Source organism: Ciceribacter ferrooxidans, assembly GCF_004137355.1.
Taxonomy (GTDB): domain Bacteria; phylum Pseudomonadota; class Alphaproteobacteria; order Rhizobiales; family Rhizobiaceae; genus Allorhizobium; species Allorhizobium ferrooxidans.
This window is the reverse complement of record NZ_SDVB01000022.1, coordinates 1-50,496: the sequence shown is the minus strand read 5'-3', so window position 1 is coordinate 50,496 and position 50,496 is coordinate 1. Positions and strand designations below refer to the sequence as shown.

The 50,496-nt window shown below is 59.3% G+C and carries 44 protein-coding genes and 2 pseudogenes; 19 read left to right on the top strand and 27 right to left on the bottom strand.

Going from position 1 to position 50,496, the window contains the following annotated elements; genetic code table 11:
- Positions 1-315 precede the first annotated feature (315 nt).
- The 15 genes from paaZ to EUU22_RS00200 all read right to left on the bottom strand — a co-directional run bounded on the left by paaZ (position 316) and on the right by EUU22_RS00200 (position 15,102).
- Entirely contained in the window at positions 316-2,379 is a 2,064-nt protein-coding gene (paaZ, locus tag EUU22_RS00270; RefSeq protein ID WP_129330140.1) for a phenylacetic acid degradation bifunctional protein PaaZ, read from the bottom strand.
- 71 nt (positions 2,380-2,450) lie between these two features.
- A complete protein-coding gene (gene paaE / locus EUU22_RS00265) occupies positions 2,451-3,527 on the bottom strand; it encodes a 1,2-phenylacetyl-CoA epoxidase subunit PaaE (RefSeq protein ID WP_129330139.1) in 1,077 nt (358 codons plus the stop codon).
- 20 nt (positions 3,528-3,547) lie between these two features.
- Positions 3,548-4,069, bottom strand: a complete 522-nt coding sequence (paaD, locus tag EUU22_RS00260; RefSeq protein ID WP_129330138.1) for a 1,2-phenylacetyl-CoA epoxidase subunit PaaD — start codon at positions 4,067-4,069, stop codon at positions 3,548-3,550.
- A gap of 10 nt (positions 4,070-4,079) precedes the next feature.
- Entirely contained in the window at positions 4,080-4,856 is a 777-nt protein-coding gene (gene paaC, locus EUU22_RS00255) for a 1,2-phenylacetyl-CoA epoxidase subunit PaaC (protein WP_129330137.1), read from the bottom strand.
- Positions 4,856-5,140, bottom strand: coding sequence for a 1,2-phenylacetyl-CoA epoxidase subunit PaaB (gene paaB / locus EUU22_RS00250; protein WP_028737551.1), 285 nt, complete (start codon positions 5,138-5,140; stop codon positions 4,856-4,858). Before paaB ends, paaC begins: the two co-directional genes overlap by 1 nt.
- A 63-nt stretch (positions 5,141-5,203) precedes the next feature.
- Positions 5,204-6,202, bottom strand: a complete 999-nt coding sequence (gene paaA, locus EUU22_RS00245) for a 1,2-phenylacetyl-CoA epoxidase subunit PaaA (protein WP_129330136.1) — start codon at positions 6,200-6,202, stop codon at positions 5,204-5,206.
- 17 nt (positions 6,203-6,219) lie between these two features.
- Positions 6,220-7,425 carry a 3-oxoadipyl-CoA thiolase gene (pcaF, locus tag EUU22_RS00240; RefSeq protein WP_129330135.1) on the bottom strand — a complete coding sequence of 402 codons (1,206 nt, stop codon included), beginning with the start codon at positions 7,423-7,425 and terminating at the stop codon, positions 6,220-6,222.
- A 457-nt stretch (positions 7,426-7,882) separates the two neighbouring features.
- Positions 7,883-8,611 carry an SDR family oxidoreductase gene (locus EUU22_RS00235; RefSeq protein ID WP_129330134.1) on the bottom strand — a complete coding sequence of 243 codons (729 nt, stop codon included), beginning with the start codon at positions 8,609-8,611 and terminating at the stop codon, positions 7,883-7,885.
- A gap of 21 nt (positions 8,612-8,632) precedes the next feature.
- A complete protein-coding gene (locus tag EUU22_RS00230; RefSeq protein WP_129330133.1) occupies positions 8,633-9,361 on the bottom strand; it encodes an SDR family oxidoreductase in 729 nt (242 codons plus the stop codon).
- A 25-nt stretch (positions 9,362-9,386) separates the two neighbouring features.
- Positions 9,387-10,457 (bottom strand): ABC transporter ATP-binding protein, encoded by a 1,071-nt coding sequence (locus EUU22_RS00225; RefSeq protein WP_129330132.1) that lies wholly within the window; start codon positions 10,455-10,457, stop codon positions 9,387-9,389.
- A 122-nt stretch (positions 10,458-10,579) separates the two neighbouring features.
- Complete coding sequence (locus tag EUU22_RS00220) at positions 10,580-11,620, bottom strand: NAD(P)-dependent alcohol dehydrogenase (RefSeq protein ID WP_129330131.1); 1,041 nt, start codon at positions 11,618-11,620, stop codon at positions 10,580-10,582.
- A gap of 4 nt (positions 11,621-11,624) precedes the next feature.
- Entirely contained in the window at positions 11,625-11,828 is a 204-nt protein-coding gene (locus EUU22_RS00215; protein ID WP_129330130.1) for a DUF2160 family membrane protein, read from the bottom strand.
- Positions 11,829-11,832: 4 nt separating this feature from the next.
- Positions 11,833-12,666 (bottom strand): carbohydrate ABC transporter permease, encoded by an 834-nt coding sequence (locus EUU22_RS00210; protein ID WP_129330129.1) that lies wholly within the window; start codon positions 12,664-12,666, stop codon positions 11,833-11,835.
- On the bottom strand, positions 12,663-13,541 hold the full coding sequence (locus EUU22_RS00205; RefSeq protein WP_129330128.1) for a carbohydrate ABC transporter permease: 879 nt from the start codon (positions 13,539-13,541) through the stop codon (positions 12,663-12,665). Before EUU22_RS00205 ends, EUU22_RS00210 begins: the two co-directional genes overlap by 4 nt.
- Positions 13,542-13,671: 130 nt before the next feature.
- The gene (locus tag EUU22_RS00200; protein WP_129330127.1) at positions 13,672-15,102 is read right to left on the bottom strand and encodes an extracellular solute-binding protein; all 1,431 of its coding nucleotides are present in this window, start codon (positions 15,100-15,102) and stop codon (positions 13,672-13,674) included.
- A 244-nt stretch (positions 15,103-15,346) separates the two neighbouring features.
- Between EUU22_RS00200 and EUU22_RS00195 the strand changes: the two genes are divergently transcribed.
- Positions 15,347-16,279 (top strand): AraC family transcriptional regulator, encoded by a 933-nt coding sequence (locus EUU22_RS00195; RefSeq protein WP_129330126.1) that lies wholly within the window; start codon positions 15,347-15,349, stop codon positions 16,277-16,279.
- Between the two features lie 397 nt (positions 16,280-16,676).
- Here the strand turns inward: EUU22_RS00195 and EUU22_RS00190 are convergent, their stop codons facing one another.
- From EUU22_RS00190 to EUU22_RS00170, 5 genes and pseudogenes are all read right to left on the bottom strand, one after another.
- Positions 16,677-17,216: a DUF4143 domain-containing protein gene (locus EUU22_RS00190; protein ID WP_439329103.1), complete on the bottom strand. Its 540-nt coding sequence runs from the start codon at positions 17,214-17,216 to the stop codon at positions 16,677-16,679.
- Positions 17,217-17,388: 172 nt separating this feature from the next.
- Positions 17,389-17,589 carry a helix-turn-helix domain-containing protein gene (locus EUU22_RS00185; RefSeq protein WP_129330125.1) on the bottom strand — a complete coding sequence of 67 codons (201 nt, stop codon included), beginning with the start codon at positions 17,587-17,589 and terminating at the stop codon, positions 17,389-17,391.
- Positions 17,590-17,600: 11 nt separating this feature from the next.
- Positions 17,601-17,726: pseudogene (locus EUU22_RS00180) on the bottom strand (type II toxin-antitoxin system RelE/ParE family toxin); the annotation flags it as partial.
- Positions 17,723-17,974 (bottom strand): type II TA system antitoxin, ParD family, encoded by a 252-nt coding sequence (locus EUU22_RS00175; RefSeq protein WP_129330124.1) that lies wholly within the window; start codon positions 17,972-17,974, stop codon positions 17,723-17,725. The pseudogene EUU22_RS00180 and the gene EUU22_RS00175, both read right to left, overlap by 4 nt.
- 323 nt (positions 17,975-18,297) lie before the next feature.
- Complete coding sequence (locus EUU22_RS00170; protein ID WP_129330123.1) at positions 18,298-18,975, bottom strand: class I SAM-dependent methyltransferase; 678 nt, start codon at positions 18,973-18,975, stop codon at positions 18,298-18,300.
- A gap of 111 nt (positions 18,976-19,086) precedes the next feature.
- Here EUU22_RS00170 and EUU22_RS00165 point away from each other — a divergent pair, with 111 nt between their 5' ends.
- The 3 genes from EUU22_RS00165 to EUU22_RS00155 all read left to right on the top strand — a co-directional run bounded on the left by EUU22_RS00165 (position 19,087) and on the right by EUU22_RS00155 (position 22,162).
- Positions 19,087-19,560 carry an Rrf2 family transcriptional regulator gene (locus EUU22_RS00165; protein ID WP_129330122.1) on the top strand — a complete coding sequence of 158 codons (474 nt, stop codon included), beginning with the start codon at positions 19,087-19,089 and terminating at the stop codon, positions 19,558-19,560.
- A 565-nt stretch (positions 19,561-20,125) separates the two neighbouring features.
- Positions 20,126-21,016, top strand: coding sequence for a LysR family transcriptional regulator (locus EUU22_RS00160; RefSeq protein WP_245484864.1), 891 nt, complete (start codon positions 20,126-20,128; stop codon positions 21,014-21,016).
- Between the two features lie 153 nt (positions 21,017-21,169).
- The gene (locus EUU22_RS00155) at positions 21,170-22,162 is read left to right on the top strand and encodes an MBL fold metallo-hydrolase (RefSeq protein ID WP_129330120.1); all 993 of its coding nucleotides are present in this window, start codon (positions 21,170-21,172) and stop codon (positions 22,160-22,162) included.
- Between the two features lie 391 nt (positions 22,163-22,553).
- On the opposite strand, the gene EUU22_RS00150 is transcribed toward EUU22_RS00155, so the two are convergent.
- On the bottom strand, positions 22,554-23,903 hold the full coding sequence (locus tag EUU22_RS00150) for an MmgE/PrpD family protein (protein WP_129330119.1): 1,350 nt from the start codon (positions 23,901-23,903) through the stop codon (positions 22,554-22,556).
- A gap of 112 nt (positions 23,904-24,015) precedes the next feature.
- Here EUU22_RS00150 and EUU22_RS00145 point away from each other — a divergent pair, with 112 nt between their 5' ends.
- The 8 genes from EUU22_RS00145 (at position 24,016) to EUU22_RS00110 (ending at position 33,461) form a co-directional block, all read left to right on the top strand.
- The gene (locus EUU22_RS00145) at positions 24,016-24,921 is read left to right on the top strand and encodes a LysR family transcriptional regulator (RefSeq protein WP_439329105.1); all 906 of its coding nucleotides are present in this window, start codon (positions 24,016-24,018) and stop codon (positions 24,919-24,921) included.
- A 46-nt stretch (positions 24,922-24,967) separates the two neighbouring features.
- Positions 24,968-25,888: a LysR family transcriptional regulator gene (locus EUU22_RS00140; protein ID WP_129330142.1), complete on the top strand. Its 921-nt coding sequence runs from the start codon at positions 24,968-24,970 to the stop codon at positions 25,886-25,888.
- 166 nt (positions 25,889-26,054) lie between these two features.
- Positions 26,055-26,999, top strand: coding sequence for an ABC transporter permease (locus tag EUU22_RS00135; RefSeq protein WP_129330118.1), 945 nt, complete (start codon positions 26,055-26,057; stop codon positions 26,997-26,999).
- The gene (locus tag EUU22_RS00130) at positions 26,996-27,814 is read left to right on the top strand and encodes an ABC transporter permease (RefSeq protein ID WP_129330117.1); all 819 of its coding nucleotides are present in this window, start codon (positions 26,996-26,998) and stop codon (positions 27,812-27,814) included. Before EUU22_RS00135 ends, EUU22_RS00130 begins: the two co-directional genes overlap by 4 nt.
- Positions 27,811-29,439, top strand: a complete 1,629-nt coding sequence (locus EUU22_RS00125; RefSeq protein ID WP_129330116.1) for an ABC transporter ATP-binding protein — start codon at positions 27,811-27,813, stop codon at positions 29,437-29,439. Before EUU22_RS00130 ends, EUU22_RS00125 begins: the two co-directional genes overlap by 4 nt.
- 2 nt (positions 29,440-29,441) lie before the next feature.
- Entirely contained in the window at positions 29,442-30,311 is an 870-nt protein-coding gene (locus tag EUU22_RS00120) for a serine hydrolase (RefSeq protein WP_165351008.1), read from the top strand.
- A gap of 42 nt (positions 30,312-30,353) precedes the next feature.
- Positions 30,354-31,898 (top strand): ABC transporter substrate-binding protein, encoded by a 1,545-nt coding sequence (locus EUU22_RS00115; RefSeq protein WP_129330115.1) that lies wholly within the window; start codon positions 30,354-30,356, stop codon positions 31,896-31,898.
- Positions 31,899-32,012: 114 nt separating this feature from the next.
- Positions 32,013-33,461, top strand: coding sequence for a M20 family metallopeptidase (locus EUU22_RS00110; RefSeq protein ID WP_129330114.1), 1,449 nt, complete (start codon positions 32,013-32,015; stop codon positions 33,459-33,461).
- 310 nt (positions 33,462-33,771) lie between these two features.
- Here the strand turns inward: EUU22_RS00110 and EUU22_RS00105 are convergent, their stop codons facing one another.
- Positions 33,772-34,389 (bottom strand): TetR/AcrR family transcriptional regulator, encoded by a 618-nt coding sequence (locus EUU22_RS00105; protein ID WP_129330113.1) that lies wholly within the window; start codon positions 34,387-34,389, stop codon positions 33,772-33,774.
- 101 nt (positions 34,390-34,490) lie between these two features.
- On the opposite strand from EUU22_RS00105, the gene EUU22_RS00100 reads away from it, so the two are divergent.
- On the top strand, positions 34,491-35,531 hold the full coding sequence (locus tag EUU22_RS00100; RefSeq protein ID WP_129330112.1) for a saccharopine dehydrogenase family protein: 1,041 nt from the start codon (positions 34,491-34,493) through the stop codon (positions 35,529-35,531).
- 340 nt (positions 35,532-35,871) lie between these two features.
- Here the strand turns inward: EUU22_RS00100 and EUU22_RS00095 are convergent, their stop codons facing one another.
- Positions 35,872-36,369 carry a GNAT family N-acetyltransferase gene (locus EUU22_RS00095; protein WP_129330111.1) on the bottom strand — a complete coding sequence of 166 codons (498 nt, stop codon included), beginning with the start codon at positions 36,367-36,369 and terminating at the stop codon, positions 35,872-35,874.
- Complete coding sequence (locus EUU22_RS00090) at positions 36,366-36,662, bottom strand: type II toxin-antitoxin system TacA family antitoxin (protein ID WP_112345467.1); 297 nt, start codon at positions 36,660-36,662, stop codon at positions 36,366-36,368. Before EUU22_RS00090 ends, EUU22_RS00095 begins: the two co-directional genes overlap by 4 nt.
- Positions 36,663-37,140: 478 nt before the next feature.
- Here EUU22_RS00090 and EUU22_RS00085 point away from each other — a divergent pair, with 478 nt between their 5' ends.
- Together EUU22_RS00085 and EUU22_RS00080 are read left to right on the top strand one after the other, a co-directional pair.
- Positions 37,141-37,602: a mobile mystery protein A gene (locus tag EUU22_RS00085; protein ID WP_112691399.1), complete on the top strand. Its 462-nt coding sequence runs from the start codon at positions 37,141-37,143 to the stop codon at positions 37,600-37,602.
- Entirely contained in the window at positions 37,599-38,195 is a 597-nt protein-coding gene (locus tag EUU22_RS00080; RefSeq protein WP_112691400.1) for a mobile mystery protein B, read from the top strand. The genes EUU22_RS00085 and EUU22_RS00080 overlap by 4 nt, the downstream gene beginning before the upstream one ends.
- A 167-nt stretch (positions 38,196-38,362) precedes the next feature.
- On the opposite strand, the gene EUU22_RS26060 is transcribed toward EUU22_RS00080, so the two are convergent.
- Positions 38,363-38,644: a helix-turn-helix transcriptional regulator gene (locus EUU22_RS26060; RefSeq protein ID WP_369333635.1), complete on the bottom strand. Its 282-nt coding sequence runs from the start codon at positions 38,642-38,644 to the stop codon at positions 38,363-38,365.
- A gap of 491 nt (positions 38,645-39,135) precedes the next feature.
- Here EUU22_RS26060 and EUU22_RS00070 point away from each other — a divergent pair, with 491 nt between their 5' ends.
- On the top strand, positions 39,136-42,597 hold the full coding sequence (locus EUU22_RS00070; RefSeq protein ID WP_129330109.1) for a class I SAM-dependent DNA methyltransferase: 3,462 nt from the start codon (positions 39,136-39,138) through the stop codon (positions 42,595-42,597).
- 590 nt (positions 42,598-43,187) lie between these two features.
- A complete protein-coding gene (locus tag EUU22_RS00060; protein WP_129330108.1) occupies positions 43,188-44,642 on the top strand; it encodes an ATP-binding protein in 1,455 nt (484 codons plus the stop codon).
- Positions 44,643-45,123: 481 nt separating this feature from the next.
- Here the strand turns inward: EUU22_RS00060 and EUU22_RS00055 are convergent, their stop codons facing one another.
- Positions 45,124-46,053 (bottom strand): DUF2971 domain-containing protein, encoded by a 930-nt coding sequence (locus EUU22_RS00055; RefSeq protein WP_129330107.1) that lies wholly within the window; start codon positions 46,051-46,053, stop codon positions 45,124-45,126.
- Between the two features lie 203 nt (positions 46,054-46,256).
- Between EUU22_RS00055 and EUU22_RS00050 the strand changes: the two genes are divergently transcribed.
- On the top strand, positions 46,257-48,845 hold the full coding sequence (locus EUU22_RS00050; protein WP_245484863.1) for a DEAD/DEAH box helicase: 2,589 nt from the start codon (positions 46,257-46,259) through the stop codon (positions 48,843-48,845).
- Positions 48,842-49,915, top strand: coding sequence for a hypothetical protein (locus EUU22_RS00045; protein WP_129330106.1), 1,074 nt, complete (start codon positions 48,842-48,844; stop codon positions 49,913-49,915). Before EUU22_RS00050 ends, EUU22_RS00045 begins: the two co-directional genes overlap by 4 nt.
- Before the next feature lie 48 nt (positions 49,916-49,963).
- Here EUU22_RS00045 and EUU22_RS00040 read toward each other — a convergent pair.
- A pseudogene (locus EUU22_RS00040) lies at positions 49,964-50,143 on the bottom strand (helix-turn-helix domain-containing protein); the annotation flags it as partial.
- Between the last annotated feature and the right edge of the window lie 353 nt (positions 50,144-50,496).

Below are 50,496 nucleotides of genomic sequence, written 5' to 3'. Positions count from 1 at the left end.
TCGCGCTGTTTGACGGGCGGCAGGTGGTCGATGCTCGTCTTCATCAGCGATCAACACCCTTTCCCTCTCTGATTCGAATGGCTTTTCCGGCATGCGCGGCAAGCCACAGTGCCAAAACCCTTCGCACCTTTCAACGAAGGGTTTGCAAAATCGCTTTCACATTAGCTTTGCGCTGCGGCGCTTCACGGCAACAATCAATCAGCTTTACCGGACCATCGACCATGCTCGCCACCTCATCACCGCTAGTCGTCCGGGTCGAAAATGCGGTTTTCGCGGCAATGCCAGACCCGAGCGCGGAAAGTCACTTCACAACACCTATGCCCTTCCCCATGTCTTGGCGACCATGGTCAGGACATCGTACTGCGCGACGACTGCGCCGTTCTGGTTCGTCACCTGGCAATCCCAGCGCACCTCGCCGTGGTCGGCATTGGCGCGCGGATTGATCTCCTTGCAGGTCAGCCGGACTTGCAGCGTATCGCCCGGATTGACGGGGGTGAGGAAGCGCAGGTTGTCGACGCCGTAATTGGCAAGGACCGGACCGGGATCCGGATCGACGAACAGGCCGGCCGCGAAGGAGACGATCAGATAGCCGTGCGCCACGCGCCCGTCGAAGAACGGATTGGCCTTGGCCGCCGCCTCGTCCATGTGGGCATAGAAGGTGTCGCCGGTGAAATGCGCGAAATGCTCGATGTCCTCGATCGTCACGGTGCGCTTGGCCGTGACGATCTGGTCGCCGATCTTCAGTTCGGCGAGCGACTTGCGGAACGGATGGACGCTCATGTCGCCGGCGCCGGCGCCCTCCATCCAGCGACCGGTGACGGCCGAAAGGAGCCGCGGCGTACCCTGCACGGCCGTGCGCTGCATGTAGTGCTTGACGCCCCGCATGCCGCCCAGTTCCTCGCCGCCGCCGGCCCGTCCCGGACCGCCGTGGACGAGGCCTGCAAGCGGCGAGCCATGACCGGTCGAGGACTTGGCCGAGGCGCGGTTCCCGATCAGGATACGGCCGTGATAGGGCGCCATGCCGATCACCATTTCCTCGGCGACCCGGGGATCATTGGTGAAGACGGAAGCGGCGAGCGATCCCTTGCCCTTGTGGGCAAGCGCAATCGCTTCCTCGATCCCCTCATAGGGCATCACGGTGGAGACCGGCCCGAAGGCCTCGACGTCATGGACGGCGGAGGCCGTAAACGGCTTGTCGCAATAGAGAAGCACGGGATTGAGGAAGGCGCCCTTCTCGGCATCGCCGGAGAAGACGCGGACATTGTCCGGATCGCCGGCGACGATCTCGGCGTCGGCGGAAAGGTCGCGGATGCGTTCGCGCACCTCGTCGCGCTGGGCAAGGCTTGCCAGCGGTCCCATGCGCACGCCCTCGTCGGCGGGGTTGCCGAGCGCGGTCTTCGACAGGCGATCACCGAGCGCTTCGACCAGCGCCTGGACATGGGCCCTGGGCGCAATCACACGACGGATCGCCGTGCACTTCTGGCCGGCCTTCGATGTCATCTCGCGGGCCACTTCCCTGACGAAGAGATCGAACTCCTCCGTTCCCGGGCCGGCATCGGGGCCGAGCACCGAGGCATTGAGGCTGTCGGCTTCCATCGTGAAACGTACGGAATTCGCCACCACGGCCGGGTGCGACTTCAGCTTGCGACCGGTCCAGGCCGAGCCGGTGAAGGTCACGGCATCCTGACCCTCGACATGGTCGAGCAGGTCGCCGACCGAGCCGGAAACGAGCTGCAGCGCGCCTTCCGGCAGGATGCCGGTCTCGATGATCCGGCGCACGACGAGCTCGGTGAGGTAGGCGGTCTGGCTGGCCGGCTTGACCAGCGAGGGGACGCCCGCGATCAGCGTCGGGGCGATCTTTTCCAGCATGCCCCAGACGGGGAAATTGAAGGCGTTGATGTGGACGGCGATGCCGTGCAGCGGCGTCAGGATGTGCTGGGCGGAGAAGCTGTTGTCCTTGGACAGCAGCTCCACGTCGCCGTCGAGCAGCACGCGGGTATTGGGCAGTTCGCGCCGGGCCTTGGACGAGTAGGAGAGCATTGTGCCGATGCCGCCCTCGATGTCGACCCAGCCGTCGGCACGGGTGGCGCCGGTCAGCGCGCTCTCGGTGTAGAACTCCTCCTTCATGTCCATCAGGACCTGACCGAGGGATTTCAGCATCTGCGCCCGTTCGTGGAAGGAGAGCGCCCGCAGGTTCGGTCCACCGACCTCGCGGCCATAGGCGAGTGCCGCGGCAAAATCGATGCCGGTCGAGTCGATGAATGCGATTGCGGCACCCGTCGAGGCATCGAGCAGCGGAACGCCCTGCTTGTCGCCGAAGGTCCAGCGACCACAGACATAGCTTTCGAGACGGCGCGGAACGCGAGCCGAAACATTCATGAAGTCATCCTTCCTGGATCGGTTTATTCAGTGCGGCCGGCGGGGCAGGATCGGCCCCGCCGGCTGGGAGGTTATTCGTCGTAGGAGAGCACGACCTTTTCGGTCAGCGGGTGACACTGGCAGGTCAGCACGTAGCCGGCCTCGACTTCGTAGTCCTCGAGCGCATGGTTGGTGTCGATCTCGACCTCGCCTTCGAGAACCTTCGCCCGGCAGGTGGAGCAGACGCCGGCCTTGCAGGAGAAGGGAGCGTCCATGCTCTGGGCGATCGCCGCTTCGAGAATGCTGACACCATGCTTGGGCATGTTGAAGGTTCGCGTCGTGCCGTCGAGGGTGATGGTCGTCTCCACTACGGCGGCGGCTTCCTCGGCACTCACCGATGCGACACGGTTCTTGGCGCGACCGGGCTGGCCCGAGGCAAAGAGCTCGAACTTGATCTGCTCGTCCTTCAGCCCGTGCGCATTGAGGCTCGCGACGATCGTCAGCATCATCGGCTCGGGACCGCAGATGAAGGCGGCGTCGATCGACTTCGGATCGATCCAGGTGCAGAAAAGCGCAGAAAGCTTGTTCTCGTCCAGGCGACCGGTGAAGAGGTCGATTTCCTGGGCTTCGCTTTCGAGGATGTGCAGCACCGAGAAACGGCCGAGATAGGTGTTCTTCAGATCCTCGAGCTCCTCGCGGAACATGATCGAATTGATCTGGCGGTTGGCGTAGACGAGGGTGAAGCGCGATCTCGGCTCGCGGGCGAGCACCGTCTTGATGATCGAGAGGACCGGCGTGATGCCGGAACCGCCGGCAAAGCCGAGATAGTGCTTCTTGGTCGTCGGATCGATGTCCATGTAGAAGCGGCCCATGGGCGGCATGGCCTCGATCACGTCGCCCGGTACCAGATTGGCGTTGGCCCAGTTGCTGAAGGCGCCGCCGTCGACGCGCTTGATGCCGACGCGCAGAACACCCTCGTCCTTGCCCGCACAGATCGAATAGGAGCGGCGCAATTCTTCACCGTCGAAATCGCGGCGGAAGGTCAGGTATTGGCCTTGGGTGAAATCGAAGGCCGCACGATCCTCCTCGCGCGGCTTGAGCGTAACGACGACCGCGTCGCGGGTCTCGTGGCGGATATCGGTCACGGTCAGGGGATGAAAGCGTGCCATGAGTTATGTCCTCCGCATCCTCAGATGCACTTGAAATAGTCAAAGGGTTCCAGACAGTCCGAGCATCGGTAGCTCGCCTTGCACGGCGTCGAGCCAAACTGGCTCACCTTCTCGGTCCTCGTCGAGCCGCAACGGGGGCAGGCGACCGCGAGGTTCGATCCGGCAAGCCGGCTGGCCCGGGCCATCAGCCGGCCATCGGCCGCGGTTCCGTCGATCGGCGGGGCGATGCCATAGGCGCGAAGCTTTTCGCGTCCGGCTTCGCTGATCCAGTCGGTCGTCCAGGGCGGCGACAGCCGCCGCTCGAGACGCAGCTTCTCGATCCCGTGGCTTCTCAGCGCCGTCTCGATGTCGAGATTGATCACCGTCGTCGCCGGACAGCCCGAATAGGTCGGGGTGACGGCGACGACGAGGGTATCGCCGTCCCAGGCGACGTCGCGGATGATGCCGAGATCGGTCAGGCTGATGACCGGGATTTCCGGATCTGGTACCTCGTCCAGCCAGCGCCAGACCTCTTTCGGTTCAGGCAATGTCCTGGCGTCCATGGCTCGAACCTCACCAGACCGAGTTGGGATAGGCCCGCTGCAGGAACTGCATGTCGGCGAGGATGTAGCCGAGATGCTCGGTGTGGACGCCACGCTTGCCGCCCTTGTGCTGATAGGTGCCTTCCGGACGAACCAGCGTCGCTTCGACCAGCACGTCCGCCACCGACTTGTCCCAGGCCGCCTTGAGAGCTGAGGGAAGCGGCGCAATGCCGGCTTCGGCGACAGCCTCATCGGCGGAGTCGTCGAGGAACATTTCCCCAGTATAGGGCCAGAGCTCGTCGAGCGCCTTCTGCATGCGACGGTGGCTCTCCTCGGTCCCGTCGCCGAGACGGATGACGAGGTCGGCCGAGCGCTCGAAGTGGTAGGAAACCTCCTTCAGCGCCTTGCCGGCGATCTCCGCCACGCGCGGATCGCTGGAAGAGACCAGCGCACGCAGCATTTCGAGGTGATAGGCATCGAACAGGAACTGGCGCATCAGCGTCTTGCCGAAGTCGCCGTTCGGGCGCTCGACGAGGAGCACGTTGCGGAAGGCCGCCGCGTCACGCAGATAGGCAAGATTGTCGGCCGTACGGCCCCTGCCCTCGATCTCGCCCGCAAGCCCCAGCCAGAACTGCGTCTGGCCGATCAGGTCGAGCGCGGTGTTGGCAAGCGCGATATCCTCCTCGAGCACGGGCGAATGGCCGCACCACTCGGACACGCGGTGCCCGAGGATCAGCGTGTTGTCGCCCATTCTGAGCAGCCATTCGAAATATGCGGCCGGATCGACCGCCGGGATCGCGGTCGCCATCACATATGCCCCACTTCAGCCGGGATGTCGAAGAAGGTCGGGTGACGATAGACCTTGGAGTTCGACGGTTCGAACAGCGGGCCCTTCTCGGACGGCGACGACGCGGTGATGTCGACCGATTTCACCACCCAGATCGACACGCCTTCGTTGCGACGCGTGTAGACGTCGCGCGCATTGCGGATCGCCATCTCGGCGTCCGGGGCATGCAGGCTGCCGACATGGCGATGGTTGAGGCCATGTTGACCGCGGATAAAGACTTCCCAAAGGGGCCATTCGCTGGACATTGCTATTCCTCCCAAGTTCAGGTGACGGACGGGAACGGGTGCGCCGCTCCCAATTTGGATCGATCAGGCAGCCTTGCGACCGGCGCGGCGCGCTTCCTGCTTTTCGGCATGGGCCATCAGGCCATCGCGGAACCACGCGCCCTCTTCCCAGGCGGTGACGCGGGCACCGAGGCGCTCGGCATTGCAGGGTCCGTTGCCGGCGATGACGTTGAAGAACTCTTCCCAGTCCGGCTCGGAGAAGTCGTGGCCGCCCTTCTCCTCGTTCCAGCGCAGGTTCTCGTCCGGAATGGTCAAGCCCAGATACTTGGCCTGCGGCACCGTCTGGTCGACGAATTTCTGACGCAGCTCGTCATTGGTGTTGATCTTGATCTTCCACTGCATCGACTGGGCCGAGTGGACCGAATCCTTGTCGGAGGGCCCGAACATCATCAGGGCCGGATACCAGAAGCGGTTGAGCGCATCCTGCGCCATTGCCTTCTGCTCTTCGGAGCCGAAGGCCATCTTCATCATGATGTCGTAGCCCTGGCGCTGGTGGAAGCTTTCCTCCTTGCAGATGCGGATCATGGCGCGACTGTAGGGACCATAGGAGGTCTTCTGCAGCTGGACCTGGTTCATGATCGCCGCACCATCGACCAGCCAGCCGACCGCGCCGATGTCGGCCCAGTTGAGCGTCGGATAGTTGAAGATCGACGAATACTTCATCTTGCCCGAATGCAGGAGCGCCAGAAGCTCGTCGCGGCTGACACCCAGCGTCTCGGCGGCGGAATAGAGGTAGAGACCGTGGCCGGCCTCGTCCTGCACCTTGGCGAGCAGGATCGCCTTGCGCTCGAGCGTCGGCGCACGGGTAATCCAGTTGCCTTCCGGCAGCTGGCCGACGATTTCGGAATGGGCATGCTGGCCGATCTGGCGGATCAGCGTCTTGCGGTAGCTTTCAGGCATCCACTCCTTGGGCTCGATCTTTTCGCCCCGGTCGATGCGGTCCTGAAAAGCCCGCTCTTCCGGCGACATCTCGTTCAGCGACTTCACCCGATCGCTGTCGGTCTTGACCATTTGCGCGTACATGGCGGGCTCCTCCCAACTCAGATCCGTTCAATGATGATGGCGATGCCTTGGCCGACCCCGATGCACATGGTGCAGAGCGCATAGCGCCCGCCAGTGCGGTGGAGCTGATACATGGCGGTGGTGACGAGGCGGGCGCCGGACATGCCGAGCGGATGGCCGAGCGCAATGGCGCCGCCATTCGGGTTCACATGGGCCGCGTCGTCAGGAAGCCCGAGCTCGCGCAGCACGGCGAGCGACTGGGCGGCGAAAGCCTCGTTGAGCTCGATGACATCCATCTGCGAAAGCGTGAGACCGGCGCGCTCCAGCACCTTGCGAACCGCCGGCACCGGGCCGACGCCCATGATGCGCGGCTCGACGCCGGCCGCGGCCATGGCGACGATCCGGGCGCGCGGCACGAGGCCCTGTTCCCTGGCCATCGCCTCGGAAGCGATCACAAGGGCGGCGGCGCCATCGTTGACGCCCGAAGCGTTGCCGGCGGTAACGGTGAGCTCTGGGCCGTTGACACCCTTCAGCTTGGCAAGCTGCTCCGCCGTGGTGCCGGGACGGGGATGCTCATCGACCGAGACGACCAGCGGCTCGCCCTTCTTCTGCGGGATCGTGACGGGGACGATCTCGTCGGCGAAGACGCCGGCAGCCTGCGCGGCCGCCCAGCGGGCCTGGCTGCGGGCCGCGAATGCGTCCTGGTCGGCGCGGCTGACATTGTACTGCTCGGCGACATTGTCGGCCGTCTCCGGCATGGAATGGGTGCCGAACTTCTTCTTCAGTTCCAGATTGGGAAAACGCCAGCCGATCGTCGTGTCGTAGACGGCATTGGAACGGGAAAAGGCCGTTTCCGCCTTCGGCATGACGAAGGGTGCACGCGTCATGCTCTCGACGCCACCCGCAATCACCAGATCGCAATCGCCGCCGCGGATCGCCCGCGCGGCCATCCCGACGGCGTCCATGCCAGAGCCACAGAGGCGGTTGACGGTGGTTGCGGGCACGTTGATCGGCATGCCGGACAAGAGAACGGCCATGCGGCCGACATTGCGATTGTCTTCGCCGGCCTGGTTCGCACAGCCGAAGATGAGGTCATCGACCCTAGACCAGTCGACGCCGGGATTGCGCTCCATCAGGGCCACGAGCGGCAATGCAGCGAGATCATCTGCCCGAACGGATGCGAGGGCCCCGCCATAGCGACCAATGGGCGTGCGCACCGCGTCGCAGATAAAGGCTTGCTGCATGATTTCACTCCTCCTCGAGCACGCTTATGGCCAAGGCCAACTCAAATTAACCAACCGACCGGTCAATATATAGTCTTAAAACATCACATTGAAAAGGCCTTTTGTGTCTTTCGTGTGATGTTTCGGCGCAAACCTGCACTCGCGCGCGAGAAATCATTCCATATCCCGCACTTAGCTCACCTCTGTGGAAAACCGCCTGCGATTTCCGGGGTTCGCCGACGTCAGCATCCGAGCAGCCCGGCGAAATCATCTTTGCCGGTGCAACCAGGGTCGCCTTCCACGCTCGCAGAAACGACTGCATGTCCCGAAGCGGACGTTGCGTGACCCGACAAGCTTCATGCGACGACAAGAATTCATCGTCGTCAAAATGCACCCCGGTGCGATCGGTTGTTTGTTATCCCGGCCGCATGGCTTGAAGCCCGGAATTAGCCTCCCGCGACGACCTGGTTTCCTTTGCCTACACGTCGAAATTTGTCGGCAAGACAATCATATCCCGGATCGTGACGTTTCGCGGTCGGGTCAGCATGAAGATGATGGCGTCGGAGACCACCGAGGGCTCGATCAGACTCCCGTTGGCTTTCGCTTTTTCAAGGTTCTCCGCAGGCCAATCGGCAAGCAGAGCGGAAACCACAGGGCCAGGCGACACCTGGCCCACCCTGATGCCGTGGTTCTTCAACTGCCGGCGCATGATCTGGACGAAACTGGTAATTGCCCATTTGGAGCTGGAATAGACCGGCTCCCACTGAATCGGCGCATGGCCGGCTACGGAGCAGGTGACCAAAATGTCCCCCGTTGCGCGCTCAATCATATGCGGAGCGATGTCGCGGACGTTCTTCATAACGGCATTCACGTTGAGATTGAGCATCCGATCCATTGTCGCGGTATCGGTATCGACGAGATCCCCGCCAATGTAGGACCCTGCATTGCAGTGGAGGATGTCGATGTGACCAACCTTTGCGAGAATGTCCGGCACCATGGCCGCACAACTTGCGGTGTCCAGAAGATCCGTCACCTGTGTGACGACGGCAGCGCCGAATTCGGCCGCATGGGTTTCCAGCGCCTGTCCGTTATGGTCCACCATCACGACCTTGGCGCCGGCCTCGACGAGGGCACGGGTCGTTGCCAGTCCGATACCGGACGCTGCACCGGTGACCGCAGCGATCTTTCCTTCGAGTGGTTTCGTCATCTCGTGTCTCACCTCTTGATTTCAGACAGAAAGGAAGCCGCCGTCGACTGGCAGGACCGCACCACTGATTATGGGCGCGTCCTCTGAAACGAGCATTGCGATCGATCGAGCGACATCGTCGACCTCGGCGAAGCGTTTCATCGGGTGGCGGATGAGCATGGGGTCGCGTTTCGACGGCTCGGACCATGCCTTCGCGGCAAGCTCTGTCATGGTTATCGTCGGCGCCACGGCATTGACCCGGATTCCATAGGCGCCGAGTTCCTTGGCCATGACGCGTGTCGCACCTTCCAGACCCGCCTTCGAAGCGGCGTAAGCCACGTGATCCACGAAACCACGATGTCCGGCGATCGAGGTCACATTCACGATCGTGCCGCCGCCGCCGTTTGCGATGCGGGCGCGCGCAAACTCCTGCGCACAAATCAGCGCGGCCCGCAGGTTGATGCCGAGGACCTTCTCATAGCCCGCCTCCGTCATATCGATGACGCTTTCAAGCACGTTTGTTCCCGCGCAATTGATCAGTGCATCTGCCAGACCCGCTTTCTTCATGGCAGCGCGTGCCGCTGCGGTGTCGGCGAGATCTACGGATATCGCGGTCGCCCCGAACTTGCCGGCCAGGTCGTCCAGATCGGCCTGCGAGCGCGAGATGGCGACGATCTGCGCGCCACGTTCGGTGAAAAGCTCGACGCAGGCGCGGCCGATACCTTTGCCGGCACCCGTGATGATGATCGTCTTCCCTGCAAAGTCCGACATGGCTGGTCCTTCCGATGTCTCTAGCTCAGAACGCGATTCTTTGGTCGGTTTGCTTGTCGAACACATGAGCCGCGGCAGGATCGACGGCGAGCCGTATCGTGTCACCCGGCTTCAGCGCGTGGCGTTCGCGAAAGGCGCACAAGATCCGCTGGCCCGCCAACTGCGCTGCCAGGAGTATTTCGGCTCCTGTCGGCTCGATCAACTCGACGGTCGCCAGTACGCCCGTATCGCCATTCGACAGTATCCACTGGTCAGGACGGACCCCGTATATCACCTCCTGGCCGTTACTTGCCCGCGTGCCTTGTGGGAGGGCAAGGGCCGACCCATCGGCGAGCCGCGCTGAGTTCACAGAGAGATCGATCGTGGCCGGTAGCATGTTCATCGCCGGCGATCCGATGAAGCCGGCGACGAAGGTATTTGCCGGCCTGTCGTAGAGCTCCAGTGGCGCACCGATCTGCTCCACCTTGCCGTCGCGCAGGACGACGATGCGGTCCGCCATCGTCATGGCTTCGATCTGGTCATGCGTGACATACACGGACGTAGCGCCGAGACGCTGGTGAAGAGCTTTGATCTCCGAACGCATATCTACGCGCAACGCAGCATCCAGGTTTGACAGCGGCTCGTCGAAAAAGAACGCCTTGGGGCTGCGAACCATCGCGCGCCCCATGGCAACACGCTGCCGCTGGCCTCCGGAGAGCGCCTTCGGATATCGGTCGAGATAGGGCGTAAGCCGCAGCATTTCGGCAGCCTCGTCGACCTTGGCGTTGCGATCCGCAAGATTTTCGCCGCGCAGCTTCAGTGCGAAGGCCATGTTCTCCCGAACGGTCATGTGCGGATAGAGTGCGTAGTTCTGGAACACCATCGCCACGTCACGGTCCTTGGCGGCGATGTTGTCGACACGCTGTCCTCCAAGCTTGATCGTGCCGCCGGTGATCTCCTCAAGGCCGGCAAGCGATCGCAGCAGCGTGGACTTGCCGCAACCGGAGGGACCGACCAGCACGACGAACTCGCCGTCGGCTATATCGAACGAGATCTTGCGCAGTGCGTGATAGGAGCCGTAATGCTTGTCGACCTGGTTCAGCTCGATCGTCGCCATCTTTCAATCCTCAGTCAGTTGCGGCGGCATGGCCGCCGATCATTCGGGATGGGTGAACGGGCAGCTTCAGCATGGCTCGTGTCCCGCCTCCGCTACGATGATCCAACGTCCGCTGATCCATCTCAGGTACCAAGCTCGATCTGGACCTTGACGGATGAGGGTTTCGGCCGCACCGCGTAGTCGAACGCTTCGATGGAATCCTCGAAGGCATAGGTATCGGTGATCAGCGCATCGACATTGATCTGGTTCGAACCCAGGAGCGCGACGATGCGCGGGTAGACATGGGCATATCGGAACACGTGCTCGACGCGCAGTTCCTTGGTCTGGGCGATGACGACATCGAACGGAACCGGCTTCAGCGGCATTCCCACAAAGACGACGGCGCCGCCTGGGCAAACATGTTGGACCGTATCCGCGATGACTTCGGCCGCGCCGGAACATTCGAAAACGACATCGACGCCCCAGCCCTCTGTCTCCCGGGCGATGACACTCTTCAGGTCTAGCGAGCGCACGTTGACGGTAACGATGGCAGGGCCGAGCTTGCGCGCCACGGCAAGCTTCTCGTCGACAACGTCGGTGACGATGACTCTGGCGCAGCCCGCCGACAGCGCCGCGATCGCAGTCACCATGCCGATGGGCCCGGCGCCCGTGACCAGTGCGATCGCCCCGGGCGTCAGCCTTGCCTTGGAGACAGCGTGGAAGCCCACGGCTAGCGGCTCGACCATGGCGCCAGCGGCGTAGGAAACATTGTCCGGAAGCTTGAAGGTGAAGGCCGCCGGGTGGACCACGCTTGGCCTCAGCACTCCATGCACCGGCGGCGTCGCCCAAAACCGCACTGCAGGATCGAGATTGTAGAGCCCAAGGCGCGACGCGCGACTGTGAGGGTCGGGAATCCCGGGCTCCATGCAAACGCGGTCGCCAACGTTCAGGTTCTGGACCGCGCTGCCAACCTCTTCGATGATGCCGGCGGCTTCATGGCCGAGAATCATCGGCTCGCGCACAACGAAGGGACCGATCGCGCCGTGGGTGTAATAGTGAACGTCCGACCCGCAGACGCCGACAGTTTTGATGGCGATGCGCACGTCGGTGGGCCCGAGCGACTCCTTCGGGTCCAGGTCGCGAATGCGCAGTTCATCTTTACGTTCGAGGACGAGCGATCTCATGTCTTCAGCCTTTGCGGATAATGAACCCGGCCAGCGCCAGGCAGAGCACCGTCGCCACCCACAGGGGCAACACGCTCTCTAGGAAGCGCATCCACAAAAGATGCACCAGGATCAGGATCACGACGGAGATGAAGCCCCGGTCGAAGCCGTTGGTTCGGATCGGAAGGAATCCGTCTCGTTCGGTTTTTTGGGATTGAATGCCAGCCATCGTCCTACCCTTTCAATGCGCCGAACGTGAGACCGGTCACGATGTGCTTCTGAACGAAGCCGAGCACGATCAGAGCCGGGAGCGTGGTCAGGAACGCCATCGCCGCCATCTCGCCCCAGTTCGTTCCGGTGACCGAGACATATTCAGCGAGCGCTGTTGTCACGGTTCTGGCGTCGGCCGACGACGTTAGGGTCGCTGCGAACAGGTACTCGTTCCAGGCGAAAATCCAGGTCAGGATGAAGGTGACGGCCAACCCCGGCCGCGCCAGCGGCAGGATAACGTTGGACAGCACTTGCCCGGTTGTCGCACCATCGACGCGCGCCGCTTCGTCAAGCTCCAGCGGGATGCCGTCGAGCATGCCCTTCAACAGCCAGATGGCGAAGGGCAGATTGAAGACGCAATAGAGCAGGATCAGGCCGGTCTTCGTGTCGAACAGCATGAAATCGCCCAACACGAACCACTTGGTGAACAGCAGGAAGAGCGGCAGCAGAAACACGGCAGGCGGTGCCATGCGGTTGGTGATCAGCCAGAAGAACACGTTGTCACCGCCGCGGACCTTGTAACGCGACAGGCCGAACGCCGCGAGCAGACCGAGCGCACAGACCAACGCTGCGTTCGAGGTTGCCACGATCATCGAATTCCAGAGATACTGCAGGAAGGTCGAGCTGTTCAGCACCGCCAGGAAATTGTCCCAGTAAAGGTCGTCGATGAGGAATGACTTGGAATAGAGCTTCACGCGCGGACGCATCGAAACAACGAGCATCCACCAGACCGGAAGCAATGTCAGAATGGTGAGGCATATCCAGAGGATGAAGGAGCCTAAGCCGGAGCGTCTCATTGCACACCTCCCTTACGGCCGGTCATCGCGACGAACAGAAGCCAGCTCAAAACGATCGTGACGTAGAGCGTCAGTAGCGACATGGCCGCGCCGTAGCCGTAGTCGGTTTTCGGAAAGACGTTGATCCAGATATGAAGGCCGATGAACCGGGTCGCCTCGGCCGGACCACCCTTGGTCAGCATCCAGATTTCATCGACGGAGCGCAGCGCGTCCATCAGCCGAATGAACACGGTTGTGAGGAGCACTGGCTTCAACATCGGAACGATCACGTACCAGAAAATCTGCAGCTTGTTGCCGCCGTCGATCTGCGCCTGTTCGAGCGGTTCCTTCGGCAAGGCCGTCAGCCCTGCCATCAGCGACAGCGTGACGAAGGGTGTCCAGTGCCACAAGTCCATGATGATCGCCGTGGCGAAGGCGTGGTAGGCATTGGTCGAGATGTTGTAATCGATCCCGAACCACAGTTTCAGATAATAGGGCACGATGCCGAAGCCGGGCACGCAAAGCAGCCGCCAGGTCGCGCCGACTGCAATCGGCGCAACAACGATGGGCAATGTGTGGATCGTGCGGAAGAACTGCCGGCCCCAGAGGCGGTCCGCCATCAACGCGCGGGCCAGCACATAGCCGAGCAACAGTTCGCTGACCACGACGACGAACGCAAAAACCAGGGTGCGCGCAAGCGAGTTGAGGAACGTCGCGTCAAAGACAAGGTTGCGATAATTCTGGAGGCCGGCCCAGCGCAGCGTCGGGTCGACCGCATTGGTGTTCCAGTCGAAGAAGCCGACATACAGTATGTAGATGAAGGGAATGAACCCGACAACGAACAGGATCAGTGTGGCTGGTGCTAGAAACAGCCATCCGATGTTGGATTGTCTCATCCTACGCTCCGTCAGATCGTGCTTGGAACTAATTCGACCGCCAGCTTTGCGAAAAGGCCCGCAACCGCAGTAAGGAAAGAGGCGGCCACCTTGCTGAAGGCGGCCGCCGACCGCTGGGAGGTGCGGTCTCTTACTTGCGGTAGCCGAGCTTCACGAGTTCAGCCTCGGCTGCGGCGGCAGCCTGATCCAGCGCATCGTCCGGCTTGATTTCACCAACGATCGCTTTGTAGATGAACGGCGCGACCACCTGCAGAACTTGCGCGTGGAACGGGAAGGGCGGAGCACCGGCAAACAGCTTTCCGTCATCACGCATCAGCGTGTAGTAGCCGTTCATCTTCTTGTCCTGCTCGACGATCTTTGGATCATCGTAGGTCGAGTTCATGACGATGCGGGAGCCGGCCAGCGCCCAGTCGGTTTGAACGGAAGCCTGCCCGATATACTGCAGGAACAGCAGCGACGCGTCCTTGTTTTTGGACGAATGCGGGATGCCGAAGGCGCCACCATCATAGTAGCCGATATACCCTTTGCCGGAGGCGGCGGCTTCCATGACGCCCGCCTCGACCGGCGGCAATGCCACTCCCACCTTGCCGACGACGGTCGATTTGCTTTCGTCGGTTGCGATCCATGCAGCGTTTTCACCATAGACGAGACCTTGGGCTGCGCGGCCGGCTGCAAATGTCCCGGCAACCTCGTCCCAGGTCGACGACGTCGATTCCGGCGGCGCGTATTTCAGCAGATCGACCCAGTAGTTCAGCGCCTTCTTCGCGGCGGCGGAGTTCATATGGCCGCCGTTGGCTTCCGTGGCCGCGAAGGTCGTGCCATCGATGCCCCAGTTGTAAACGCCGAAGGTCGGCGCAACCGATTCAAAGAACTCATAGAAGGCAGCGGGGTGGCTCGACGAGGCCTGTACCGTCGTTCCCCAGAGCTCCTTGTCTGCGCCGTAGTCGGTGAAGAACTTGGCGATCTGGGTGTATTCTTCATGTGTCGTCGCGGGCTTCAGATCCGCACCGGTTGCATCCTTGTACGCTTTTTGGATCCCCGGATCCTCGAAGAGATCCTTGCGGTAAAGGTAAGGCTTGATGAACGCTTCCATGGGCACGCCCATGACATCGCCCGACATCGGATCCTTGAAATAGTTCAGGAACGTGGTGAAGTTCTCCGGCTTGAAGTCCGGAGACGCGATCTTTGCATTATCGGCGAGCGACTTGGTGATATCCACCAGGAAGTTGCGGGCCAGATACGTATATACGATGTCCTGCTCGATGTAGACGAAGTCATAAATGCCGGTATTGGCCTCCATGTCCTTGATCGCCTTGTCGTACATCTGGTCCCAGGATGTCGCCTCGAATTCGACCTTGATGCCGGTCTCCTCGGTGAATCTGGGGCCGAGTATCTGCTCGACATATTTCGATGCTGGGGTCGATTCCGAGATGCCCCGGATGGTCACACCCTGAAAGGGTTGCGCGGCAGTCTTCCACCAGGAATCCTGAGCAAGAGCGGTCGAGCACCAAAGGCCAAGTGAAATGCAGCCGACGCCCGCGGCTTTGACGAAACTGTTCATTGTTCTCCTCCATTTGGGTCGCAAAATCGGTCCGGTTGGGCGCTCTTAACTCTCCTCCGACACGCTCAACGGACCTCAATATTTGTGGATCGAACAGGTGGACACAAGCGCGGCCGTTGCGCCATACTGATACTTTCATGCGCAAAATGCCGAACAAATTGATGGATTCTTGTGTGCATCGCACAATTCAATATTGGTCGCCGACACAAATGAGCATGTCGGATTGAACTGGAGGATGTTCGCAATGTCAGTTATGTCGCCCACGGTCGCGAGGTTCGAATATGTGTTGACCGGCGCGGACGAGACGTTCCTCTGGCGCCGTGATGATTATCCGTGGGAGCGCAATGTCTGGAATTTCCATCCAGAGGTAGAGATTCACTACATCTCCAACGCCAGCGGCGTTCTGCTTGCAGGTGATCATGTCGGTGCGTTCACGCCGGGCCATATCTCGTTGATCGGCAGCAACCTGCCGCACGACTGGGTGACGCCGCTCGGCCCCGATGAGCGTATTCCAGGACGCGATATCGTCATCCAGTTTCTGCCGTCCAAGCTGGAGCAGGCTTCTGCCTTTCTCCCGGAACTGGCGGGGCTGCGTGATTTTTTCATCCGTGCGCAGCGCGGGCTTTCTTTCAAGGGTCGGGCGAGGGAGAAGGCAGAGGCGTTGATACTCGACATGGAGTTCCAGACCGGCTCGGCGCGCCTTTCGACCTTCCTGTCATTGCTCTCGCTGCTGCGAGACACTGACGAGGTTGATACGCTGTCTTCGGAGGCCTATGTGCCGGACTTGAGTTATGGTTCACTCGAAGCCTTGCAACAGGTCTTCGCGGATATCTTTGCCAATCTTTCGGAGGACATCCGCTTGCCGGACATGGCTCGCATGGTCGGTATGAGTGATAGTTCATTCTCGCGGTTCTTCAAGAAAAACAGCGGCAACAGCTTCACTGACCACGTCAACAAGCTTCGGATCTGGAAGGCGGGTCAGCTATTGACCGACACCTCGCTGCCGGTGACGGACATCTGCTTCGAGGTGGGATATCGCAATCTGTCGAATTTCAACCGGATGTTTCTTCGCCACCACAACTTGACGCCGACAAGATATCGGAAACTTTCCACCAACCGCAGAATTGTTCCCTTACCTCAGACAGGGTCAGACCAGATGTCTACGCGGTCAGTCTAGCAACTGGTCGGTAAGGCGCGCGCGGCGGGAAGATGTATTCTCTCCTCGCGAGTTCACTGCGCCTGAATCAGGTCTACTCCTCCGACGCGACGGCGCCGCCAAGGCGGTGTCACACTGGTCCTGTCTGTTTCGTCTTGCTCCCATCAGGAGCATTGTCGACCCTGGAAGGCTGGCGGTGTTCGGTCGGCCGGAACAGAAATACGAGATGTGTGATAAGTTCGCCGACCTCTTCCGGCTGCACACCGTTTTCCAGAGCACGTTCGATATGGGTTAGGGGGACGGACAGAGCGGAGTTCCGTTTTTTTGCGGTTGAAAGGAGGCGAACCTGACGGCGATCTTTTCGCCGTTTAATTTCCAAGAATACTCGCGTCTGATGCCTACAGCGAGTTCCCATGCGCTAATGCCACAACGCCGAGATTGGCACGGCGGATAGGCGTTCCCCGAATGGGATCACCTTATGGTGGTCGTAAAGGACCATGCCTGACGCAAATCGCTCGCCGCATCCTTGGGCCAAAATTCGCAGTCCAGAAAAATCGGAGTTCGTGACGGATGCTGCCGCTTTTATCTCGATACCGACAATCCGTCCTTGCCTGTCTTCGATGACGATATCGACTTCATTCTGCTGCTTGTCACGAAAATGCGAAAACTCAAATCGGGTATGTGCGGCGCTGGCGAGTTTAAGGATCTCCCCAAAAACGAAAGTCTCCGGCAACGCCCCGAACTGCCCTCTGTCGTCTCGGAGCCTCTCGAGGGAGAGATCACGGAGAGATGCGAGAAGACCAGAATCGAGGAAATGTATTTTCGGGGTCTTGGTCAGGCGCTTCAGTTTGTTGGAAAACCAGGGCTGAACGGTTCGGGCGATGAATAGGCTCTCGAATATGCCGACGTATTTCTGGGTCGTGATGTGGTTCATCCCTATGGCTGCGCAAAGCGCCACAGCCCCACTCCTCTCGATGACCGTTTGAAACTACGATGATGACCAATTGAAAATCAAGGCGTAACCATTTGAAATCTTGATGGCGACCGATTGAGACTGGAGGTCAGAAATACGTGGCGTGATGGATGGCCGATATGAGGGGGCGAAACGCTACACAGGCCCTGCTGAACCTCTAGCTGATCAGTCTCAGGCGAAAAGCTTCGGCGACGGCATGCGCGCGGTTCACCGCACCGAGCCTCATACGGATATTGTACACGTGCTTGGCGACCGCCTTCTCCGAAACGCCGAAGATGACTCCTATTTCCCAGTCGGTCTTTCCGGCTCCGATCGAAGGCACAGTCGTGATCGGGCCATCGGGAGCGGTAAAGGTCATGGTCGCCACCCGGCGATACCTCGCTCCAAACCCGAGACGTAGCGGCGTACCTGGGCAGCACCCCATTGCGCACGTGTGTAGCGGATTACCGAACGTAGATCCGATTCCGCCTCCGCGGTAAGAATGTAGGCCGTCAAGCACGACCCTCGGCAATCTCCTCGTTGAGGATCTCACCTACGGTTTTGGTCGACAGTCTTCCGGCGAGTCCCTCATTGAGGCGCGTGTTCATCAACGTCTTCAACTCCTCCCAGGCTCGTTCTCCATCTGTGTCACCGGGAAAGAGGCGCTCAAGTGCATACTGCTTGATTGTCTTGCCCTGCAAAGCGGCCAGTGCCTTCAGGCTTTGATGTTGTTGGTCCGTTATGTCGATCGTCAATCGGCTCATCTAACGTGCTCCTGAACTGAGAAAACCCACATTAACACATATGTGGGTATATGGCCACCGCCGATACCTCTGATCCGATGTCGCTTGGAGGGATCTGCTATTTCGAAGACGACCGATCCGCCCTATCTACCTCTGCTCGAGCAGACCCCAGACCGGCCACTAGACGTGTTCCTTTGCAGTTGACAGGAATCGAACCAGCCTCCGGTCATCCCAAATGACCACCTGCAATGTGACTCAGCCACTTAAGCACATGGCAACAACGGGATGCACCTCAAAAGCAAACTCCCGTCTGCCCCATCAAACCGAATGCCTTGCGCGGAGCATCAGGCGGTCATGACCCAGCCGCGAAATGAAAGGGCGGCGTAGAACAGGCTCGGTTGCCGGAAGCCCGCTTTGCGAAAGGACGTTTCTTCCTGACCTGGCGAAAGCAGCGGCAGCCGCTCTGCCATGGCCCTGGCGGACGTTGCGGCATGGCGAGGCGCCGAAGTCGGGCCTGCGGCAAATGTCGCAGATCTCGCCAGCCAGAGATCCGCCTGTCCATCGATCTGGGTGTGATGGGCGGCAACAAAAACGCCGCCCGGTTTGAGACGCCTGCGGATCTCCCGGAGAGTCTCCAACCGCTCGTGCCATTCGAGGAAGTGCAGTGTCAGGAGGCACACCGTCCCATCGAAGGGACCATCAGGTGCATCCACCGCCGTTCCGTGAATAAGATGCGTGCGCTCGACGCAACGCGACGTGGTTTTGCGGGCGATGTCGAGCATGGCAGGCGAGGGATCGACACCGGTAAATCGCCAGTCCGGCCGCATCTCAGCCATGGCCTTGATCTCCAGGCCGCCGCCGGCACCCACGACCAGCACGTCCGCGGCGCCCGGCGCCCGTTCGGCAAGAAGCAGCGTCGTCATTTTGTGAAGGTCTGCGAGCCCTGGCACCTTGCGCGGCGTTTCGCGGACATAGTCGCTCACGGCAGCCGGATCTGAGAATGGACTGGGATTACCGCTCATGACGAACCTTCTTATGTATCAGTTGAAGATGCGTAACATGGTTTGGCTTCTTGTATCAAGTGATGCTACATGAAGAGCGGCAGGAAGAAGACCGAATGAACCGGGTAAGCAATGAACAAGGATACGAGACTGTCTGACGTGTTGCATGTGCTCTTGCACATGGCGCAGGTGAAGGAGCCGCTAACCTCGGAGGTTCTTGCCCGAAGCATGGGCACCAACCCGGCCGTGTTCCGCAGGACGATGGCGGGCTTGCGTCGCGCGGGCCACGTCATCTCGGGCAAGGGTCATGGCGGGGGCTGGCAACTCGCGCGACCCCTTGAGGAGATCACTCTACTAGCCATTTATGAAGCGCTGGAGCGGCCGACGCTCTTTGCCATCGGCTCGCGTGGGAGGCATCCCGAATGCAGGATCGAAGGGACCGTCAATGCCGCGCTGGCGGAGACGATGCGGCAAGCGGAAAGCCTGTTGATGGAGCGGTTTGAGCAGGTGACGCTGGATCAATTGATGCCGTCGCGGGCAAAGGCGTTACCGCAGACTTGCGGAAGTGCCTTGCTCGCTGAGCCGAGCCAGATGAGGGCTGAATAGCTTCGCAGGTGTTTCGGTCGGTACCAGTGTTTCCCGCACAAGCAGGCCTTCTTTACGCGCTCGACGAGCGTTGTCTCGAACGGCTGGCGGAACGGATGGAGCTTGCCTGTCTTGCGCAAAATGGGGCAATCCCCGAAAGCGATGATCGACGCGCTCGCCACGGCCTATGGGCGGGCCAAGACCGAACGCAGATGTGACTCGCGCCCTCTACTGCTCGGCGGTGGGACCGGAACGAGGCACTCAACGAGGCGCTTGTGCAGCGCATGGATGCAGCGACCACGGCCATGCTGCGAAGCGCACCGACGGCTGACTAAACAGACATCATCCTCGTCAATGTGACGCTTCTTTCCGTCATCTTCGGAATCGTGAGAAACGTCTTCGAACGAAATCTGCCATTGGCAGAGCAGGAGACCATCCGCGAGCAGCTCATTCGCATGTGCCTTTCCTACCTGGATATGTCGGGCGGCTAACCCCATCTGCCTCCCAAGTTGTCTTTCTGCCGCACACGGCGGCGGCTTCAAGAATCTGAGGAGGGTCTGCGATGCTTCGCGACATGAGTGACACAATGGCCTTCATCGAAGTGGTCAAGCGGGGCAGTTTCACCGCCGCGGCGGAGAGCCTGAGAACGTCGAAGGCGCGAGTCAGCAAGAAGGTGCAGGATCTCGAACACAGGCTCGGCGTGAAGCTGCTGCATCGAACCACGCGAAACATTCGGCTGACAGAAGCCGGGTCGATCTATTTCGAGCGATGCCGTGATCTCGCCCGTCTGATCGGCGATGCCGAAAGCGCCGTCGAACAGGTGCATGGCAAACCTTCCGGTTGGCTGAGGGTCACGGCACCGCACTGGCTCGTGACCAAAACCCTTGCGCCGCTTCTGGTTGGCTTCCGCAACGCCTATCCGGAGGTCAAGCTGCAGCTCCTACTCGATCACGATGTCAAGAACATCGTCCACGAAGACATCGACGTGGCCTGTCGCCTGTGGAACGGTGCGATGCCCGATTCCAATCTCGCCGCCCGCCGTCTGGCGTACGTTCCCACGGCCCTCTACGCGTCCCGGAGATATGTTCAGGAACATGGTATTCCGGAGCATCCTTCGCGCTTGAAGGATCATGCCTGCCTTGTGACGCAATTGTTCTACGGCCGGCAAGAGCATTCATGGCCGCTTACAAGAGAGGCCGAGGTCGTCGACTATCCGATCAATCCGGCGGTTGTCGCCACCGACCCGGAGGCACTGTTCGAGTTCCTGATCCGGGGACAAGGCATCCAGCTCACCAATCCCCATCTGGTGCATGCGGCTGTCGCCTCCGGCGATGTCTTGCGCATCCTCCCCGAATGGTCCGGCCCCAGCGCCGCTTTGTACGCCGTGAGAGCCGGCGGACGCGTCCAACCGCTTAAGGTGAGAGCATTCATCGACTACCTGACCGAGCACCTCGACGAGGTGTTGCAGCTCTCCTGAGAGGCTGGGCGAGGCTCACTGATTGTAGCCAGATCCTTGACAAAGAGGTCCAGGCTCGGGGTCTAATCGCCAAAGCTTCCCCCGCCTACCTTCCTCTCGCAAACGCCGCGCATCGCGTTATAGCCGCGTGGCGCAGATGGAAGAAGGATAGTCATGAACAACGTAACGAGACGAGACGTTCTCAAGGGAGCTTCGACGCTGGCGGCCGTCGCAGCTGTCACAAGCGCCCCCTCTATTGCCGCCGCGGCTGCTGCCAAGCAGCACTTTCAATCGCCTGGGTTTTACCGAATGGCGCTCGGAAATCTGGAAATCACGGCATTGCTGGACGGCACCTTGCCTCTGCCGCTTCCTCAAATGTATCGCGATGTTGCCGCCGAAGATGCCGCTCGGCTATTGCGCGGGGCCCACCGAGACATTCCGACAGACACGTCCGTGAACGCGTTCGTCGTCAATGATGGCAAAGGCCTGGTGCTCATCGATGCGGGAACCGGACACTACCTCGGCAACGAGGTAGGCCTTTTGGTCAGCAACCTGGGGGCTTCCGGTTACAAGCCATCCCAGATCGATCACATCATCCTGACGCATGTCCACACCGATCACTCCGGTGGCTTGGTTCAGGACGGGAAACGCGTCTTCGAAAACGCGATCCTTCATGTTCCTGAACGCGAAATGGAATTCTGGTTGAAGACTCCCAAAGATGCGCGACCGAAAGGCCTGAGCCAGCAGCTGTTTCAGGAGGCGGTGGAGTGCCTGCGGCCCTATCTTCAGCAGGGCAGGATTATCAGTTTTGGTGATAATGCTGAGGTTCTGCCGGGCTTTCGTTCGATCCTGCGCACCGGGCATACCCCGGGCCACAGCTCTATCGCGGTAGAGAGCGGCGGCAGGAAGCTGGTGTTCTGGGGCGATATTACACACGGCGACATCGTACAGTTCAAACAGCCCGATGTGACAATCGAGTTCGACGTCGATCGGCCGTCTGCGGTACGGTCTCGCCGCCAAGCCTTCGCAGAGGCCGTGGCAGAGGGCTACTTCGTGGCTGGCGCTCATATCGCTTTTCCAGGCATCGGCAACGTCCTGGCCCAGGACGACCAGTTCGACTGGATGCCGGTGAACTACTCCGATGGAGAAGGCGGAGTCGTCAAATGAGCTCCAGTGACTGCAGGCGCTTGCACCTTGCGAAAGCAACTAGGCGGTGAAGCGCTAGTGAGTTTTGGCGTCTGATGCTACATCCTTGGGAAGGCAGCGGTCTTGGTAGCCTCATTGCCTTCCCATTACCTTCCTTGATGCCGGGGTTATCGCGGAAAAGCAGGCCGAAGGTCTTGAAGGGACACTGACCGGCGATCCCGCACTACCTGATCTTTTTGCAGTTGAATGCATCTGAACCCCCAACCCGGTGATCTAGTACGCATCTGCGAGGCTTGCGAAGCTGGAGGCGGCTCAAGGCAACCCCTGCCCCTCCACTCATACTAGAAACTTGCCACCGATATAAGCTGAGCCGTTCTCCTGATCGCCATGGACCTCCCTCTCCGACCGACAGCTACCGCACCATACCCTCCAGCGCTTCTCTGACGGATGGAACATCACCGAGAGCAGCCAGGACGCTATGCGTTTCTTCGCCTTCGATCCCCGCCCAGCGCAGGCAATCGGTGAACTTAGAACGCTTTTCCTCTTCCGCCAGCGGGCAGGCGATCGATCCCCTCGCGTGAAGCCGCTCGGAGTGCAGCATACGGCCGTCCTGCAGGGTTACGGAAACCTGGTGTGGCAGTCGCTCGACGCCACGTTCTTCCTCGGCACTATAGGCATGCATGGTGATCTTCGCCATATACTGGCGCGCCGGGGATCCTGACACCGCATCCGGGGTGAAGTCGGAAGGCGATAGCCTGCCCTGCAGCAGGGCAACCGCGAGGCAGTACTGCATCGAAAAACGCGCCTGCATCTCGTCGACCGGGTCAGGATAGGCGAGATTATCATAGGCAGACCGGCCGACTTTCGTCTCGATGCGTACGACCTCGTCGAGCGAGAACCCATGCTCGTTCTGCAGGTCGAGGGCCGCATCCACAGCACGATGGGTGGAGGCGCAGCAGGGGTGCAGCTTTGTCACCAGTCCCCGGGTCTCGATGACATGCGCCCCGTCCGAGTACGACCCCGACCAGCCGACCGCATCATCGCCACCGAACAGGTCCAAAAAACCTTGAGGGCGCTCCAAAATATCCGGCCGCCCGGTCAGCCCGGCACGGCTGAGAAATGCCGCCTCGACGGCGTTGCGTGCCGCCATGCCCGCATGAAAGGGTTTTGCCGCCGTGCCGAACTGCCCCTTGGGACCGGCGGCCATGCTGGCAGCGAGAACCATCGCCTGTGCAACGCGATCCGCGGCAAGCCCAAGCAGGTGGGCAACCCCGGCCGCGGCCCCGATGCAACCCACTGTCGAGGTACCGTGCCATCCCCTGTTGTAGTGGGACGGATTGACGCCGAAGCCAATCAAAGCCTGTGCCTCAAGACCGGCAAGATAGGCGGCGACCAGCTGGGGACCGGAGATGGACGCGTCGGCCGTCGCCACTGCCAGGAGGGCCGGCACGAGCACAGCAGAGGCATGGGCGCGGGCCGGATGGAAGTTGTCGTCGAAATCGAGGCAGTGCGCTGCGGTCGCGTTGATCAGCGCGGCAAGCGGTGGCGATGCGCGGCCGCCGGTCACAAGCAGCGACGCCCCGTCCGTCCGGATATCGCCGACGAAAGCGCCCACCACCGCTTGGGGGGTTGCGTCCGCAGCGCCCGCGATCATGCAGCCCACGGTATCCGTAATCGCATCCCTCGCCCTGGCCACGGCTATTCCGGAGAATGTCTTGCGCGACATCACCTGCGCTGCGATCGACTGAAGAACCGTTGCCATTTTATCAACCCCCTGCAAGTCTTTGTACAAGGCCGTATTGATGGGCAGCGATGGCCGGCGGCGCAATCTTATGCAGATTGCGGATGGTGTTATTCATATCGAGGAAGCAGGCATGCGGCAGCACAACGACATCACGATCAGCGTTAAGCACATCCAGACTTACGATGCGATTGCCGCTACCGGCTCGACCATCGCGGCTGCGGCAGATCTCGGGATTTCACAGTCCAATGCCAGCCGTCTTCTGCACCAGTTGGAAGTTTACCTTGGCGTCCGGCTCTTCGAGCGCGACAAGAACCGGCTGTCGATGACCCGCGAGGGCCTGCAGCTGGGACCGGAAATCCGAGCAATCTCAGACCGGCTGACGGCGCTGAAGGTGACGGCCCAGGAACTGGAACAGGGGCGTTCTCTGGAAATTCCGCTCCGCCTTGCCTTTCCAGCCAGCCTCTCGGTGACGCTTGTGCCGCGCCTTATCAAGCGGTTTCTCAACGAGGACGGCCCGCTGCGAATCGAGATCGCCTCCGGCAATTATCTTGCTATCGAACGCATGGTTGCTGATGGCCAGGCGGATTTGGGCTTTACCCGCCTACCCTCTCCCACCGCCGGCCTGCGCGAAGAACAAGTCATGCCTTCGCGCAACATTTGCGTGATGCACCGGGACCATCCACTCGCCGGAGAACAAGCGCTGACCGTGCCGGAGCTGAAGTCGCATGATCTTATCCTGCTCAACCGCGAGCGGCCCGTGCGTCACGAACTCGAAGGCCTGTTCTATCGGCAGGGCCTGCGCAAGCGGCCGGCGATCGAAGCCCATTCGGTCGGCTGCGCCTGCGCGCTTGCGGCCGAAGGACTAGGCATTGCCATCGTCAGCGCGCTGCTCGCACGGGAGTATGCCGCGATGCCGCTAACCTTTGTGCCGCTGGAGCCGACGCTCACCATCGACTATGCGATCGTCAGCTCGGACCGCCAGCCGCTGCCAAAATCGGCGGCACCCCTGTTGCAATATCTGCGCGAATGGGCATGAGGGAACAGGCCGGTAATGACATGACGTGAAGGTCCGGACATCCATGATCAATTTCCGACAACTTCAAGTGCTGAGAACCCTGCTGGCCACCGGTTCTACGATTGCCACTGCGAAGAGCATGGCACTCAGCCAGTCCGGCGTCAGCCGCCTTCTACAGCAGTTGGAGACGGATCTGTCACTCAGGCTGTTTGAACGCGACAAAGGACGGCTCATCCCGACACCGGAAGCGCATATCCTGGCCCGTGATGCCGAAACCATTCTTCTCGGGCTCAACCGGTTCTCCGGACTGGCTGAGGATCTGCGCAGCGGCGCCAAAGGGCCGGAGGTGGTACGCCTTGGCCTACCAAGCAGCATGTGGGAAAATTTCGCGCCCGCCATGCTGGTGAACTATGCCCGCGATTATCCCACGGTTCGAATCGAAACTTTCTTCGAGACGACCTCAAACATTGCCCGGTTGGTGGAGCAGAAGGTCATCGATTTCGGGCTCCTCCGCCATGAGGACCAGGTTCCGCCGGGCATTGACATGGAGATCGTGGCAACGGGCACCGGCGTCTGCGTAATGCCGAAGGAGCATCCACTCGCCGCCCTTAGGGAAATCACGCCGAAGGATCTGCGCGGCGTCCCGCTGATCCTGATCGGGCGCCAGAGGCCGACGCGCATGCTGCTCGACCAGACTTTCCAGCGCGCCGGCGTCAAGCAGAACGTCAAGATCGAAACGCATACCAACAGTTCTGCCTGCGCCTATGTGGCGCATGGTTTGGGTGTCGCGATCCTCAGCAGTTTCTTCGCCAATCTCTATCGCCATCTGCCGATCGTCCAGCGCCCCTTCCTGCCGATCACGACACAGGATTTCGGTCTGGCAACCCCTTCCGGCACCTCCTCCTCGCTTGCCGCCAAGGCGCTGATGGAAACACTGAAACGCCAGATCGCCGTCTCGCAGCAGGACACTCCCGCCGGGCTGAAGTGACGAATAGTCGCTCACGTTTCGTGACGGCCACGCTGCCCGGAATCCGCATCAACATATGACGAAAACGCATAATATTGCGCCGTTTTTCGACAAGCGTCATAGTCCCCGCATAAACAGCCGGTGACTTTGTAAGACCCGGTCCCGCCAATCGCGTTCAGGGGAACCGATGATACGTTTCATATTTTACCGCCTGCTCATGGCGGTTCCTACCATTGTGATCGTTGCCGTCACCGTCTTTGCGCTGATCCGCTTCATCCCAGGCGATCCGGCCGCTCTGATGCTGGGCGACATGGCCACACCCGACCAAATCGCCGCCATGCGCCACGATCTCGGGCTCGACAAATCGATGCCGCAACAATTCCTCGTCTGGAGCGGCAATGTACTCAGCGGTGATTTTGGCCGTTCGATTGCCAACCAGGAAGCTGTCCTACCGCTCGTCCTCTCGCGTTTCATGGTATCAGCGGAGATCGTGGTGGTCGCAGTCATCCTGGCAAGCCTGATCGCGGTTCCCGCCGGCGTCATTGCCGCATGGAGGCAGAACAGCGTTACCGACCTCGCCCTGGTCGGCACGGCGACGGTGCTGCTGTCCATCCCCACGTTCTGGCTCGGCCTGCTCTTGCTGCTCTTCTTCGGCCTGAAACTTGGCTGGTTGCCAGTGCTCGGCTATGTCTCGATCGCCGACAACGTCGGTGGCGGAATGCTCTACCTGGTTCTGCCGATCATGACACTGGTCATCCACGAATCCGGCGTCCTGATCCGAATGGCGCGTGCCTCGACGCTGGAGGTGCTGCGCCTGGACTATATCACCCATGCCCGTGCCAAGGGCCTGTCGGAACAGGCGGTGCTGTGGAAGCATGCCTTCAAGAATGCCTTTGGCCCCACTTTAACGATGATCGGCCTGATCCTCGGCAATCTCCTGGGCGGCATTGCCGTCATCGAGACAGTGTTCACCATACCGGGCCTCGGCCGGCTGATGGTCGACAGCATATTCCAGCGCGACTACCCGGTGATCCAGGGCTGCCTGCTGCTCGTCGCCCTCTCCTATGTGGTCGTCAACCTGATCGTTGACCTGCTTTATCCCCTCTTCGATCCGCGTGTGGTGACCGAATGAAGTTCTTTTCCCTCAACGGCCTGATCGGCGGCATCCTGATTGCCGCCCTCCTGATCGTCGCTGCCACCAGCCTGTTCTGGACACCGTTCGATCCGATGAAGCTGAGCTTTACCGCACGCCTGGCAGCCCCTGACCTCCAGCATCTTCTCGGCACCGACGAGTTCGGACGCGACGTACTGAGCCGCCTGATGATCGGCGCCCAGGCCAGCGTATGGATCGGTGCATTGACGGTCGGCTTTGCAGTCATTGCTGGCACCCTGATCGGCCTGATCAGCGGCTATGCCCGTGGTTTCATCGATGGCTTCATCATGGCCATCAACAATGCGCTTCTCGCCTTTCCCGGCATCCTGTTGGCACTTGGTCTTCTCGCCGTCTTTGGCGCCAACCAGTTCGGCATCATCTTCGCGCTCGGCATCGCCTACACGCCGTCCATGGCGCGTGTGGTGCGCGGCGCAGTGCTGTCGCTGCGCGAACGGGAGTTCATCGAGGCCTCACGGGTGATGGGCAACGGCGAAATCTACACCATGCTGCGGCATATCCTGCCCAATTGCCTGGCGCCGATCACCGTTCTTGCCACATCGATGTTCGGCTGGGCCATTCTGTCGGAAAGCGCGCTGAGCTTCCTCGGCCTCGGCGTACCGCCTCCAGCGCCGACCTGGGGCAACATGCTGGCAGCCGGCCGGCCGTTCCTCGAACAGGCGGTCTGGCTCGGGCTGTTTCCCGGCCTCTGCATTGCCCTGACGCTGCTTGGCATCAATCTGCTCGGCGATGCGCTGCGTGACAAGCTCGATCCCCGCATGAGAGGTTTGAAATGACACAGGAAAAACTTCTCAGCGTCCGCAACCTTTCGCTCGAGATCGACCGCCGCAACTTAACCGTCGTCAACGATGTCAGCTTCGATGTCGCCCCTGGCGAGATCTTCGGTATCGTCGGCGAGAGCGGCTCAGGCAAATCGCTTGCGACGCGCGCGCTCGTCTCGCTGTTGCCGCCGGTGGTCCGCAGGATCGGGGGAGAGATTATCTTCAAGGGCCGTGATGTCACGGCCATGAGCGACAAGGACCTGCGCAGCATGCGCGGCGCCGAAGTCGGTCTCGTCTTCCAGGAACCGATGACCTCGCTCAATCCGTCCATGACCATCGGGCGGCAACTCGAGGAAGGTCTTGCCCTGCATACCCGGGCGACGCCAGAGGAGCGACGCGTCAAGATCCTTGCCATGCTGCAACGCGTCGGCATCCGTGATCCGGAAGGCGCTCTGGCCGCTTATCCGCACGAATTTTCAGGCGGCATGCGCCAGCGCATCATGCTCGCTTCCGTCATGCTCTTGAAGCCGGCCCTGCTGATCGCCGACGAACCGACTACGGCGCTCGACGCCGTCGTGCAACGCGACGTTATGGAACTAATGGTCGAACTGACCCAGGCGGAAGGAACCGCTGTCGTCCTGATCAGCCATGATCTGCCGATGGTGGCGCGCTACACCAGCCGCATCGCGGTCATGGAAAAGGGCCGGATCGTCGAAGCCGGCACCACCGAGGAAATCCTGGAACGGCCGCAGCATCCCTATACTCACAAGCTGCTCTCTTCGCTGCCGATCCGTGGGGCCGCGCGGACAATCGAGACCACCTCGGCGCCGATCGTGTCGGCCCGCAACATCGTGGTGGATTATCCTGGCCGTAAATCGCTTTTCAGGAGGGGAGCTCCCAAACGCGCCCTGGACGGTGTCTCCATCGACATTCATGCAGGCGAAGTGGTGGCGCTGGTCGGCGGCTCCGGCTCCGGCAAGACCACGCTCGGACGCACCATCGCCGGCCTCGTGCGGGAAAGCGGCGGCGAAATCCTGTTCGAAGGCCGGTGGCGGGATGCCGACTGGCAGGACTATCGCCTCAACTGCCAGATGGTGTTTCAGGATCCCTATTCGTCGCTCGACCCGCGCATGACGATCCTGGCGCTGGTGGAGGAGGCCCTGCGTCTGGTGCCCGGCATCGACAGGGCCGGCAAGATGACGCGGGCCTATGAGACGCTGGAGGAAGTTGGGCTCGGCGCGGACTATGCGCTGCGCTACCCGCACGAACTGTCTGGTGGCCAGAGGCAGCGCGTGGCGATTGCCCGCGCGATCGCCCGTCGGCCCCGCTTCCTCATTGCCGACGAACCGGTCTCGGCACTTGACGTCACGGTCCGCGCCCAAGTGCTGACGCTCTTTTCCGATCTGCAGAAGCGTTACGGCTTTTCCTGCCTGTTCATCAGTCATGACCTCGCCGTGGTCGAACAGGTGGCCGACCGGGTGGTGGTGATGCAGGACGGGCGCATCATCGAGGAAGGCGACCGCGACACGATCTTCGACACCCCGAAGCAGGCTTACACCCGCCGCCTGCTCTCGGCCATTCCCGCACTCGATCTCAACGAGACCGGCGGCGTCCGCCTGAAGTGGCGCCTGGAGACCTGACCATGACCGATACGACAACCATCGAGAACACTGCCGTGGCCGAACGGCTGAACGCCGTCTGCGACGCACAGCCCTTCGTCACGCGCTTTGCCATCCGCAATCTTATCACCGGGGAAACCTTCGAACGCGGCGCGGATGAGGAAACCCCGTCCGCCAGCACCCGCAAGACATCGATCATGATGGCGGCGCTGAAAGCCGTCCGCGATGGCAGGCTTGATCTCGATGAGCGCATTACCTACGAGGCGTGCTTCGCCGAAGAGGTGGCAAGCGGCATGTTCCGCTACCTGACGCCGGGCATCGTGATTTCGCTGCGCGATGCGATCACCGGCATGATGGTGCTCTCCGACAATGTCTGCACCAAGATGGTGTTCGAACGCCTGACGCTGGACGAGGTGAACGACTACTGCCAGACCATCGGAATGAGCGGCACGCATCACCGCTTTCTCATTCCGCCGCTCGCCCTGTCGCCCGATCACCCCCTGAAATCGGTGACCACCACCACCGCCCGCGAACAGATGCTGCTGCTGCAATGGATCCTCGATGCACAGACCTCGGCCACCGCTGCCGAACGGCTTGGCGTGACGGAGGACCTTGCGGCCTATGCCCTGCAGACGCTGAAGAACCAGATCCTGCGCTACGCCATTCCATCCCGCCTGCCCTTCGGCACCGTGGTCGCCCACAAGGGCGGCACCGGCAAGCGCGGACGGATGAATGCCGGCATCGTCTACCGCGACGGCCAGCCCTTCTACATCATTGCCGCCTTCACCGACGCGGTGCCCCAGGAAATGGCGGATGGAACGCCGGGTTATACGCTGTCGCTCGAAACCATCGGTCGCCTGTCCCGCGTCTGCTGGGACGGCTTTCACGCCTGACAACTCACACCGGAACAACGAACAACAGAGAGGGTAGAACACATGAAAAGCTTACTTCTGGCCGGCACGATTCTGATGGCGCTGACCTCGGCCTCCGTCGCCCGCGACATCGTCATTGCCCAGAGTTCAGATCTGCGCAGCAACAATCCCGGCGTCAACCGCGACGGCAACACCGACGGTGTGATCCTTCACATCGTCGAAGGGCTGGTGGGCTATGCCAACAATGGCGAAGTGAAACCGCTGCTGGCGGAAAGCGTTGCCATGTCCGCCGACGGCCTGACCTACACCTTCAAGCTGCGCCCGGACGTGAAGTTTCACAATGGCAAAGCCCTTACCGCCGACGAGGTCGTCTGGAACTGGAACCGCTACATGGATCCAGTCACCAAATGGACCTGCATCAAGGATTTCGATGGCAGCGGCACCGTGGAGGTGACCGGCATCCAGGCAACCGATGCCACAACAGTGGTGATGACGCTGGAAAAGCCCTCGGCCGTCTTCCTCGGCCTGATGTCCCGCCCGGAATGCGGCTATACCGGCATCATCGCACGGGAATCGCTGGCGGCTGACGGTTCGTTCGACAAGCCGATCGGCACCGGCCCCTTCCAGTGGGACGCATGGAAGAAGGGCGAATACATCCACCTCAGCAAGTTTGCCGGTTATGTCTCGCCGGCCAATGACGGCAAGCCGGATGGCATGGTCGGTTCCAAGCGGCCGCTGGTGGATGGCATCAAGTTCATGGTCATTCCGGATGCCTCCACGGTGAAGGCCGGCCTGCAATCGGGCGTGCTCGATACGGCGGAAATCTCCCCCGATCTCATCCCCGAATTCGAAAAGAGCGAAAAGACCAAGGTCATCATCTCCCAGAACAACGGCAAGAACCTGTTCTACATCCAGACCCGCGATCCGGTGCTCAGCAAGCCGGGCGTTCGTCGCGCCATGGCCATGGCGCTCGATCTCGACGAACTGGTGGCCGCCGCGTCGAACGGAACCGGCAAGCCGAACGGCTCGATGGTCTCGTCGGACTCGGTGTATTTCAGCGATATCCAGAAGAAGCGCCTGCCGCATGATCTGGCAGCGGCCAAGAAGGAACTGGCGGCCTCCGGCTACAAGGGCGAACCGATCAGCATCATCGCCAACAAGCGCGGCAATGTCCCGAGCTTCCCCGCTGCCGTCATCGCCCAGGCGATGCTGCAACAGATTGGCGTCAACGTGCAGATCGAGGTGTTGGACTATGCCACGCAGGTGGACCGCCGCCGCTCCGGCAACTACCAGATCATCTCGCAATCGGTGGCCCCGCGTCTCGATCCCGCGCTGATGTACAGCTTCTACACCGGCGACAAGGACAAGAACGCCTCCCTGATGTGGGACAATCCGAAGGCGATCGCGCTGATGAAGGCCGCCTACAACGAAATTGACGGTAAGAAGCGGCAGGCGATCTTCGACGAGTTTCATGAACTCATGCTGCAGGATATGCCGGGCATCTTCCTCTACGACATGATCGATGTCTGGGGTGCGGCCAAGGCGCTGAAGGGACAGCCCGTCTGGCAGTCCAATGCACGGCTCTGGGAAGTTTCGTTCGACAAGTAAGTCCCTCGAAAAACACGGGTGCCGCAATCGTCAGGCGACACCCATCCGCCTGTCCGGATGGTCGACAGTTTGTTTTCCCTGCCCTGCGCCGTCCCGTCTCCCCAAGGATGCATCATGCCCGATATGCCTGCCCTCCACGCGCTGACCCGATCCATTGACAGTCTGGCGCCCGACATCGTGACGCTCAGCGACCGGATCTGGGATTTTGCCGAACTGAAGTTCCAGGAGTTCCGATCCGCCGACCTGCTGATCGGGGCGTTGAGACGGAACGGCTTTACCGTGCGGCAGGATATTGCGGGCATGAAGACCGCCTTCATCGGCGAATTCGGCGAGGGCAAGCCGGTCATCGCCTTCCTCGGCGAATATGATGCGCTGGCGGGCATGAGCCAGGAACCGGATGTAGACTATCCGGCGGAGCAGACACCCGGCGCCAGCGGCCATGGCTGCGGCCATAATCTGCTCGGCTGCGGATCGCTTCTCGCCGCCATCGCGCTGGCACGGCATCTCGCCGAACACGAGTTGCCGGGAACCGTCCGCTACTACGGCTGCCCCGGCGAGGAAGGGGGGTCGGGCAAGACCTTCATGGTGCGCGCCGGCGCCTTTGCCGATGTCGATGCCGCGCTCACCTGGCATCCCGCGCCCTTCAACGGGGTGCGCTCGACCAACAATCTCGCCGTGCTCGAATATTACTACCGGTTCAAGGGCACGGCCGCCCATGCGGCCAATGCAGCCCATCTCGGCCGTTCGGCCCTCGACGCCGTCGAACTGATGAATGTCGGCGTCAACTTCCTGCGCGAGCACATGCCGCAGGATTGCCGGGTACACTATGCCATCACCGATGCTGGCGGACGGGCGGCCAATGTCGTCCAGGCCAGGGCCGAGGTTCTATATCTCGTGCGTGCTCCCGAAATGTCGCAGGCGCTGGCGCTTGCCGAGCGGGTCAACCAGGTGGCGCAGGGTGCCGCCATGATGACCGGAACGGAAGTCGAGATCGTGTTCGACACGGCCGCCACCAACCTGCTGCCGAACCTTGCGCTGGAAACGGCGATCCACGCCAATCTGGTATCACTTGGCCCCGTTCCCTTCGATGAGGCCGATCTCGATTTTGCCCGCAGGATCCAGGCGACCTTTACCCGTGAAGCCATCAGGAGCAGCCTCCGGCTCTACCAGATCGACGGGGACGTCTTCTCCAACGAGAAGATCGATGGCACAATCCCGCTCCATCTCGGCCTGCGCGACTTCGAGGGCCGATCGCATTTCCGCGCCGGCTCCACTGATGTCGGGGACGTCAGCCGCGTGACCCCGACCGCGCAATGCTGGGCCCCGACCTGGGCCATTGGCACTAATCCGCACACTTGGCAGGTCGTGGCACAGGGGCGCAGCCCCGGCGCCCACAAGGCCATGATCCACGCCGCAAAGGCATTGGCGACCACCGGCCTCGACCTCATCACCTCACCGGATCTGTTGTCAGAGGTCCGGGCGGAATGGTTCGAAAAGATCCGCCAGGAACCCTACGTCTGCCCGATCCCAGACCACATCCAACCGGATGTCGGATGGGGATAGCCGAGGTTGGCGCGGAACGTTTTCGAGATTTGCATGCTTGCGCCCGGCCCTTGAAAACCAGCCTCAGATGTTAAGAGCGGCAGCGATCTCCCCGCCGACAGAGTGCCTCGACCAGATACGTGGCTTTGCTCTTGATGGGAATAGAACCTGAGACACGCCCATTCGCTTGGCGCCGACCTGAGATCCTGCGTTGAAAGTAGCCGCGCGCGCAGACACCAGCCTGAAGGAAGGATGGCGATTGAGCAATCACGCGCGCAATCACAACGTTTCATTCCGATTGACTGCGGTCACTGTCCGCTGTCATCTGCGACTACTGGCGGCTCTGAGCTCTCTCAGCCCGGTTAGCGGCGACCATTGCGCGGCCGGCATGACGCAGCAAATCGGTCGCCTCACCGGGCTCGAAAAGCTGCATGCTCACGAAGGCTCCGTTGATCAGCACTGCGAGCTGACCGGCAAGCCGGTCGGCGTCAGCAACCGCCAATCCCTCCGCTATTGCCGTCAGCCGCCGCCGCAATTCGCGCATATGAGCCTCCGCCACTTTGCGCGCGGGATGATCCGCTTCCGCAAACTCGGCCGCGGTGTTGATCTGCGGACAACCCCGGTAATTATCCCGACCGACTCGCTCGCCGATCCAACCGAAAAGGGCATCGAGCTCGGCCTGCGGATCGCCTGAATGTTGCTCAGTCACCCGGTCCCAGGTGCTCCAGAAGTCGACGTCCTCACGCTTGAGGAAGGCTGCGATCAGGTCATCCTTGGTGCCGAAATGGCGGTAGAGGCTGGTTTTGGCGACACCGGACTTCTCAACCACCAGGTCGACCCCGACGGCGCGCACGCCGCGTCGGTAAAAGAGTTCAGATGCGGTTTCCAAAATTCTGTCCCGTACGTCATTGGTACCGGAGGCGAGCGAGTTTGTGGTGGTCTTTGCCATGTCGGGATCTCCAATATTGCCCTCCTAGCATAAAGTAGGTTGACACGCTACAGACCTGTATGTTGTATCGATACAGACAGGTCTGTAGCGAGGAGATGAAGATGACTGACCAGCAAGATGAAACCAGTGTTCAAACGGCGGTCGCCGTTGTGGGTGCGAACGGCCATACCGGTCGTTTTGTCGTCGCCGAACTGATGCGACGCGGCCTCAGGCCCATCGCGATCGGTCGGAGTGCTGCGCGGCTAGCTGAAGCGGTATTCCCCGCAACCAGCATCGAAATCCGCGAAGCGGCCGTGGAGGATGACGCCGCGCTGGACCGGGCGCTCGCCGGGGCCGCGGCAGTCATCAACTGCGCTGGACCGTTCATGGATACCGCCGATGCGGTAGTGCGCGCCGCCCTCAGAGCCGGAATTCACTATCTCGACGTGACCGCCGAGCAGCAAAGCGTACAGGCGACCTTCGAGCATCATGCAGCCGCAGCGCAGGCCGCGGGCGTCGTCATCATGCCTGCCGTGGGCTTTTATGGCGGCCTTGCCGATCTGCTCGTCGCGACCGTCCTGGATGAATGGGACCATACCGACACCATTGAAATCCGGGTGGCGCTCGACAGTTGGCTTCCAACCAAGGGAACACGGGTGACTGGCGAGAAGAACACGGCAAAACGCCTTGTGGTCATAGATGGGCAGTTGGAGCCGGTTCGTCAGCCTGCTCCCGAGATCGTATCCGTCCTGCCGGCCCCCTTCGGCCACCAGACCCTCTTGGAGATTCCCTTCTCGGAAGTGCCGTTGATCGCCCGCCGCGTTCAGACCAGGGAACTGCACAGCTTTCTCAGCACAACAGCCCTCAAGGACGTCCGAGACCCGTCGACGCCTCCCCCGCAAGCCGTCGATGAATCGGGACGCTCAGCGCAGCGCTTTGCCGTCGAGGTCCTGGTGACACAAGGAGACGTACACCGCCGCATCATTGCGCAAGGCCAGGACATCTATGCAATCACGGCGCCGATCATCTGCGAAGCAGTCCAGCGGATCCTCTCCGGCGACATCCGCGGTGTCGGTGCAAGATCACCGGCAGAGATCTTTAACGCGGCCAGCTTCCTGGAGGCTCTCGGCTCGATCCTCTCGGTCGAAACCGGAGATATGTAGGTAGCATCGCCAGGGCCGTCGGAAAGTTTCTCAGTAAGGCGTGGAGCTTTCCGATACTCCAAAGGTCCAACAGATCAAAGGAGTCCGGTGGAATGAGACGCTATTGCCAGCGATGCGACGCGTTCTTCGCGGCTATCGCTGCCACTGCCTGGTTCGCGGGACGCTGCTGGGCTTGCCACACGCCATCACCTTGAAGCGCGACAGTTTTCCTTCGATCGTCGAAATAAGGAAATTTGTAGTTGAAGAGATTAGAATTCTCGGCCCTCATTTAGATGTCGGGACCTTCTGCCGAAAATTCAGCAAGATGGATTGCATCGACCGAAATTTTGAGGAGTTCCGCCTAAGGGTTCAGCGCGTTATTGAGGTCATGCAATCCGACCATCAGCATCATTGGGTCGGAAGGAGAAGACAGGAAGCCGACGGCCTCGTAGAAGCCTCGTGCGTCATCTGAAATCGCATGAACGAGCATACCTCGAATGCCAAGTACCTCCGCGGCATTGAGCAGGCGCAGGCCGGCGTCGCGCACCAATGCCCTGCCGATACCGCGCCCTTGGTAGGATTGATCAATGGCGAGGCGACCAAGCACAGCGACCGGAATTGGATCAGGCATATTACGCCGAAAACGGCCAGGCGCTTCCGGCTGTTTAACGGCGCCGGAAGCGAGCGCGTAATAGGCGATGACGCGGCTCTCCTCGCACACGACGAAGGTCCGCGATGCGCCACTCGTTTGATTAGAACGGGCGCGACGTCGCAGCCAGTCGTCCAGTTCAACGACTCCGGAATTGAACTCGGACAGCTCATGATGATCCGCCAGGGGTGCAGGTGCGCTGAGAGTCACGCCTCATCCCACGGTGCTTTGGTCGACATGGTGCGTGCTAAACGCTCATTCGGCTGCGTGGGTGCATCGAGCCGGGCAAGGTATTCAGCATAGATTTCCGCGCTTACCGTGAAGACAGTGCGGTCAAGCAGTACTTCCTCGGCTCGGCGCTCGGAAGCCTCCAACATGAAATCCGTACGCGTCTTACCAAGCAACTCAGCGGCGCGATCGATTAAGTTGCGGGTCGCAGGCTTGATGCGCATATTCAGCGGCACGCTTGCGTCCGAGCTTTTGCTCGTGTGTGAGGTTGGCATGGCAAACTCCTGTTTGCACCTATATAGCGTAAAGACAAGATCTTTACAAGATCCCCGTAAAGACATTGTCGTTACGCCGTGCGCGCATTCGTAATTCGCGGCATTAGCTCATCTAAGGTCTTGAGCGGATTCGAACTTTCGACCCTGTTGTTTGTCGTGGATAGGAAACATCTCAACTGCGCCAGTTGGAGATGTCGGTCCTCGCCAGCGATCGTCCCTATCCCGGTCGTAGCCGCTGTTCGTCCAGACCGAAGAAGGGCCAGGGGAGAGCGTATTAACGGGAAACCTCGAGGGCAGGTGTCAACGATCAATCAATTATTGGCCAGACTCCAGACTGTTTGTTTAGGCGCGATTCACAGAGCACAGACTGATTTTACGACTCAAGATTCATATTGTCAGCTGATTCATGCGCATTGATAATCAGGTTGTATGCTGATAGAATGTTCATCGTGATCAACTTACAGACTGAGGCTAATGCATGAAGAGCGACAGTCGAAAGAGGGGGCGGCTGCGGCTCGATGAAAGACTTCGAGCGCTCCAACCTATTGACCGGTTCAGGGCGCCGCCAAAGGGATGGGTGCGCGCACTCCGCGACGCGCTCGGAATGACGGGCGCGCAGCTCGGAACACGCATTGGCGTGCGACCTCAAACTGTTGAAGCCATCGAGAAGTCGGAAGCCGCAGGCACGATTCAACTCAACACGTTACGTCGCGCAGCTGAGGCGCTGGATTGCACGCTCGTCTATGCCCTCGTTCCAAACAGTTCACTTGAGGCAGTCATCGAGGCGCGCGCGCGGAAAATCGCAACGCGCGAGCTTCAGCGCGTCGCGCATACGATGCGGCTCGAAGCTCAAGGCACGGACGAGTCAGACTTCGAATCTCGCGTCCAAGCATACATTCGCGACAGACTCTCCGAGCGCGACCTCTGGAACGAGACATGACAGACCTATTTCAGGAGCCTGAGGACGCCACACCCCTTCAGCCAAACGAACGCGAAGGATTGCTTCAGACATGGATAACACACCGTCGCGACCTCAACGAAGCGGAACAGGAAAACATTGTAGAAGGTGCGGCGTGGGTGCGCGGCCGCCGGCGGGTGTCGCTTGAGCGAATGCTCAGCGAAGAGTTCATCAGAACACTGCACAAGCGGATGTTCGGAGATGTCTGGGAGTGGGCCGGCACATTCCGAACGACGGAGCGCAACATCGGTGTCGGGGCTTACCGTATCGGAGTGGAGCTTGCAGGCTTGTTGAGCGACATCCGTTACTGGATCGAGCACGAGACGTTTCCGCCGGATGAGATCGCGATAAGGTTCCACCATCGCCTGGTCGCGATCCACCCGTTTCCGAATGGAAATGGCCGTCACGCTCGCTTGGCGGCCGACCTTCTGATCGAACGTCTTGGTGGCGAGCGTTTCAGTTGGGGCGGCGGCAGTCTGGGCGACGTTGGCGAATTACGCGCTCGATACGTCGCAACCCTGCGCGCAGCAGACAATCATGATATAGCGCCACTGATGGAATTCGCACGCACCTGACAGGCGCCGCCTCGTGCGTATATTCGCCTTGAAAGGGATCGAACTGTTGACCCGTTGAACGCCGTCCATTTAACCTACCGGCGACATTTAGGATTTATCCGCCTTCGATGCCAGTTGCGGCCCTATGTTTCTATTGCGATCAAATCCACTCCACCTGACCGTTTGGCCTATTCCAAATCTTTAAGCTGCCGCAGTTTATCAGCTGGCAAAGAAGTGCCTGGTTTACTGGGTCGGCGGCGCGCCTGTCGCTGTTGCAGGGCGCTCATCCGCTTGCCGGCTACGCTTCGGCTACGTTCCAGTTCCTTAAGCGCAAGCGTAAGCATTTTGGGGAGAGCACCGCCCGACTCCCATCCGATAACGGTTTGCCGCGACACCTCAAGCTCACTGGCTAGATCTGTTTGGGTGAGGCCCTGTTGCTTCCGCCATGCTTTCAGATCACATCCGTGCATCATCAACCTCAAGCGGCGACTTCTTCGTGGCGAGTCGGATGTTGGCCTTCAGGTCAAAGTCAGCCTTGAACGTTATGTGATCTCGAAAAAATCGTGGCAATCCGAATATGTAATCCACAGTCTTCAGGACAAACCTGTGAATGTCAGTTTTTTTGACTTCCTCGGGCAAATGGCTCATTTTGCATCCCTTTCATAGGCAAGATGCAGCCATATTCTCCCACATCACTTAACAAATTTTAAATTCCGCGTCTGAAATTTCGACATCATTTCATGATCGATGAGTGCCGCGTTCGTAAGACAGGCGATAGGACACACAGAAAACCAGCGACTTGACATTTCGATAGGGCTCCGCCCGCGGACCATGGGGACAACAGCACACGTTCTGTGGCCAGTGGCGTCCAATTTGATGGATGACACGCCATAGCTGTGGGACAGTCCGCCACTCGCTCGTCTTTAAATAATAATTTACATGTTTTCCACACTATTGTTTTATGAAGGGAACACACGGTAATATATCTTTAAGTATTTCCGAATTCGTTGCGCGCTGGTCGGATCAAGAAGGCGGGCAAGAGCGAGCAAACTATTCCCTTTTCCTGACAGAGCTTTGTGATGTTCTGGCGGTCGCTCACCCCGACCCCGCCAGCGCCTCTCATGAAATGAACGACTATGTCTTTGAACGCCGCGTCGAACGCCGCGTGGCGGACGAGAGGTCGGAAGTTGGACGGATCGACCTTTATAAGCGTGGGCATTTCATCCTTGAGGCGAAGCAGAGTCGCCAGCGCTCAGGATTTGAATCGACGGCGAGCATCTCGCAGGGAGATTTGTTCAATTCCCATACGGGACGCACGCACGCAGCAGAATTAAACGCCATCGATCATTTGATGATTCAGGCCCGGCGGCAGGCGGAACGTTATGCTACAGCCTTGCCAGCGGATCATCCCTATCCGCCATTTCTCATCGTATGTGATGTCGGCCGCGTTCTCGAACTCTATGCGGATTTTTCGGGCAACGGACGGCACTATGCACAGTTTCCTGACGCCAAGACGTTCCGAATTCAGCTAGCTGATCTTGAGGATCCAGCAAAACGAGATCTTCTCCGAGCTGTTTGGGAAGCCCCCTTCACTCTCGATCCAGCACAACAAACTGCAAAAGTTACACGGGAAATTGCCGGACGCCTCGCCACGATATCAAAAGCGCTTGAAGGCCGAGGGTTCGGGCCTCGAAACGTAGCTATTTTCCTTATGCGCTGCCTGTTTACGATGTTCGTCGAAGACGTCGGGCTGTTGCGAAAGAAGGGATTCACCGAACTCCTCGATCGCTGTCTCGATGATCCCCGGCGCTTTACCTTTGAGATCGATGACCTCTGGAAACATATGGATCAGGGGGGCTACTCTCCCGGAATCGGCGAACGTTTGTTGCGATTCAACGGGAAGCTTTTCAAGAATGCTGCAGCCTTGCCTTTGACGGTCGACGAGATTCGCCTGCTACGTGATGCCTCGGACGCGGATTGGTGCGACCTCGAGCCTGCAATCTTCGGAACCTTGTTTGAACAGGCGCTGGACGCAAACGAGCGCAGGCGCCTCGGGGCGCATTATACTCCACGGGCGTATGTCGAACGTGTAGTCAACGCGACTATTATCGAACCCCTCATGCAAGACTGGGTTGGGTATCAGTCAGCTGCTGAGCGCGCACTGCGATCCGGTATGAAAACCGCCGCCATTCGCGAGATGGAAGACTTCCTTAGGGAGCTTTCGTCGGTTCGCGTGCTGGATCCTGCCTGCGGCACAGGCAATTTTCTCTATGTCGCATTGCGGCGGATGAAGCAGCTTGAGGGCGAGGTCCTGAAGCAGCTTCACGACATCGGTGGCGATGAAGCTATCGCTAAGGTTGATAATCTATCAGTGAAGCCAGAGCAGTTTTTTGGGATGGAGCTGAACGGACGTGCGGTGGAAATCGCCGAACTTGTTCTGTGGATCGGCTATATTCAGTGGCACCTGAGAACACGAACAACGGTTCCACCGGAACCCGTCATTGGCAGTGCCGACCATGTGCAGGAAAAAGATGCACTCCTAACCTGGGCCGATTATCCGAATCGACATTTGAAGCGGGACAGGATGGGCCGCCCAATGTCCGACCAGCAGGGCCATGAAATCTACACCTTTCCGAATGTGTCCCGGCCCGATTGGCCCATGGCGGATTTCATCGTCGGGAATCCGCCGTTCATCGGCGGCAAAGACATTCGTGGCCGTCTTCCTACCGGGTACGCTGAGGCCCTATGGGGGGCAAATCCGCATATCAACCCTTCAGCAGACTTCGTTATGTATTGGTGGGATCGTGCCGCCGAGCTGCTGACTCAGAAGGGAACACGGCTTCGGCGCTTCGGTTTCGTAACTACCAACTCGATCACGCAGGTGTTCCAGCGCCGGGTGCTAGAACGGCACCTGACTGCAACACCACCTATATCCATATTGCTCGCCATTCCAGATCATCCTTGGACCAAGGCGACCAAGGATGCAGCTGCAGTCCGCATCGCCATCACGGTTGCGGGGGCGGGCGAGCTCCAAGGTACGTTGCGACAAGTGGTCGGTGAGGGAGATCTCGACACTGACGAACCGAAGATTGTCTTCAACGAAAGAATCGGGATTATCAATGCTGATCTGACGATAGGCGCGGATGTCACGAAAGCTGCGTCTTTATCAGCCAACGCAGGTCTGTGCTCGCCGGGCGTCAAGCTTCACGGTGACGGTTTCATCTTAACGCGAGCCAAAGCCCGAGAACTTGGCTTAGGCATTCGACCCGGTCTTGAACGGCACATCAGAGAATACAGAAACGGTCGAGATCTGACCGCACGGTCTAGAGATGTCATGGTGATTGATCTCTTCGGACTTGACGCAGCTTTCGTGCGACAGGCTTACCCAGAAATCCACCAACATCTGTATGAGACCGTCAGGGAGCAGCGGGCTCTGACATTCCGAAAGTCAGCGACGCGGGATGCACGTGAATACCTGGAACGATGGTGGCTGTTCGGAAAACCCAGGACTGAACTGCGACCGGCGCTGGACTACATCAACCGATACATTGCGACAGTTGAGACTGCGAAGCACCGAGTCTTCCAATTTCTCGACGCCGAGGTGATGCCGGACAACATGTTGGTGGCAATCGCTTCAGACGACGCCTTCCATCTTGGTGTCCTATCTTCTCGCCCACACGTGCTCTGGGCGCTTCGTGCCGGCGGGCGTCAAGGCGTAGGGAATGATCCCCGTTATTCGAAATCCCGCTGCTTCGATCCATTCCCATTCCCTGATGCAACAATGATCTTCAGGTCGAAAATCGCTGCTTTGGCAGAAGAGCTCGATGCGACGCGCAAGTTGGTGTTGACGGAAAATCCCGATCTGACGCTCACCGGGCTCTACAACATGCTGGATATGGCTCGTTCGGGCGGTCCTCTTACCACCAAAGAGCGAGAGCTCCATAGACGAGCCCGCGTCCTCATTCTCAAAGACTTACATGATCAGATCGACCATGTAGTGATGCAGGCCTATGGGTGGGACACCGCGCTCGCCGAGGATGAAATCCTTGAACAACTCGTTCAGTTGAATCTTCAACGAGCAACGGAGGAGCGCCGTGGACTTATTCGTTGGCTGCGCCCAGAATATCAGATCGAAAAGATGGGGCCTTTGGCTCATCGTGCTGACCGGATCCAATCACTTGCGACGGCGAGATCGTCCAAACCAAAGCCGCGGTTCTCGGACGAGAGAAAAGTACAAGCGGCCCAGGTCCTCGCTTTGCTCAATCGGAGCCGGTCGCCGCTGACGGTAATAGAGATCGCCCAAGAATTCAGGGAATCCAGCCAGATCGGCCCTGATATACAAGACGTTCTCGTGTCGCTGAACCGGCTCGGAGATGTGGAGACTTTTGACAACGGCCGAAGCTATGTTAGGGCATCCGGCTAAACCAATTTCTTTCGCAATTCCGATGGAAGAAATTCTCGATCATCCAACACCGACAATTACCACCTATCGTTCAAAGCAATTCTCGCGATGCCAGCGGAGACAATGAGGATGTGGCCGCTCGAACGGCCGTGACGGCACGATCGCCCTCCCCGTCCTGTTGATCAGGCCTTGGATGCTTACGGTCGTTTCCTTCCGCAGGATAAGGCGGCACTCGCGGCCCGGATTCTCAATCAGGTCTGGGAGGCCGCCGCGTAGTGATCGTTTCGATAGGAACGGGCGGACCCGAAAGAGCCATCCCGTTTAGGAGATGATATAAGCCGTCCTGCGTTTGACCTTCTATCTTGTTGTTTTCCCTTATGTCGGATCGCCGAGAGGCTCAGATTCTGACAAAACCAGGATAGAAGGGAGCGACTTACTCCGCTCTCTGCAAAGCGGTCACCGTAAGCCATTCCATCAAAACGCGGATAGAAATCCGCATCCAAGGTCCTGCGGCATCGCTTTGTTTTTGTTTGAAATTCTTAACGGCTTCGGCTGGAAATGAGTTCTGACACGACCGAATCTGATATAAGGGGGATAAAAGAGGACCCGCTATGCCGATTCACGACCCCTGCGCACTTCTCAACCGATTGCTGGAAGAACCCAACGAAAGTGCATGGTTGGAATTCAAGGTCAACAACAAGGACCCACGCGAAATCGGGGAATACGTGTCGGCGCTTGCCAATTCGGCAATGCTAGCAGGGCGAGATCGCGCCTTCCTTGTATTCGGAGTCGAAGACCGTTCGAGGAACAGAGTTGGCACAGAGCTTCGCCTGCAGCAACTCAAACAGGGCAATGAGGATTTCACCAACTGGCTGGCCCGAATGGTCGAGCCGCGCGTACTCATTGAGGTTCTCGACTTTGTCTGTGATGGTTTGGCCTATTCCGTCATCGCCGTAGAGCCATCCTATGAACGGCCTGTAAAATTCGCCGGCACGGAATTTACCCGGATCGGCGAAAACAAGAAAAAACTCGCCGAATTTCCCGAGCACGAGCGAGCTCTCTGGATAGCGACCGGCCGCCGGCGTTTCGAAACCGCAGTCGCGTCATCGAACGTCACGACTGACGACGTCTTCGCCACGCTTGACCCCGACCCTATTTATGATCTGACGGGTGAGCCCAAGCCAAAGAACTCTCAGGAGATCATTCGAAAGATGGTCGATGCGGGCTTCCTGCTCGACAATCTCGAAGGAAGGTTCGACATCACCAACCTGGGCGCAATCATGTTGGCGCGCGATGTCACTGTTTTCCCCTCGATTGCGGGAAAGACAGTTCGCATCGTAAAATACGCCGGCCGCGATAAATCGCGCTCCGATTTCGAGCAGGAAGGCAAAAAAGGGTATGCCGTTGGCTTTACCGGAATGATGCGGTTTCTGATGGAGCGACTGCCAAAAGAAGAGCGGTACATCGATGGCGTCCGACGAATGGTGCCGCATTTCCCGGAAACGGCTGTTCGCGAAGTCATCGCCAACGCCCTCATTCACCAGGATTTCATGGTAACCGGCGTCGGTCCCGTAGTCGAAATCTATGAAAACCGCATCGAAGTCACCAATCCGGGCAATTCCTTGATCAGCACCGACCGTATTCTCGATGAGCGCCGTTCGCGAAACGAGAAGCTCGCCGCGACCATGCGTTCTTTTGGGCTTTGCGAAGAGCGTGGGGGTGGCCTTGACAAGACTCTGATCGAAATCGAAGCGCAGCACCTGCCCGCTCCCGATTTCATCTCGTCTGCGAATTCGATGCGGGTCGTGCTGTTTGCGCCGAAGCCTTTCGGTCAGATGTCGAAGGCCGAGAAGTTGCGGGCATGCTTCTTCCACTGCGTCCTGCGCTGGCTTACGCATGATTACATGAGCAACGCGACTCTCCGGGAGCGCTTCTCCCTTGCTCCGGAAGATTATCAGGCCGTGTCGGCCGTTATTGCTGAGTCAATCAAACTCAGCCGCATCGCTCCTGCCGATCCCAGCCAGGGCAAGCGCAATGCACGATACGTGCCCTACTGGGCGGCTTAAGCATTTCCGGCATGCCATTGCTGATACCGCATCGAATGGATTCGGATCGACGACGCCGCTATTTTACAATCGTCTTTTTCGCAGTTGAAGGGATCTGACCCTGTGACCGGCAGATCAGAAGACACTAAGTCACTGAATAAATTGAAGACGGCTGTTGCCCATTGTCGACTTGGTTAATGACAGTGTTGGGAGCGAACGAGTCCGCCATCCCGCCGTCTCATCGAGATTCCCGTTATCCAAACTTAGCGATAACCGCCGTTCCCTGACCTACGGGTGTGGATACTCGGCTAGCAGATCCGTAAGCGTGAGTGCCGACCATGCTTCATAGGAGGTTCGGAAGACGGGCAATCCGACGGCTCGCCGTTAGTGCGCGAGCTTTACGGCCTCCAGCCGAGGAAGCCTCAGCATCAGCGTCAGAACGCCCGGTTTCTGTGTGACACTTCGAGCCTGACGAGACTGCCACCACGCTGCAGTGATGCGGCTACTGGTAAGGCTTTCTTGGCCCCACTGGGTAATTTTCAACGTATTCTTCAAGAAGCCCATAGTGCTCAAGTATCCTAAAGGGATTGTTTATGGCGGCGGCCATCCGGTGAGCGTCATCGATCGAACACCACGGACAGAGACCTCCCTTGTCCCTTAGTGGCTCGGTACATTCAGCGCATTCCGCGATCGGAGGTGATATCTCCGAGTCCGAAAACACTCTGCTACTGCCCGCGTCTGTGATGAGGTAAGGCATCGGATAGCTGCGACCTATTCTCCCGATATAGAAGTCGGCTCCGAGCTCTTGCGCTACCTCCTGAAGAGCATCTCTCGTCTGCGAGGAAGACTTGGCACCGGAGACTATCGCCGCGACACATTGCTTGGGGACATAGAGAATCTTATTGCCGCTCACGTCCTCGACATACTCGTCGATATTGACGGCGCGCACTTCCTGCTCGTAGCTCCATTCCAGATACTTCGAAAAGTAAGCTTGATAAAGTACAGCGTTCCGAAGGGCCATGGCGTCCCTTGGCTTCTTCCGGTGAGCTGCCATCTCCGCGAACGAAATCAGCGTCTCGCTTGGTCGGTCTCGGTACGAAATCTCGCGGACCAGAAGATCTTGGAAGACCTCTTGGAGCTCGGCAACGTCGAACCCGATCACGAATCCTCTGTGATTGTTTCCGTAGTGTGCCCACATTGGGGTCACGACGGGTGATTTCGAGAAGCAGGTGGTCAATAGCGACGGAATTTCCTGGACCACCTCGCTGTAAGTCGCCAGCAGGTCAGAGCCTTGTTCAAGGTCTACGCCTAGGAAAAGTTCGAACGGATCGTTGTAGTCCTCTGGCAGGCTGCACTTGAAGCCGACATGGCCATCACGAACAAAAACGCGTTCAACAACGCTCTCTGAAAAGTATTTGAAGATCAATTTCATTTGGTAGGTCGCCCCATGTTCCGCAGCATTGATATCCTAGGCGATGCCGCTGCAAAAGAGGTCGCCAGAGCGCCCAGAAAATTCCTGTTTATTGTACGTGCGAAACCAGCCGCAATACTTGATACAGCAGATAATCCATATCATCGTTCTCGCTACCAATAATCGCATCGACGGCCCACAACTCAACCGTACCGGAAGTCGAAATGAGCCTATTTGCTACATGGCGCGGCATACTTGAGCTACCGGCACTTCCGGAGCGTACCTTGAAGGTCGGCGGAAATCGCATCGTCCAACAGGTGTTCGGCGGTGCGCAAACGCGAGCTGAAATCTCGCCATCCGAGTTCAAGGGCCACGACATCATCGTGACGAAGCTCGATCCACCATACCGTGAGATACTTCTCCGCCATAAGGGGGCGCGCCGCATAGAAGCATTGCTACCGGTGGTGGTCGCGCCGAGTGCAGATGATCCGAACACTCTTCCCAAGGAATTCGAGATCCAATGGGATTCGCTTGGTGAGCTGGCTACCTACGCTGATACGCCAGAAAAGGTCATAACTTCTTGGATCAACGGATTTGACTTTCGAACCGAGGACGAGGCGCATAATCTCCCAGGCTTACGGATCCCGCAGATCGGCGCCCTGCACGCGATTTCAGCCCACTTCGCGGTCGGAACGCACTTCGAACCCGCGACTGTCGTCCTTCCAACTGGTACTGGCAAGACTGAGACGATGCTTGCAACGCTCGTTTATCGTCGCCTCGGTCGAACACTCGTTCTGGTTCCAAGCGACACGCTCCGGAGCCAGATCGCCCGCAAGTTCATAGGTCTCGGCGTTCTGCCCGATGCACAGGTCATCGGCCGCGAGATCGCCAAGCCAAGAGTCGCGGTTATCACCACGGGCATCCGATCCGAGGAAGATCTGGATTCGATTATTCGTAACGCTAACGTCATCGTAGCGTTGCCAAACGTCATGGAAGCCTCAGACCCGTTCATAATCAGACGACTTGCGGAGGCATGCTCTGACCTAATTGTTGACGAGGCCCACCACATCACTGCGAAAACGGGGAATGGCGTCCGCGAGCATTTCGCGGACAAGAGAATTCTTCAATTCACAGCCACGCCGTTTCGTCGAGACAGCAAGCGCATCGATGGTAAGATCATCTTCAACTACAAGCTCGGAGACGCGCAAGCCGCCGACTACTACCGGCCGATCAACCTGAGGACGATCGAAGAATATGGTGACGAAGAGGCGCGCGACATCGCTATCGCCAAGGAAGCAATCGCCGCGCTCCGACACGATCGGGTCGACCTAAAGCTCGATCATATGATGATGGCGCGAACATCCTCCAAGGATCGCGCGGAAGCCGTTGGCCGAATCTACCAACGTCTTGCACCGGATCTGAAACCGGTGATCGTTTACTCCGGCCCCGGACGCACAATCGCCAATCGAGTGGCCATGAACCAGCTATTCGATCGCGGAGCCGACGGCGCGAGGATCGTGATCTGCGTAGACATGCTGGGGGAAGGGTTCGACCTGCCTTACCTGAAGGTCGCCGCACTCCACGACACACATAAGTCACTCGCCGTGACCCTGCAGTTCATCGGTCGCTTTACCCGCAAAGGACCCAAAGAGAAGATCGGCGAGGCCTCGGTCGTGATAAACATTGCCGATCCCGATGCGGAGGCGAAGCTTGCTGACCTCTATGCCGAAGGCGCCGACTGGGATCATATCATCAAGCGGTTGAGCGAGGACAGGATTGACCAAGAGCTGCGGCTCCAAGACGTCGTTCTCGCGCTCAAGGAAACGGGCAACCTCCATTCGAATCTTTCGCTCTGGAATCTTCGGCCAGCACTTTCGGCGCAGCTCTTTCGGACGAAATGCGTCGAATGGAGTCCACTGGCCTTCGAGTCAGTGCTCCCGAAAGGGTCCGAGACCTGGTACGCCTTGAGTGAGCACGACAATGTACTCGTTGCCGTCGTTTGCCGTTCAAGCGATGTCTCCTGGGGCAACTACCAGAATGTGTTCGACACGATCTATGACCTGCTAATTGTCAGGTGGGATAAGGTCGCAGGCTCTCTCTGCCTGTTCGCAAGCGACTACGATGCATTGCGATCCGAGAAGCTCGCCAGGGTCGTCACGGACGACGACACAACTCTGGTTTCAGGAACCCCGATCTTCAACATCCTCAACAATGTCGAACTCCCGTTGGTGAAGAGCCTGGGTTCATCACGCATTGGCGCGATCAGCTTCACCTCGTATTTTGGTCCCAACGTCACGGAAGGGCTCGCCAGCATTGAGAAGGCCGAATCTTCCCTAAACAACCTTGCCTGTCTCGGATACGAGGACGGTGAGCGCGTTCTTTGGGGAGGAACCCAGCGGCGTGGCAAAGTCTGGCAGCAGAAGGCCGGATCGATATCCGACTGGATCGAATGGACCTCGGCAACGTGGGCAAAGGTTACATCTGACGTCGAGAGCGACAGCAACATCGTCCGCGATTTCTTGCGTCCGGAAAGAATGACGAAACCACACGCGGCGTGGCCGATAGCAGCCCAATGGGGTGAACAGGCGCAAACTCGCTTCAATGACAAGCAGTATGTCGTCTTCGGGTCCTTGGAGGTCCCGGTCTTTGCTATAGACTTGAATCTAGGCGATGTCGGCCCGGATGGCGAGATAGTCTTTCGCATCGAGTGTGACGAGGCAACCTCCGAGTACAGGCTCGTCATCAGCGACGAAATCCCCGGTGGCTATCCATTTCATTTGAATTTGAGTTGGACAGGTTGGAAGAATTCATGACACGTGGCGACGAAATTATCGCGGCGATCGCGAACGCAGAGAGTGCCCTCGCGGAGCTCCGATTTGAGCCTTATCAAGACAACGACATCCGAGCGATCGTCGATGTCTTAGGATCGAGAGTCGAACGGTTTTTCAAGACCGCGGTTTTCCCGGGAACCCCTTCATCCGATACATTTGATAGAGTCATTGGCCGCCTCAAGTCCGTCGGCATAAGCACGAAATTGCGCGACGATTTGCATGCTCTACGAGAACTATACAATGGTTCAAAACATGACCCGGACCAACCACTTAGTCTGAAGGCTGTGCTTGAAATTATGCAGAAGGCACAAGACGCGATGCGAACATTGTTGGCTTCGGGGATTGGCGTGACGTCCCAATCGGTAGCGAAAGCCGTTAGCAAAACACTTTGGGTATCCGCCTATGATGTTTTGCATCAAGGCGTCACGGAGATATACGTCAGCCTCCCTTGGCCAGATGAAGATTTCGCAACCCATCTTGACATTGTCTGGATTAGAGCAGCAGCCTGGAACCAGCTTCGTGCTCAGCTCTTGGACACTGGTTCGATAAAATTCGGCGAAGAGTCTTTCACGCCTGAAGTGTACGCGAAGTTCCGCGAGGAAGACTTCCTAGAAGCTGCTGAATGGACCGGCGATTACCGCATCTTGGTTCAGATTCTCTCCAAGTTTGAAGATCGACCCACTGCAGGAAGGCTGATCCCGAGTCTTCGACGCGATCATATGGGGCCTGCCGTATTGTCATCGATAGCACTAGCCGGTGTCGATCTTGTCTCGAAAGCGTTACAGCCACTCCAATCATACGACTTGGTGAATGCTATACTCAAACGAGCGGATGAGGTTTACGCCATGCCAAACGAGCGGCCTTGGGTAAGGGAAGCAGCGGAGCAACTTGCAGTGCTTTTGGGACAGCTCGACTTTAACGACTGGTCGAATTTAATAGGTCCGTTTTGGAAACCTTGGGATCCGTTGAGATCAACACAGAAGGCTCCTGAAGATGCTCAACCTCTCGTTCGGTACGAGATCGATGATATGATAAGACTGGTGATCGTCTAGCGAGGAGCGAAGGCTAGAACCTCTCTACCGAGGTAGAAGCGAGCGTCCTCATTCAAAGCACCCCCACGCCCGGAACCTCCCCGTCATCTCCCGGAGCCCCAGCTCGCCGACAATCCGCCGCGCCGCCTGCGGCGTGACGCCCAGCGTGTTGGCGACCATGCCGGCCGACACCAGCGGTTTTCCCATGACCAGCTCGATCAGCCCCAGCAATTTTGACGTAAGCCCACGGTGAGTGCCGCCTTGTTCGGTGATGCCGAACATCGGAAGTCCGTAACCGGTGTTCTGCCCCCACATTGCCCGCTGTCACCTGATCTGGGATCGACATTCCATGGATGAGCGACAAGGAGTTTCTCCATGGAGTCTACATTGGAGCTTCTCACAACGCGGCGGAGCAGGCGTGAAGCCCACCGCCAATGGCCTGACGAGGTCAAGGCGCGGATTGTTTCGGAGAGCTTACGTCCGGGCGTAACGGTAAATGAAGTGTGAGCGCAACGAATGGCCCACGGCTTTCGTGATTGACTAAATAGGTTTCTGGCTCTCGGTCAGAACTTCTGCTTTGCCCGCTTCGGCATAAAATAGGA

What these genes read in the sequence shown, in the direction of transcription:
- paaZ (WP_129330140.1), bottom strand. Translation starts at nt 2,379, where the DNA reads ATGAATGTTTCGGCTCGCGTTCCGCGCCGTCTCGAAAGCTATGTCTGT.
- paaE (WP_129330139.1), bottom strand. Translation starts at nt 3,527, where the DNA reads ATGGCACGCTTTCATCCCCTGACCGTGACCGATATCCGCCACGAGACC.
- paaD (WP_129330138.1), bottom strand. Translation starts at nt 4,069, where the DNA reads ATGGACGCCAGGACATTGCCTGAACCGAAAGAGGTCTGGCGCTGGCTG.
- paaC (WP_129330137.1), bottom strand. Translation starts at nt 4,856, where the DNA reads ATGGCGACCGCGATCCCGGCGGTCGATCCGGCCGCATATTTCGAATGG.
- paaB (WP_028737551.1), bottom strand. Translation starts at nt 5,140, where the DNA reads ATGTCCAGCGAATGGCCCCTTTGGGAAGTCTTTATCCGCGGTCAACAT.
- paaA (WP_129330136.1), bottom strand. Translation starts at nt 6,202, where the DNA reads ATGTACGCGCAAATGGTCAAGACCGACAGCGATCGGGTGAAGTCGCTG.
- pcaF (WP_129330135.1), bottom strand. Translation starts at nt 7,425, where the DNA reads ATGCAGCAAGCCTTTATCTGCGACGCGGTGCGCACGCCCATTGGTCGC.
- EUU22_RS00235 (WP_129330134.1), bottom strand. Translation starts at nt 8,611, where the DNA reads ATGACGAAACCACTCGAAGGAAAGATCGCTGCGGTCACCGGTGCAGCG.
- EUU22_RS00230 (WP_129330133.1), bottom strand. Translation starts at nt 9,361, where the DNA reads ATGTCGGACTTTGCAGGGAAGACGATCATCATCACGGGTGCCGGCAAA.
- EUU22_RS00225 (WP_129330132.1), bottom strand. Translation starts at nt 10,457, where the DNA reads ATGGCGACGATCGAGCTGAACCAGGTCGACAAGCATTACGGCTCCTAT.
- EUU22_RS00220 (WP_129330131.1), bottom strand. Translation starts at nt 11,620, where the DNA reads ATGAGATCGCTCGTCCTCGAACGTAAAGATGAACTGCGCATTCGCGAC.
- EUU22_RS00215 (WP_129330130.1), bottom strand. Translation starts at nt 11,828, where the DNA reads ATGGCTGGCATTCAATCCCAAAAAACCGAACGAGACGGATTCCTTCCG.
- EUU22_RS00210 (WP_129330129.1), bottom strand. Translation starts at nt 12,666, where the DNA reads ATGAGACGCTCCGGCTTAGGCTCCTTCATCCTCTGGATATGCCTCACC.
- EUU22_RS00205 (WP_129330128.1), bottom strand. Translation starts at nt 13,541, where the DNA reads ATGAGACAATCCAACATCGGATGGCTGTTTCTAGCACCAGCCACACTG.
- EUU22_RS00200 (WP_129330127.1), bottom strand. Translation starts at nt 15,102, where the DNA reads ATGAACAGTTTCGTCAAAGCCGCGGGCGTCGGCTGCATTTCACTTGGC.
- EUU22_RS00195 (WP_129330126.1), top strand. Translation starts at nt 15,347, where the DNA reads ATGTCAGTTATGTCGCCCACGGTCGCGAGGTTCGAATATGTGTTGACC.
- EUU22_RS00185 (WP_129330125.1), bottom strand. Translation starts at nt 17,589, where the DNA reads ATGACCTTTACCGCTCCCGATGGCCCGATCACGACTGTGCCTTCGATC.
- EUU22_RS00175 (WP_129330124.1), bottom strand. Translation starts at nt 17,974, where the DNA reads ATGAGCCGATTGACGATCGACATAACGGACCAACAACATCAAAGCCTG.
- EUU22_RS00170 (WP_129330123.1), bottom strand. Translation starts at nt 18,975, where the DNA reads ATGAGCGGTAATCCCAGTCCATTCTCAGATCCGGCTGCCGTGAGCGAC.
- EUU22_RS00165 (WP_129330122.1), top strand. Translation starts at nt 19,087, where the DNA reads ATGAACAAGGATACGAGACTGTCTGACGTGTTGCATGTGCTCTTGCAC.
- EUU22_RS00160 (WP_245484864.1), top strand. Translation starts at nt 20,126, where the DNA reads ATGGCCTTCATCGAAGTGGTCAAGCGGGGCAGTTTCACCGCCGCGGCG.
- EUU22_RS00155 (WP_129330120.1), top strand. Translation starts at nt 21,170, where the DNA reads ATGAACAACGTAACGAGACGAGACGTTCTCAAGGGAGCTTCGACGCTG.
- EUU22_RS00150 (WP_129330119.1), bottom strand. Translation starts at nt 23,903, where the DNA reads ATGGCAACGGTTCTTCAGTCGATCGCAGCGCAGGTGATGTCGCGCAAG.
- EUU22_RS00145 (WP_439329105.1), top strand. Translation starts at nt 24,016, where the DNA reads ATGCGGCAGCACAACGACATCACGATCAGCGTTAAGCACATCCAGACT.
- EUU22_RS00135 (WP_129330118.1), top strand. Translation starts at nt 26,055, where the DNA reads ATGATACGTTTCATATTTTACCGCCTGCTCATGGCGGTTCCTACCATT.
- EUU22_RS00130 (WP_129330117.1), top strand. Translation starts at nt 26,996, where the DNA reads ATGAAGTTCTTTTCCCTCAACGGCCTGATCGGCGGCATCCTGATTGCC.
- EUU22_RS00125 (WP_129330116.1), top strand. Translation starts at nt 27,811, where the DNA reads ATGACACAGGAAAAACTTCTCAGCGTCCGCAACCTTTCGCTCGAGATC.
- EUU22_RS00120 (WP_165351008.1), top strand. Translation starts at nt 29,442, where the DNA reads ATGACCGATACGACAACCATCGAGAACACTGCCGTGGCCGAACGGCTG.
- EUU22_RS00115 (WP_129330115.1), top strand. Translation starts at nt 30,354, where the DNA reads ATGAAAAGCTTACTTCTGGCCGGCACGATTCTGATGGCGCTGACCTCG.
- EUU22_RS00110 (WP_129330114.1), top strand. Translation starts at nt 32,013, where the DNA reads ATGCCCGATATGCCTGCCCTCCACGCGCTGACCCGATCCATTGACAGT.
- EUU22_RS00105 (WP_129330113.1), bottom strand. Translation starts at nt 34,389, where the DNA reads ATGGCAAAGACCACCACAAACTCGCTCGCCTCCGGTACCAATGACGTA.
- EUU22_RS00100 (WP_129330112.1), top strand. Translation starts at nt 34,491, where the DNA reads ATGACTGACCAGCAAGATGAAACCAGTGTTCAAACGGCGGTCGCCGTT.
- EUU22_RS00090 (WP_112345467.1), bottom strand. Translation starts at nt 36,662, where the DNA reads ATGCCAACCTCACACACGAGCAAAAGCTCGGACGCAAGCGTGCCGCTG.
- EUU22_RS00085 (WP_112691399.1), top strand. Translation starts at nt 37,141, where the DNA reads ATGAAGAGCGACAGTCGAAAGAGGGGGCGGCTGCGGCTCGATGAAAGA.
- EUU22_RS00080 (WP_112691400.1), top strand. Translation starts at nt 37,599, where the DNA reads ATGACAGACCTATTTCAGGAGCCTGAGGACGCCACACCCCTTCAGCCA.
- EUU22_RS26060 (WP_369333635.1), bottom strand. Translation starts at nt 38,644, where the DNA reads ATGCACGGATGTGATCTGAAAGCATGGCGGAAGCAACAGGGCCTCACC.
- EUU22_RS00070 (WP_129330109.1), top strand. Translation starts at nt 39,136, where the DNA reads ATGAAGGGAACACACGGTAATATATCTTTAAGTATTTCCGAATTCGTT.
- EUU22_RS00060 (WP_129330108.1), top strand. Translation starts at nt 43,188, where the DNA reads ATGCCGATTCACGACCCCTGCGCACTTCTCAACCGATTGCTGGAAGAA.
- EUU22_RS00055 (WP_129330107.1), bottom strand. Translation starts at nt 46,053, where the DNA reads ATGAAATTGATCTTCAAATACTTTTCAGAGAGCGTTGTTGAACGCGTT.
- EUU22_RS00050 (WP_245484863.1), top strand. Translation starts at nt 46,257, where the DNA reads ATGAGCCTATTTGCTACATGGCGCGGCATACTTGAGCTACCGGCACTT.
- EUU22_RS00045 (WP_129330106.1), top strand. Translation starts at nt 48,842, where the DNA reads ATGACACGTGGCGACGAAATTATCGCGGCGATCGCGAACGCAGAGAGT.